We start from the raw sequence: 41,011 nt of genomic DNA, 5'->3' as shown, positions 1-41,011 counted from the left end.
TTGAACTTGATGCCCGAGCCGGAGCGATCCCGCACTTTCGGCACTTTGACCGCAATGTCGCCGAGCCCGGTTTGAATCGAACGCTCAGGCAGATAACCGTTCCGTACCACGGCCGCTTTATCAGCGTCGGTTTTCAACGCGCTATGCTGCGCGATAAAGGCCGCGACTTCGGCTTCAATGGCGGCAGCCAGCAATTTGCGGGCGCCCTCGCGCAGCACTTCCTGCAACGGATCATTCTGTTCTGGCTTATTCAGGGTAATGACATTACTATCTGTCATGGCGGTGTTTTCCTCATGTTGGTGGTTGATCTGGGGAGATCTTTTTACCAACAGGTTACACCGCTTTCCTCTCTAGGTCATACACCAGAAATGACTATACCTCAAGCCTACTTCCTTGTAGGCTTCACGGTGAGGGAAAGGCAAAAATTGTGTAAATCCAGACAATTAATAACAAATGGGTGGATAAGTTCTAGATATCATCTAAACCAGACAATCCGTAGACAGACCAGTTAGCAGAATCAAGGGCGCCTTCCTCATTGTCTTTATTATTGTAATTAATTCGGCATACATATTTTCTGGTGGTAGTAGATGAGTCGCTGGTTACATCGATTTCAGCGTTAATCACATACTGATAATCGCCAAGGCTCCAGGCATTAATAGGTTTCTCAGGAAAGTTAATTGTTACATCTGAACCGAGCTCTGATTTAATGTAACTGTTGCAGTGCGTGAACGCGAGATCTGTAAGAGAATTGGAAACAGGGGAGGCGCTGCCTTGATCTTTGGTTTCAACAAGAAATAAATCTGACTGGATAACTTTGTAGATCAGGGGCATGATGAATTCCCGCTGAAGTAATATCAGTCCAACCAGACCGACGGCGAGGACTAACATAGGGTGTTTTCTCAGAAATAAGATAAGATTTTTTTTCATAAGATTTAGAAATTACATCAGAAAAATAGAAACGATAGACAAGAATTTTAACAGAAATCAAAGTTTTAACAGCAAGGAAATTTATCGTGAATGAAGTGAGGATGAGGTAAACAGAATTCAGAATTGTTTTTGACTTGACAAGGTTAATCGAACTGGTAGACTGAGCGCTCACTAAATAGACTTAGTGACACCCTGATTCTAGAATTAGAAGTAGGGAGAGAAAATGGAGTTGTAACAATAGACTCCCGGCTAATAAACCGGGGATTTGATAATTTTTAGGAGGTAGAAATGGCAGCTACAACTGAATCAGTGAAAGCTGATGCTGCGGAAGCACCGCTGTTAAATAAAAGAAATCTGATTGGTGGCGTAATGATCTATGTGGTCTTCTACGCTTGGGTTCGTTGGTACGAAGGTATTTATGGCTGGTCAGCTGGTCTGGATTCATTCGCACCTGAATTCGAAACTTATTGGATGAACTTTCTGTACGCCGAGATGATTCTTGAAGTAGTCACCGCATCAATTCTGTGGGGTTACATCTGGAAAACTCGTGACCGCAAAGTGATGTCAATCACTCCAAGAGAAGAGTTAAGAAGACACTTTACTCACTGGACATGGTTGATTTGCTATGCTACTGCTATTTACTATGGCGCTAGCTACTTCACTGAGCAAGATGGTACATGGCACCAAACAATCGTTCGTGATACTGACTTCACTCCAAGTCACATCATCGAATTCTATTTGAGCTATCCTATCTATATCATTACTGGTTTTGCTTCATTCCTGTATGCAAAAACAAGACTGCCTGCATACCAACAAGGTCTGGCATTACAGTACATGGTATCAGTACTTGGTCCTTTCATGATTCTGCCAAACGTTGGTCTGAATGAGTGGGGTCATACTTTCTGGTTTATGGAAGAGCTCTTCGTTGCACCTCTGCACTATGGCTTCGTATTCTTCGGATGGGCAGCTTTAGGTATCTTGGGTGTTATCAACATCGAAGTTGCATCTATCTCTAAACTGCTGAAAAAAGACTTGGCTTAATAGAGTCTTCGGTTGTAATAACTATCTCCTAGCTGTTTTGCCTTCTTTTCAAAGGCAAAACAGCATAGTGAAAGATAGTATTAAATAAAAATAATTTAAATCCTTTAGGAGGTAAGCTAATGAGCGCATCTCAATCAGCTGTTCGTTCGCGTGCTGAAGCGGTAAAAGCTTCTCGTACGTTAGATTACATGATCGTCTTCGCAGCGTTTTTCGTAATTCTGGGCGGTTATCACATTCACTACATGTTGACCGGTGGTGACTGGGATTTCTGGACTGACTGGAAAGACAGACGTCTGTGGGTAACTGTTGCACCAATCGTTTCAATTACTTTCCCTGCTGCTGTTCAAGCATGCTTGTGGTTCCGTTACAAACTGCCTTTCGGCGCAGTTATCTGCGTACTGGGTCTGCTGTTAGGTGAGTGGATCAACAGATACATGAACTTCTGGGGCTGGACATACTTCCCAGTTAACTTCTGCTTCCCTTCAAACCTGATGCCAGGCGCTATCGTTCTGGATGTTATCCTGATGTTGTCTAACAGCATGACATTGACAGCGGTTGTTGGTGGTATGGCATGGGGTCTGTTGTTCTATCCTGGCAACTGGCCAATCATTGCTCCATTGCACATTCCTGTTGAATACAATGGCATGATGTTTACTCTGGCTGACTTACAAGGTTACCACTACGTAAGAACTGGTACTCCTGAGTACATCAGAATGGTTGAAAAAGGTACACTAAGAACTTTCGGTAAAGACGTTGCTCCAGTATCAGCATTCTTCTCTGCTTTTGTGAGTATCTTAATTTACTTCCTGTGGCATTTCTTCGGTAAATGGTTCGCAAAACCTGACTTCGTTCAGTCTGCATAAGAATCGTTTAACAGAAAACTACACATTAAAAGGACTAGAGGCAACCGTATTATTTCAGTTGCCCTAGGATGCTCGGAAAATAATAGACTCTCTATTACAGAGGAGGATATATGAAATTAATTAAAGACAAAGTTGCAAAACTATCCTTTGTCGCACTGCTGATGACTGTCACAGCAGCGATGTTCTACACACCAACTGCATCTGCTCATGGTGAAAAGTCACAGGCTGCGTTCATGCGTATGCGTACTATTCACTGGTTTGACTTGAACTGGTCAAAAGAAGAAGTAGCAGTAAACGATACAATGACAATTTCTGGTAAATTCCACGTTTTCGCTGGATGGCCTGAAACTGTTGATAAACCAGAAGTATCATTCTTGAACATTGGTATTCCAGGTGCTGTATTTATTCGTGCAGGATCATGGATCGGTGGTCAATTAGTTCCTCGTTCAGTTACTCTGGAACTGGGTGAAACTTATGAGTTTAAAGTATTGTTAAAAGCACGTCGTCCAGGCGACTGGCACGTTCATACTATGATGAACGTTGAAGGCGGTGGTCCAATCATCGGTCCAGGTAAATGGGTAACTATTACTGGTACAATGGGATCATTCACTAACCCAATCACAACTTTGACAGGCGAAACTATCGACCTGGAAACGTTCAACCTGGGCAACGTCTACTTCTGGCACGCTTTCTGGTATGCTCTGGGCTTAGCTTGGTTGGTATACTGGGTACGTAAACCATTGTTCGTTCCACGTTATATCGCTATGGAATCAGGTAAAGGTGATTCTTTGATCACTGCTACTGACAAGAAAGTTGCTATGGCTTTCGGTGCTGGTACTATCGCTATCGTTGCTTTCTCAATGGGCAGCACTAACGAACAGTATCCTGTAACTACTCCTCTGCAAGCTGGTTTGATGCGTGGCATGAAACCAATTGAAATGCCTGCACCTACTGTAAGCGTTAAAGTTGAAGATGCTTCTTACCGTGTACCAGGTCGTGCTATGCAAATGACACTGACTGTTACAAACAACGGTGATTCAGCTATTCGTTTAGGCGAATTCGAAACAGCTGGCGTACGTTTCTTGGATCCAGCAGTTTCTGAAGACACAACTAACTATCCAGATGACTTGTTAGCTGAAGAAGGTCTGACTGTTAGCGATAACAGCCCACTTGCTCCAGGCGAATCAAGAACTGTTGAAGTTACTGCTTCTGACGCTGCATGGGAAGTTTATCGTTTAGCTGACTTGATCTACGATCCAGACAGCCGTTTTGCTGGTTTGCTGTTCTTCTATGATGAAGCTGGCAACCGTCAATTGGTTACTGTAGACGCTCCATTAATCCCAACATTCATCTAATGAATAATTAGCTGATAACATTGGTTGTCAGTTAAGGGTTAAGACCCCCGTTACCGAATGGTAACGGGGGTTTTTTATTTGTGGAAAATAAAAGGTATAACAAGTAAAGGTTGAGTAGTAAATTTAATAAATGGATTGAAATCGTGTAGGGATGAATAAACGTAAATCAACAGAAATGGATCATATTTCGAATGATTTAACATGCGTATTAAGTATATTCAAAGCGATAGTGACTTTAAATTGGGATAAGGATGGCCGTTTGAATGCGGTTGAAGTAATTTATGCTGAGACTGTTTGTAAAATGAAAATTTCAGAGAATAAGTTGGCTAATACTTTAAAAACATTAGATTTCCGGAAATAAATAAGGCTACAGTTATTACGAGCAGAAATCATCATGGTGCACAATGATTGTGCAGAAAGATTGTGGTATGGACTGAATTTTTTCACTAATATTGCATAGGTTGTGAAGCGCAGGCGGAGCAAGGCAATTGTTGTTCTGGATAATAAAAGTTGGACAAGACGAAAATAGACAGAACATTTTTGCTACTTGAAATTAACGACGCTGTTAAAAATACTGGAATTGAGCAATTTTTCAGAAAAGAATCGTGTAAAAATTGATCACTTTTAGAAGGTTGAGGTGTGAATCGAAGACGGGTTAGAAGTGAGCGCGACGGGAAGTCAATGATCATCTTCGTGTCAAAGGTGCAGCAATTAGGAAAATCGCCAGCGATTTTCAATAAGCCGATCAGTGGCAATGGTTGTATGCTTTTGGTCTCTTCTTGTGGTGATGCCATAACGGCGCTACAAGTTATTTAATGATGTTTAGTGAGTGCAGAGTTAGTTGAAAGTATACTTGCTTTAACCGTTTGAGATCATTAATGATGAGTTTATTCGCCATAAACTGGGCTGCTGTTATAAAGGCGATCATTGCTGGCGGTAACAATGCGAGAATGAAATTAACCTGAGTTCGGGGTAAGGAAGAGAAGCGGGTTTTTTGTTATATAAATAGGACTTACGCAAGCCTGTGGAGGCGACTTCAGTCGCCTTTTTCTGAATGGGCGACTACCAACAGTAGGCGCTCTAGGCGAAGTCGTCCCCACAGGTTTTAAAACCGCTTGTCTCAGCAGTTGAACAGGCAAAACGCGTAAGTCCTGATAAAGAAAAAATAAGTTTTCGACGCTAACTTTCCCAAACTAAAACCAGTTGCTGATGAACACTCTTATTTTGCGATGTGGACGATTTTTGCCGAGCCTTTATAGGCTGAATGGCAAAAAAATCAATTAGACTAAGGTGAGAAGAGGCAAAATCATACCTATCGGATGAGTTGTGGCGAGATGATCACGATTTTAATGGCTTACCATCAGGCTGGTTTTCGAATCTTCAAATGGTTTTATCTGAAGCATGTGCAGCACTATTGGCGGTCTTAGTTTTCTGGCTTGTTGAGCTATAATCGTTTTATCTAACTGACGCCGAACTGTTGGTGCCGATTATCGCCTTTATGGCTGGTCGTCGTGGCGTTTCGGCAGGCATCGTTTTTATCGAATCAATGCTGCTCTGGGCGTGTGCGAAAATATCTGCATTCCATGGCCAAAACCTTCGTCAAGGAGGTGCGGCAAATCATCCGCTGACTGGTTTTATGGCTTCAAGTTGCATTTGATTGTTAACGACCAAGGCGAGATTGTCATTTTGCATCACATCGAGCAATGTGAGTGATCGTAAGCCGGTCCCCGATCTGGTGAAATTATTGACGGACCAGCTATTTGGCGGCCGAGACTGTATGTTTCGGAAATTAACCGACTTATTGGCGAATCAGAACATCACCCTGATTACCACCACGTTAAAGAAAACATGAAGCCTCAAGTCATGGATGTGTTTGATAAATGTTTGCCGGGCAAGCGCTATCTCGCTGAATCGCTCAACTCAAGAATATTAGCGATCTTGAGCATTCGCTGCATCGTTCTTTAAGCAACTATTTGTCCAATATTATTGCTTGTCCGGTGGCCTATACTTATCAAGATAAAAAATCGACTCTCAATTTGCGTGATGCCGACTTGTTGCCTTTTATTTCGGATGCTTACCGAACTGAAGTTAATTAAGAAATGTTTCTGAAAAAACTTTGAGTTTATACAAAAAACCCAGCATAAAGCTGGGTTTTTTGGTTCTTTGATCTCTATTGATTAAAGAGAGATAGAGCTAGAAACTTTTTGTTTAGTGCCATCTGGATCGTCGATGCAACCAGTTAAACCAACGATCATCAATGCCATAGCTAAAAGTGATAATACTTTCTTCATAATAATATCCTCCATAGGGGTGTAAATTATTTTTATATATTTTTTGCGCCAGTTTTTAAGCACAAGCAATTTATATCACGACTACATGGATGATGCAATATAAAATCCCTCGAATTTTTTAGGAACATTATAGTTCATTGATATTATCCGGTAGATCAAAGGTGATTACGCCATGATTCCATTTGACAGTGCCAATAGTGCTCCATGGTGAAGAAAAATTCTTGTGCAATTGATCATGGACCCAGTAAGAAGGCGCATCAATTTTTTTGAGTTTTATATGAAACACCGTTTCATCGAGCTTTAAGTCAATTTTTTGGCCCCAAAAAGCAGTGATCTTCATAATAAACTTATGTAAACGCTTGTTATCAATATTGGGTGTAACAGCAATGTTAGCCCACATGGAGTGAACTCTGCCCCAGTTTGGCGCTAATAATCGACCTTGCTCATTAACAAATGGCAGCCAGCGTTCAACATTATTCTGGTCGATATACGTAATGGCTAAGATATGGTCATAGCCGGCAAAATGATCATGCAGATATAGGGCATGGGGTGTGATGCCTAGGAAACTCTGAGAGATCATAAGGAGTGAATTGCTAGCCTGGGCAAGAGCGGTGCTGAATGCATTTTGCTTTGGGTCCAACTTGAATCTATAGATGAAGCCATAATGTATGGTGCTGTTTAACTGCAGAAATAATATGGCAATAAGGACTTTTGAGAGTCGCACTGCAAAAAGTTTAGGTGAGCGAGCAGCGAATTGTTCAAAGATGCGATGATAAAGACTATTATCAGGCAGTTTTGTGGTAACAATGCATTCAGATGAACAGGTAATACGCGCGCGAGAATCTGCAATGGTACGGTATTTATTGGCTGCCCATCGATAAATGCCGGGTAGGCGCATAACCAGACTGACTGGCAGCAAATAACCCATTTTGGCAAATATTTGAATGTAAGTATCGATGCCGGAGTAGATGCGGTTGTCATTATCCAGCGCATATAAATCGGTGAGTAAGGTCTTTCTATCTATTGATGCAAGAGCCGGATATGCGGAAGCGTATTCTTGCGCTGATTTAAAATCGATGCGCTTGAAGATGTCAAAATGGTTGAGGGTGAGGACAGTTCGATTACAAAGAGGGCATTGTTGATCATAAAATACAGTAAGTGCCGGTTGCTTCGAAGTGATCAGTTCGCCAATAGATCGCCACCAGCTGAAAGGGATGAGCAGCGTATAAAACGTAAGCATGCCCATGCCAAAAGGATAAATATTGAAAGACAGGGCAATGCCTAGGTGAAGTCCAATCCCGAGGAGAAGGTAAACTATACGTAAGCAAGGATTGGAGAAGAAAAATATAAAAGTAAACTGAAAGACCAGAATAGTATAGCCAATGGTTTTTTCCAGAAGCTCGTTGTTCAGCAAGGGAGACATGTCAATTGCTGAAACATAATAAGGCTGTGTTGCCGGCAGCCAGGACCCGAGGCCATTGCGCCAGTGTTCGGCAAACATTTTATGGATAGCCGAATCAAAGTAGAGAAATCCAAGACAGATAGCGACAGGCAAATAATAAGCAAGCGCTGAAACGGTTGGTTTGGAATAGGTGCTGTAGTGAGTAAAGGGGCTGCTAAGCTTGTATCTGAGGCTATCTATGGAAAAAGCGCGATTGCCGGGCATAAAAAGCAGGAAGAATCCTGCTCCTATCATGAATACATCAAAGCCTCCGTCAAAATCCCTCTGCATAGGGGTAAAATTAACGAAAATGATCCAGAAGATATAGTTGCAAATGATCGCGAATTGATAGCGATACCCGGCAACAATAAAAATAGCAATAACTCCCCAGAGGCACAGGAAGAAGGGAATCATAGGAAATTCCACATCCATGTAGGGGATTGGATCAAAAATTAAGTGATTGAAATATAACAGGAAGATAATTTCCTGCAGGGTGATTAATCCGTAAAAAATTCGGAATAAACCAACGCCTGTTGCAGGTGCGGGCTTGGAATGGAGACTTGAAATCTTGGAGAAGAGTAATTTATACATTTTCTAAATTCGAAAATTCGAAACAATCAATGTATAAATTATAAAATAAATCTCAATTTTTAGGGGGGAATTATGAAGGAAACTGAGGCCGCCGCGAAAACACAGATTGATGCGATACGAGCGGCCAAAGTAGGGACAGAACTGTTAAATCTTACTTTTCGTCGTCTGGGTGCTCAGCGAATACCCATTTTACAAGGAAGTAGCCAGCAGCAATAACAACTACTGCGCCGATCATGCCAGCTGGTGATTTTAACATTTCGGTGATATCTAAGATCGCTCCCATGAGTGTCCTACCTATAATATATAATTTAGAAACTGCTAATGATATAGCAAACGGAAATCGTATGATACTTTAGGTGAAGTTAAAGTCAAGGCTTAATTATCACATAACTTTATGAAGAGATTGACCAAGAGATATTGCTCCGAGCTGAAATTTAAAGCTCGAAAGCGGGTGTGTTATACTTTAAAATCTAAAGCTTGAAAGCTGATATGTCGAGATAAAAAGATGAAAAAATACGTTAAGATGTTACCGCTCGTTGCGATTTTCTTTACGCTTTCTGCAAATGCTGATGTCCAATTGAAGAATAAATCTGAGATTTTGGGTAAATGGGATTTATATGCGGAAGCGATCAAATTGAATGGAGAAAAGAAGAAAATCACTGTTGAGTGGGATTTTAAGGAGGACGGTACGCTTGAAACAACAGCGACTGACTCTGTTGGTCGAACCCCTGAGTTTAAAGCTAACCTGAAGTACTTCGTGGAAGATGGCGTACTAAAAAAACAAAGCACACCTGGACGGGAAAAGTATGAATCATGTAAGGTTGTTGAAAAAGACAATTCCAACATGGTTTTGAAATGTACATATCTTTTCTTCTTCCTGACAAAAAAATGATAATTAAAACAGAGGTATAACGATGATAGGCGGTATTGTAATGATTATTGCGGCTCTCTGGGTTTACCAGTCGGCCATGAGAGCAAAAGTAAACAATGTATTGATGTGGGTTGGGATTTGTGCAGTGGCTTTTTTTATTGTGCAAATGCTATTGGTTCAGTTCAACATCTATATTTTGGAAGCGGTCAGAGGCAGTGAGGCCAGCAGTGGATATGAGCGTGATTTATTGACCATTGGCGACAGAAAGAATGAGGGCGGCTTTCAAGGAGTTGGCGGTATATTGTTATCAGTATTTTTTGAATTGATGCCACCAATCGCTGGCTTTTTAGCAGTTGCGGTGATTCGCAATAAATTTGTTCTTAAAGAAGAATTTAATTTAGCTAATTTATTCAGTGGCATTAAAGAAATGTTTCAAGGTATAAAACAAAGCTTTAAAACCACAGAAAAGTAAAAGATAAGAGTAGTCATAAAATAAAGCTCAAGCGATGCTTGGGCTTTTTTTATGGCTATTGCATGCTGATTCCTAAAGCACATGGATGAATTTTATCCGAGACAGTATTGAGTATATTTATTCAGTATATCAAAGACTTAATTCTGGAAAATATGAAGGCTCCAAGTTGTTGGCCGAAGTTAAGTTCATGCCAATGCTGCGCCTTGTTTAATCGGAGGCAGAGAAGAATCCTCTAATGAGACATCGGAAAAGCGTAAACTTAGTCGCCAACGATAACTGAGACAAGTGAGATGAGACCAAACACGAAAAGAACAATAAAGATTGCCCCTACGATAACATAAGTTGAAAGCGAGCCCTGTTCAAAGTCCTTTTGTCTGTTCTTTTCACTCCGTACACCGACGACGGCGGACAGAACGCTCTTAATTACTTGAATTACTGTTGGTTTCGACATGTCCTTCTCCGATAGAAATATTAAAATAATAGTGGTTGATTGCTCTTTAAGCAATGTTTATATTCAAGCCGACTATCGCTATCAATCTTTATCCTAACTGATACCACCTTGGCAGTGTCAATGAGCAAAATACAATTATTAAAGCAGCTATTATCCCAGAGAATCTTATTTCTTGATGGTGCGATGGGTACAATGATCCAAAGCTACAAGCTGGAAGAAAAAGACTACCGGGGTGAGCGTTTTGCTGACTGGGCTGTGGATCTTAAAGGTAATAACGATCTGCTGTCGATAACTCAGCCCGACATTATCAGAGCCATTCACCGGGCCTATTTTGAAGCCGGCTCTGATATCGTAGAGACCAACACATTCAATGCGACCAGCATCGCCATGGCCGATTATGAAATGGAATCGCTGGTTTATGAGATCAATGTTGAATCAGCGCGACTGGCAAGGCAAGCCGCCGGCGAATTCACTGCAAAGACGCCGGAAAAGCCGCGGTTTGTCGCTGGTGTTTTAGGGCCCACCAATCGCACGGCCTCCATGTCGCCCGATGTCAACGATCCGGGATTTCGCAATATTTCCTTTGATGATCTGGTTGAGGCTTATACGGAAGCGACACGCGGCCTTATCGACGGCGGCGCCGATATCATTCTGATTGAAACCATTTTCGATACGCTCAATGCCAAAGCGGCCATTTTTGCGGTCGAACAATATTTTGAACAGATTGGTTATAAACTGCCGGTCATGATTTCCGGCACGATCACCGATGCCTCGGGCAGAACGCTTTCCGGACAGACTGTCGCCGCCTTCTGGAATTCGCTCAGGCATGTCGAGCCGATAGCATTTGGTTTTAACTGTGCATTAGGCGCAAAAGAGCTGCGTCAGCATATAGATGAACTGTCAACCATTGCAGATACTTACGTTTCCGCGCATCCGAATGCGGGCCTCCCTAATGAGTTCGGAGAATACGACGAGTCGCCGGAGGCGATGGCGGAAGAGTTGGCCGATTGGGCGCGCAGCGGCTATCTGAATATTATCGGCGGCTGTTGCGGTACCACGCCGGCGCATATCAAAGCGATAGTCGAAGCCGTAAAAGAATACAGTCCGAGACCTATTCCCGTCATCGAGAAACAGTGCCGGTTAGCCGGGCTGGAGCCCATGAATATAGGTCCGGAGACCTTATTTGTAAATGTGGGCGAGCGCACTAACGTAACCGGCTCGGCCTTATTCAAGAGATTGATCGTTGAAGGCAATTACGAAGCAGCGCTGGACATCGCCAAACAGCAAGTTGAGAGCGGCGCCCAGATTATCGATATCAACATGGACGAAGGCATGTTGGACTCCAAGCAAGCGATGGTGCGCTTTCTTAGTCTGATCGCGTCCGAGCCCGATATCGCCAGAGTGCCTATCATGCTCGATTCGTCCAAATGGGAAATTCTGGAAGCCGGCCTGAAATGCATCCAGGGCAAAGGCGTCGTCAATTCCATTTCACTCAAGGAAGGCGAAGAGGCTTTTATACAGCACGCCAAGCTGATCCGCCGCTATGGCGCGGCTGCTATCATCATGGCTTTCGATGAAGAGGGCCAGGCCGATACCAAAGACAGGAAAATCGAAATTTGCCAGCGGGCTTATAAAATTCTTACCGAACAGCTCGGCTTTCCTGCTGAAGACATCATTTTTGACCCGAACATTTTCGCGATCGCGACCGGTATTGATGAACACAATAACTACGGCCTGGATTTTATCGAAGCCACAGGTGAAATCAAACGCACCCTGCCGCATGCGCTGGTCTCAGGCGGTGTGTCGAACGTATCGTTTTCATTCCGCGGCAACAATCCGGTAAGAGAAGCAATCCATGCCGTATTTTTATACCACGCCATCGATGCGGGCATGGACATGGGCATCGTCAATGCCGGCCAGCTCGCGATCTATGCCGACATTCCCGAAGATTTGCGCGATGCAGTCGAAGATGTGGTATTGAACCGTCACCCGGGCGCAACGGAAAAATTGCTGGAACTGGCCGAGAAATACCGCGGCGAGGGCGGCAGTGCAGTAAAACAGGAAGACCAGGAATGGCGCAGCTGGCCCGTCAGTAAACGCCTGGAGCACGCATTGGTCAAGGGCATCGACGAATTTATCGAGGAAGATACCGAACAGGCGAGACTGGAAGCCGAAAGGCCTCTGCATGTCATTGAAGGCGCATTGATGGACGGCATGAATGTGGTCGGCGATCTGTTCGGCGCCGGCAAAATGTTCCTGCCGCAAGTCGTCAAATCTGCGCGGGTCATGAAAAAAGCCGTCGCTTATTTGATGCCGTTCATGGAGGCCGATAAATCCGGCGAAATGAAGACCAACGGCAAAATTCTGATGGCAACAGTCAAGGGCGATGTCCATGACATCGGCAAGAATATCGTTGGTGTCGTGCTGCAATGCAACAATTATGAAGTTATCGATTTGGGCGTCATGGTGCCGGCGGAAAAAATTCTGCAGACGGCGCGCCTGGAAAATGTCGATATTATCGGCTTGAGCGGTCTGATTACACCGTCTCTTGACGAAATGGTACATATCGCCAAGGAAATGGAGCGTCAGGGTTTCGAGATTCCGCTGATGATAGGCGGCGCGACTACATCGCGCGCGCATACGGCGGTCAAAATCGAGCCCAATTATCATGGACCTACCGTTTATGTAACTGATGCATCTAGAAGTGTCGGCGTCGCCAGCAATCTGCTGAGCACTGACCTGAAAGACGATTTCATCCAGAAAATCCGTTCAGAATACCAAGAGGTCAGGGGCCGGCACAAAGGCCGCGAGGCAAAAACCAAACAACATACCCTGGCTGCGGCAAGACGCAATAAATACGTCTGGGGCAACTATGAGCCGGTCAAGCCAACGTTTCTGGGCACCAACGTCATCGATCATTTCCCGCTGGACACGCTGGTCTGGTATATCGACTGGACGCCTTTCTTCCAAACCTGGGAAATGGCTGGCAGCTATCCGAAAATATTCGACGATAAAGTCATCGGCAATGAAGCCAGAAAGTTGTTTGACGATGCCCAAGTCATGCTGAAGAAAATCATTACCGAGGAATGGCTGTCCGCCCGTGCCGTCATCGGTTTTTTTCCGGCCAACAGCGATGGCGATGACGTCATTGTTTACACCGATGACTCGCGCCAGCAAAAGCTCGAGACTTTGCATCATTTGCGGCAACAGAATATAAAGGCGCCGGGCCGGCCCAATTATTGCCTGTCCGATTTTATTGCGCCGGTAGATAGCGGCAAAGCCGATTATATCGGTGCATTCGCCGTTACAACCGGCATCGGCATAGAAGAAAAACTGCGTCAGTTTGAACGGGATCATGACGATTACAGCGCCATTATGCTGAAGGCTCTGGCCGACAGATTGGCCGAAGCATTCGCTGAATATATGCATGAAGCGGTCAGAAAGGAATACTGGGGTTACGCCGAAGACGAGGCTTATGCTAATGAGCAGCTGATTAGCGAAGACTATCAGGGCATCAGGCCGGCACCTGGCTATCCAGCCTGCCCCGACCATACCGAGAAAGCCAAGCTGTTTGAAATGCTGAATGTGACGGCAAACACGTCAATAGAACTGACCGAAAGCTATGCGATGTATCCGGCTTCGGCTGTCAGCGGCTGGTATTTCTCCCATCCTGACGCCCAGTATTTCAATGTCGGAAAAATCGACCGCGACCAGTTAGCGGATTATGCGCGGCGCAAAGGCATCGCGGAAGAAGTGGCCGAGCGTTGGCTGTCAACACATTTGCATCATTAATATCAAAAATACCAAGCATGACAATCAAAGAGAAGACGGAACGGCTAATAGAAAGGCTCATGTACGCCAGTCGCTGGATTCTGGCGCCGATGTATGTCGGCATGAGCCTGGCTTTGCTGGGACTTTCAATAAAATTCTTTCAGGAGCTATCTCACTTCATCCCTCATATCCTCGAAGCTGACGAATCCGAAATGATTCTGAAATTGCTGACCTTGATCGATATGACGCTGGTGGCAAGCTTGATCGTTATCGTCATGTTCAGCGGTTATGAAAATTTCGTCTCCCAAATGGATCTGAGCGAGGAAACTGAGAAGCTCGACTGGCTGGGCACGCATGACTATACGTCCCTGAAACTGAAGGTAGCCTCATCGATAGTTGCGATTTCCTCCATCCATCTATTGAAAATTTTTATGAACGCACAGACGACCGATAATGACAAAATCATGTGGTACGTCCTGACGCATCTGACCTTTGTGATATCGGCCCTGTTTATGGGATATCTTGAAAAGCTCACCAAGCACTGATGATAAAATTACTACTGTTAGGTACGGCGGGCTGCCATTTGTGCGAAGAGGCGGAAGCCATCGTTGCTGCATGCAGAGCGCAAGCTACCGATCAACTGGCTGTCGAGACAATTGACATAGCCGAGCAGACCCAATGGCAGGCGGATTACGCGGTACGGATTCCCGTTTTATATCATCCGGCAACTCAACAAGAACTGGGATGGCCGTTCGGCCGAAATGATGTTAACGAATTTATTAGTGGACTAGCAATGACTGAACATTACAGAATTGAAAAAGACAGCATGGGCGAATTGGAAGTGCCGGCCGATGCTTTATACGCGGCGCAAACGCAACGCGCGGTCAATAACTTTCCGGTCAGCGGCTTGACCATGCCGCCGGCTTTCATTAAGACCGTGGCGTTGATCAAGCAGAGCGCGGCCAAGGTCAATATGGAACTGGGTGAACTTGATGCCGCTATTGGTCAGGCTATTGTGCAGGCCGCCCAGCAGATCATCGATGGCGACCACAGCCAGCATTTTCCGATCGACGTGTTCCAGACCGGCTCCGGCACCAGCACCAATATGAACGTCAATGAAGTATTGGCTAATCTGGCCAGCCGAATTGCTGGGCAGTCGGTCAGTCCGAACGATCATGTCAATATGGGGCAGAGCAGCAATGACGTGATTCCGACCGCGATCCATGTCAGCGCCGCAATCGAATGCCGGAAAATCTTACTGCCGGGGCTGGCGCATTTGGCTCAGACACTGGAAGAAAAAGCAGCCAGTCTTGATCATATTACCAAAACCGGACGCACGCATTTAATGGATGCGATGCCCGTGCGCCTGAGCCAGGAACTGGACGGCTGGGCGCTGCAGATTCGCAATGGCATCGATCGCATCAATTCTGCGCTGCCTCGGGTCTATAAACTGGCTCAAGGCGGCACGGCAGTCGGTACGGGCATCAATGCTCATCCCGAGTTTGCGGCAAAATTCGCACAGACGCTCGGCAAAGAGGCCGGTCTGCCGTTTGAGCCAAACGCATCGTTTTTCGAGAGTCTGAGCGCCCAGGACGCCATGGTTGAATTATCGGGCCAGATGAAAGTTGTAGCGGTCAGTTTGATGAAGATCGCCAACGACTTGCGCTGGATGAACAGCGGGCCTTTGGCTGGTCTGGGAGAGATCGAACTGCCGGCGCTGCAGCCTGGCAGCAGCATTATGCCCGGCAAGGTCAACCCTGTTATTCCCGAGGCGGCGGCTATGGTAGCCGCCCAGGTGATCGGCAACGATACAACGATCACTATTGCCGGCCAATCAGGCAATTTCCAATTGAACGTGATGTTGCCTGTGATCGCACACAACATTCTGCAGAGCATAGAACTGATTGGGAACGTCAGCCGGTTGCTGGCCGATAAAGCGATTGCCGGCTTCACGGTCCGGGAAGACAACCTGCAGCAGGCTTTGGCGAAAAATCCGATACTGGTGACAGCCCTGAATCCTATCATCGGCTATCTGAAAGCCGCCGAAGTCGCGAAAGCCGCTTATAAGCAGGGCCGTCCGATCATTGACGTCGCCGCTGAAATGACCGAACTAAGCCGGGCGGAACTGGAAAAACTGTTAGAGCCCGCGCATTTAACTCAAGGCGGCATAAACGAGTAACCTGTATTTGGCAGGCGGATTGCAAGTCCCGGCGTCTAAACAACGCCGGATATCGACGTTCGTCATGAGAGAGTCGCACCTGTCATTTGACAGAAACAGACGCTGGTCAGAATAGGGGCAATGATATTGCCCCGACTCAATCTGCAATTTTCTTTTACGGATTATAATCCCGAACAAACGGTCTGCTTTATGCGCCGTTTTAATCGGATCTATCAAGTAAGCGGCGGTTAATTTTTAGGTGGTTCTGTCGGTTGAACAGGTGCTGCCGGTTGAGTTGGCTCCACAGGTTGGGCAGGGGGCGCTGGTTGAGCAGTTTCTCCCGGTTTCGCCTGTTCCGCTGCCGCTTTACCGTCTTCTTCGGATTCCGCGATAACGGCCGCAATGCAGTCCATCATGCTTTCGGTATAGTTGTTATGAGCATCGGCAAGCGCCTGGGCCGAGCCGAAGTCATTGCGCAGTTCTTCCAGCGTCTTTTTGGGATCTTTCGAATCCATCAGAGTCAGCATCTTGGTATAGTTGCGGTAAGCTGTCATGCGATTGGGGTCGCCAGGGAAAATACCGGGCATGTTTTTCGTCGTCATGTCAACGACGCAATCAGCCATATGCTGAGGGTCGATTTTATAGTCCTGAATGTCTTTTTCTTTCTTCATTTGTTCCAGTACAGCCTGTTCATATTGCTGTTTATCAGCACAAGCCGAAAGAAACAACGCGGATATGGAGATCAGCAGTAGTTTTTTCATGGATACGTTACCGTTATTTATTTTTTTAAATTGAAATGTCAAATCCATCATTATACGCATATTGCCCGCTATACGGTTCATGATCGCATCAGATAAGATACAGGACGTTTCTTAACGCGTGCTGATGTCCTGCATGGCTTGCCTGATCCAGGCTTCGGCTTCGGCATTGATATCGGCGGCTTTGCGGCCCCGGCTTTCAATGGGTGGCCCGATTTTTACCTTGATCGTCCCCGGATATTTCAAAAAACTGTAGCGAGGCCAATACTCTCCGGCGTTAAGCGCAATGGGTATGACCGGATAACCTGATTTTTGCGCCAGCATGGCGCCGCCGGCGCCGAATTTTTTTTCTTCGCCGGGTGCCGTACGCGTGCCTTCCGGAAATGTCACGACCCATAAACCTTCCTGCAGGCAGGCGGTGCCTTGGTCCAGTAGCTTGCGCATAGCGGCGCGCTGATTTTCGCGATCTATCGCTATCGGTCTGAGCGTCGCCAGAGCCCATCCCCAAAGCGGCATCCAGAGCAATGAACGTTTTAATAAAGTAGTTTGGGGCGGCAGAATATGTCTTAACGCCAGCGTTTCCCAGGCGGACTGATGCTTGCTCAACACGACGGCGGCATCCAGCCCCTTGATATGTTCCAGTCCCTCAACCTCATAACCGAGACCGCAGAAAAACTTCGTCATCCAAACAACAAGGGAACACCAGGCGGTGGCAATTTTATAACGCACGGAGAAAGGCGCCAGCATACACAAAAGAATTAATATGCCATCGATTGTCGCGGTAGTAAAAATGCTGATAAATAACAGGGCTGAGCCGAGATAAAGCCGGAGTTTATTGCCTTGATGTGAGGTACTTTGCTGCGTCATAGAGATTGTCAAAAACAGGAATGTTGAGGTCAGGATTATCCATCAGGGTTTTTTGGCCTTTGCCAGTCTTGACCAATATCGGGCTGGCGCCGACAGCCTGAGCGGTCTGGATGTCGCGTAGCGCATCGCCGATAAAAGGCATGCCTCGCAGGCTGACTTGTTTGTCAGCCGCAAATAATTCCAGCAGGCCCGGTTTGGGTTTTCGGCAGGCGCAACCGTCATCAGGGCCGTGCGGGCAAAAATAGATGCAGTCGATTTCGCCGCCTTTTTCGGCAGCCAATCGGCGCATTTTGGCGTGGATTTTGTCCAGCGTGGCCTGATCGAACAAGCCGCGCTGCAGCCCTGATTGGTTGGTGATGACGGCGACCTTGCAACCGTGCTGGTTGAGCAGGGCGATGGCCTCGAGGCTGCCCTCGATCGGCCGCCACTCTTCCTCTGATTTTATATAGTCGTCGGAGTCATGATTGATGACGCCGTCACGGTCTACCAGAACGTATCGATCCATGCCTGACGTTTACGATTGCAGTCTGGATATGTCGGCACAGGTCAAGAACTGTTCGGACACCAGCGTCAGCAGGGCCAGGCGGTTGGCGCGCAGGTCCAGATCGTCGGCCATGACCATGACATGGTCGAAAAAGGCGTCCACGTCATTTCTGAGCTGGGCCAGGCGGTTAAGCACGGCCTGGTAATCGCGTTTCGCCAGTAAAGGCTGGATGTCCTGGGACGATTGCGTGGCGGCGGCCAGCAGTTGTTTTTCCTGCGTTTCGCTTAAATTGCCAACACTGTCGGCGGCTTTGGTGTCCGACTTTCTCAGGATATTGCGGATGCGCTTGTTGGCAGCCGCCAGGCTTTCGGCTTCCGGCAGCTGCCTGAACGCCTTGACGGCCTGCAGGCGCTGAATGAAGTCCAACGGCTCTGCCGGCGTTACCGATATCACCGCATCAAATTCATCGGCAGTGTAACCCTGGTCGAGACAGTAGCCTCTCAGGCGGTCAAAGACGAAATCGACGACCAGCTTATAGGTTTCATCGTGCTCGAATTCGTGCGTGAATTGTCTCAGCGAGAACGCGATCAGCTCTTTGATGTCGAGATTCAGCCGACTCTCGATAATGATGCGCAGCGTGCCGAGCGCGGCTCTGCGCAAGGCGTAAGGGTCCTTATCGCCGGTAGGAATCAAGCCGGCGCTGAATATGCCGGTCAGCGTATCGATTTTCTCCGCGATCGCCAGAATCTGGCCGGTCTTGCTGCTCGGCGTCGGGCTGCCGGACTGTTTCGGGAAGTATTGTTCCTCAAGCGCCCACGCAACTTCAGCCGGCTCGTTGTCGGCCAGCGCATAATAGCGGCCCATGATGCCTTGCAGATTGCCGAATTCGCCGACCATGTCGGTCATCAGGTCGGTTTTGGCCAGCAAAGCCGCGCGCTTGGCCAGCTCGATGTTCTCATTGAGCTTGCCGGCAACGTATTCGGCCAGCGTGACGACGCGCTGAGTTTTATCGGCCAACGTGCCCAGCTTTTCCTGGAAGACGATGCTGGATAATGTCAACAGGCGTTCTTCCAGAGTCTTTTTGCGGTCCTGTTTCCAGAAGAACTCGGCGTCGGACAGGCGCGGCGTGACGACACGCTCGTTGCCGTGCTGAATCGATTGCGGGTTGCTGCTTTCGATATTGCTGAAGGTGATGAAATGCGGCAGCAGACCGCCGGCGGCATTCTTGACCGGAAAATATTTCTGGTTGGTCTGCATGGTCGTGATCAACACTTCGGCCGGCAGTTCCAGATAGCGCGGGTCGAAATTGCCGGTGATCGGAACCGGCCATTCGTTTAAGGCCGCGATCTCTTCGAGCAGGTCTTCTTCGATGTGCGCGGCGCCGTTGACGGCCGCGGCCGCCTGCTCAGCGGCGCTTCTGATGATGGTTTTGCGCTGCTCGAAATCGGCGATGACTTTGCCTTGTTCGAACAGGATTTGTGCATAGTTTTCAGGCTTGTCGATGGTCAGCGGCTGCGGCGCATGGAAACGGTGGCCGTGCGTGGCCGCGCCGGTTTTCAGGCCTAGAATCTCGGTATCGATGACGGCATCGCCGTACAACAGCACGGCCCAATGCACGGGCCTGACGAATTCGGTCGTGCCGCTGCCCCAGCGCATGCGCTTGGCGATCGGTAGCCCGGCAATGCTGTGCCGTATGATGTCCGGAATCAGGCTTTCGGTGGTCTGGCCCTGGACGTGCTGCGTGAAGGACAGCCATTCCCCCTTGTCGGTCTTCAGGCGCTCCAGCTGGTCGAAAGTCGTGCCGCAGCTGACGGCAAAGCCCTGAGCCGCCTTGCTGGGCGTGCCGTCCGGCGCAAAGGCCGCCTGCACGGCAGGGCCGCGTTTCTCGACGGTTTTATCGGGCTGCGCCGCGGCCAGATCTTCAATCAGCACAGCCAAGCGCCTCGGCGTCGCATAGAACCGGCTACCGCTGAAATTCAGTTCGGCGTCTTTCAGGCCTTGCGTGATATTGTTCAGCAAGGCGGTCGCCATTTTCAGCAGGGTGGTCGGCGGCAGTTCTTCCGAACCCAGTTCGAACAGTAAATGTTTGCTTGTCGCCATTATTGTGCTCCTTGTCCTGTCAGCATCGGGAAGCCTAGCGATTCCCGGCGTTGGTAATAGGCTTCGGCTACGGATTTGGACATGTTTCTGACTCTTAAAATGTAGCGTTGGCGTTCGGTGACCGAAATGGCATGGCGCGCATCCAGCAGGTTGAACGCATGCGAGGCTTTCAGGACCATTTCATAAGCCGGCAGCGGCAGGTCCAGATCGATCAGTTTGCGGCATTCCTGCTCATAGGTATCGAAGCACTGGAACATGAAATCGACATTGGCCTGCTCGAAGTTGAAGGCCGACATTTCCACTTCGTTCTGATGGAATACGTCGCCGTAGGTGACTGTCCCGAACGGGCCTTTGGTCCATATCAGATCGTAGACGCTTTTGACACCCTGCAGATACATGGCGATGCGCTCCAGGCCGTAGGTAATTTCTCCCAGGACCGGCTTGCATTCAAGACCGCCGACCTGCTGGAAGTAGGTGAACTGCGTGACCTCCATGCCGTTCAGCCAGACTTCCCAGCCCAGTCCCCAGGCGCCCAGGGTCGGCGATTCCCAGTTGTCTTCGACGAAGCGGATATCGTGTTCGAGCAGATCCAGTCCCAGATGCCGCAGCGAGTTCAGGTACAGTTCCTGAATGTTGTCCGGCGACGGCTTTAATGCCACCTGAAACTGGTAGTAATGCTGCAGGCGGTTCGGGTTTTCGCCGAAACGGCCATCCGTAGGGCGGCGCGACGGCTGCACATAGGCCGTGTTCCAAGGCTCGGGGCCTATGGCGCGCAGGAAAGTGGCTGGATGAAAGGTCCCTGCGCCGACTTCCTGATCCAAGGGCTGCAATAAAATACAGCCTTGGCTTGACCAGTATTTTTGTAAGGCCAGGATAAGTCCCTGAAATGTGGATACATCGTTATTTATACTCGACACGGCAGCAAAACCTGTTGGGCAATAAAAAGGCCGTCAATTATAGCTTAAAAATGTCGGTTGAATAGGCCCTGATTGCTGAGGTATGACACATATCAATTGCAGGCGTGCCAAGCTGGCAGACGGGGAATTATTCCGCCGGTTCTTCTCCTTCTTCTTCCTTGTCGATAGCTTCCAGCGCAAAGCTTGAAAAATTGCCGGCCGCATCGGGCGCTCGCGCGGGCGAAACCGAACCGAGTCCTTCAGACAGATTGATTTTCAGTTTGAGGTTATTCGGTGAATCGGAATTGTTCAGCGCTTCTTCAAGCGAAATCCTGCCTTCCTTGAATAGCTTCAGCAAATGGCTGTCGAAGGTCTGCATGCCGACTTCTTCCGATTTCTCCATGGCTTCCTTGATGGCGTGAATTTCGCCTTTCTGTATCAGGTCGCGGATCAGTTGCGTACCCAGCAGAATTTCAATCGCGGCCGTGCGCTTGCCGTCGACGGTAGGCACCAGTCGTTGCGAGACAAATGCCTTCAAGTTCAGCGACAAATCCAGCAGCAATTGATTGCGGCGCTCTTCGGGGAAAAAATTGATGATGCGGTCCAGAGCCTGGTTGGCGTTGTTGGCATGCAGTGTGGACAGGCACAGATGGCCCGTTTCGGCGAAGGCCAGCGCGTGCTCCATGGTTTCCTGGCTGCGGATCTCGCCGATCAGAATGACGTCAGGCGCCTGGCGCAGCGTGTTTTTCAACGCATCTTCGTAGCTCAGCGTATCGACCCCGACTTCGCGCTGGTTGACCAGTGACTTTTTGTGCGGATGGATGTACTCGATCGGGTCTTCGATGGTAATGATATGGCCCGATGAGTTGCTATTGCGATGATCGATCAGTGCCGCCAGCGAAGTCGACTTGCCGGAACCGGTGCCGCCGACGAACAGGATCAGGCCGCGCTTTTCCATGATGGCTTGTTTCAGCACGGGCGGCAGGCCCAGTTTATCGGCATTGGGGATGTCGACTTTGATGTTCCGAATGACCAGCGCCAGATTGCTGCGCTGCTTGAAAATATTGACGCGGAAGCGGCCGATGCCGGGCTCGGAAAGCGCCAGGTTCATTTCGGGTACCTGTTCGAATGCCTTTTGCTGCTCTTCATCCATCAGGCTGTAGGCGATTTCCTTGATGCGCTCCTTGGTCAGCCGGATGTTTTCCAAAGGCTTCAGCGAGCCTTCGAATTTGGCGGCCGGCGGCGCATCCACGGTCAGGTAAAGGTCGGAGCCGTCTTTGAGAACCAGAATTTTAAGGTAGTCTTTGAATTCCATATTGCGATAAATCCCGGGAATAACGATTAAACGCCAAAGTTTAGGCGATAACCGGAGAAGTTGAAGTCGCATTGCCAAATAAACGAGTATAATAGGCTCATTTTTGAGCATTTTTTAAGCGTTATGAGTCAACAAAGAAAAGCGGTGGCGTTGATTTCCGGGGGACTGGATTCGATGCTGGCGGCGAAGACAATTCAGGAGCAGGGCGTCCACGTTGAGGGCATCAACTTCTTTACCGGCTTTTGCGTGGAAGGCCACACGCATGCCATCAGGGCCCGGGACAAGGCCAAGCCCAAACGCAATAACTCGCTGTGGGTCGCCGAACAGCTGGGCATCAAGCTGCATATCGTCGATGTGATCGAGGAATACAAGGACGTGCTGATCAATCCCAAGCACGGCTACGGCGCCAACATGAACCCGTGCCTGGACTGCAAGATATTCATGGTCAACAAGGCCAAGCAGTGGATCGCCGAAAACGGCTTCGACTTCATCATTACCGGCGAAGTGATCGGCCAGCGGCCGATGTCGCAGCGCAAGGAAACCATGCCGATCGTCGCGCGCGAGTCCGGCGCCGACGACTTGCTGCTGCGGCCGTTGTGCGCGAAGAATCTGCCGGCGACCTTGCCTGAGCGCGAAGGCTGGGTCGACAGGGAAAAGCTGTATGATTTCAGCGGCCGGTCGCGCAAGCCGCAGATGGCGCTGGCCGAGCAATACGGCTTCAGCGAATACGCGCAGCCGGCCGGCGGTTGCTGCTTTCTGACCGATGCCAGCTATTCGGCCAAACTGGTCGACTTATGGCAGGCGCGCGACAATAACAGAGCCTATGACCTTGACGACATCATGCTGCTGAAAGTCGGGCGCCATATCCGGCCCCGGCCGAATTTCAAGATGATCGTCGCCAGGGAAGAAGGCGAAGGCCGCTTTCTGCAGGGCTACAAGAAAGAGTTCATGATGATGAGCTGCACGAGCCATAACGGCCCCTTGGTGTTGATCGACGGTTCGCCTTCCGATGAGGATCTGCAGTTGGCGGCTGCGATTACCGCACGCTACGGCCAGGGCCGAGATGCCGATCAGGTCGATGTCAGCATTACGGGCAAAGACGGCTCGGCAAGAACGGTTCAGGTCAAGCCATTGCCTGCCGATCATATTCCCGAGGCGTGGTTCATATGATTAGAGAGACGTTAAACGCAAGGCGTCTGTTGTGTCCGTTGCCGGTTATTCGTACGCAGGACAAGGTAAAGCAGCTCAAGGCCGGCGATCAGCTCGAAGTGATCGGCACCGATCCGGGCGTCATGCAGGACATTCCGGCCTGGTGCCGCATCAACGGCCATAAGGTGCTGGAAACCCGCGCCGATGACGGCGAATATATCATCGTGCTGGAAGTGGGCGGGTAATGGCTGAGGTCTGCGATGCGGCAACCGCTGATAAGCTGAAAGCCAGGGCGACCTATGTCGGGGCGCTGGTCAATATTGTTCAGACCTGCATCAAGATCGGTTTCGGCATCCTGGGACAGTCGGCGGCATTGATTGCCGACGGCATTCATTCCCTGTCGGACTTGCTGAGCGACCTGCTGGTGATTATCGCCATCAGACTGGGCAGCCGCGAAGCGGATCATGAGCATCCATACGGCCATCGCCGCTTTGAGACCATAGCGACGGGTATTCTGGGCGTCGGCCTGATCGCTGTCGCCGGTGCCATTGTCTGGCATGAGATGGAACACATTGCCGCACCGGAAACCTTACATGTGCCGGATGTCCGCACTTTGGGCATTGTAGTCCTCTCCATCCTGATTAATGAATGGCTGTACCACTATACCAAGCGCATCGCCAAAAGGACCCGCTCGAAATTGCTGTTGGCCAATGCCTGGCACCAGCGCAGCGATGCCTTTTCTTCAGTGGTCGTGCTGGTGGGTATTGCGGCTGTGCTGCTGGGCTATCCTTTCGCCGATGCCGTTGCCGCTGCCGTGGTCGCGCTGATGGTGGGCAAGATTGGCTTGAGCCTGGTCTTTGACAGCATCAAGGAACTGGTCGATACGTCTTTGCCGCCCGAGCTGGTTGCTGAAATCCGCGCTGCAATCCATCAGATCGACGGCGTCGAGGGCATCCACCTGCTGCGTACGCGGCAAATGGGCGAAGATGCGTATATCGATGCGCATATCGTCGTCGATCCGCGCATCACGGTATCGGAAGGCCATATGATTGGCGATGCGGTCAGGGATGATCTGATCAGGCGCTTCGATGACGTCATGGATGTGCTGGTGCATGTCGATCCCGAGGATGACGAAGGGATGTCAGGCCGGTCCAGGCCTCTGTTGCGCGGCGACGTGCAGCAGCTGTTGGAGCATTATCTGTCCGACTTCAAGCAGGCGATCGAGGATTTCAGGATTCATTATCTTGATGGGCAGATTGAAATTGAAGTCATTCTGCCTTTCGCCCTCTGCGAACAGCCGCAGCAGCTGGAAAAAATCAAAAAACAGTGCGCGCTGATGAGCGCCAGTGTTAAAAGAATTGATCGAGTTTTCGTATTTTTCAAAACCTAGAAGGATTAAACCATGGCAGTACTCCCTCAGGGATACCACTTTCCGGTCATGCATGAAGTAGCGGGCATTACGCTGGGCACCGCTTGCGCGGGCATCAAGCAGACCGAACGCGATGACATTTTAGTGATACAAATGCCTGAAAACGCAAGCTGCGCGGCCGTGTTCACGCAGAATGCCTTCTGCGCCGCGCCCGTGCATGTGGCGAAAGCGCACCTATCCCAGGCGCCGCGCTGGCTGCTGATCAATTCCGGCAATGCCAATGCCGGCACCGGCAATCAGGGCATGCAGGACGCCTTGGCGACCTGCGCGGATCTGGCCGAGGCGGCGGGCGGCTGCGCCAATCAGGTGCTGCCTTTCTCGACAGGGGTTATTGGTCAGCCCCTGCCTGTAGGGAAAATCAAGACCGCTTTGCCGGCCGCCGTGAAAAATCTTTCGGCTGCCAACTGGGACAAGGCTGCGCGCGCGATCATGACGACCGACACTTTCCCTAAAGGCGTATCCAAAGTTTTCACGATTTCGGGCCAACCGGTCACGATCAACGGCATTTCCAAAGGCGCCGGCATGATTCAACCGAATATGGCGACGATGCTGGGCTTTATGGCTACAGACGCCAAAATAAAGCAGCCGCTTTTGCAGCAGTGTCTGGCTCAGGCTGTGGAGCAATCATTTAACCGCATCACAGTCGACGGCGATACATCGACCAATGATGCCTGCGTCCTGATGGCCAGCGGCTGCTCGGCGGCGCCGGAAATCGAGGCAGGCAGCGATCATTACCGGATTTTTGCCGATGCCGTCATGGAAGTCTGCAAGCAGCTGGCCGAAGCCATCGTCAGGGACGGCGAGGGCGCCACCAAGCTGATGCGTATTATGGTCAAGCAGGCCGCCTCTGATGAGGAAGCCGTACGTGTCGGCAAAACCATCGCACATTCGCCGCTGGTCAAGACGGCTTTCTTCGCCAGCGATCCCAACTGGGGACGGATTCTGGCTGCCGTCGGGCGTGCCGGTGTGGAAAACATGGAGCTCGATAAGGTGCGGATTTATCTGGATGATGTCTGTATCGTCAGGAACGGCGGCCGTGCCGATGACTATACCGAAGAGGCCGGCCAGCGGGTCATGGATCAGCAGGAAATCACCGTAACCGTGACATTGGGACGCGGCGATGCTTGCCAGGAGGTTTTGACCTGCGATTTTTCGTATGATTATGTCAAGATCAATGCGGAATACAGAACTTAATCGACGGTATTGAATATGAAGCCTCTTCAGGTTGCCGTTGGCGTGGTGAAAAATACGGCCGGGCAGATTTTGATTTCATTGCGCGACCGGTCTTTGCATCAAGGCGGCTTATGGGAGTTTCCGGGCGGCAAAATCGAGCCCTTCGAAACAGCCGAACAGGCGTTAAGCCGCGAGCTCAAGGAGGAGCTTGATATCAACGTCGAGGTTGCCAGTCCGTTGATCACCATTGAGCATCAATATCCTGATCTGGCGGTGCAGTTGCATGTGTTTCTGGTGGAACAGTTCTCGGGCCGCGCCAGAGGCTGTGAAGGTCAGCTGTTTAAATGGGTCGGCCCCGATGAACTGGATCAGCATGAATTTCCGGCTGCCAACCGGCCTATTGTCACGGCGGCCCGGTTGCCGGCTTATTATGCGATTCTGGATGATGCCGATGAATCGCTGTTGCTGGTCAATCTGCAAAAAATATTGGATCGGGGCGTCAGGCTGATACAGGCGAGGTTGAAGACGGCGCCTCGACAGGCTGTCGAAAAGTTTATCGAGCGGGCTTATCCTTTGTGCCAGGAGCGGGGGGCTTTGTTATTGATGAATTCCGCTGTGGAGGCGGCCTATGAGCTTAATGCAAGCGGCGTTCATTTAACCAGCCGACACCTGATGGCTATCGGCCAGCGGCCTGGCAACATCAAATGGCTGGCGGCTTCCTGCCATAATCTACAGGAATTGCGGCATGCGCAAGCCATTGGCGTCGACTTTGCTGTGCTGGCGCCCGTGCTGCCGACTGGAACGCATCCTGGAGCCCAGGCACTGGGCTGGCAGCAATTCGCCGATCTGGTTTCCAAGGCTAATTTACCGGTTTATGCCTTAGGAGGCATGTCTCTGTCTTGTCTATCGACAGCACGGCAGGCCGGCGGGCAGGGGATTGCGGCGATCAGGGCATTTCTGGATTAAATTAATGCCAGTCGTTGTTTTCGTCACCGTCCTCTGACAAGGGCTCGCCGGGAATCTTTTTTTCTTCCATGGCCCATTCTCCCAGATCGATCAGTTTACAGCGCTCACAGCAGAAAGGCTTAAATTTCTGCTCGGGCGTCCAGGGCACGGGGCGTTTGCAAGTGGGGCATTTGACGACAAGCGGCTTGTCTGATGACGGCATTTAGAACAGACAGCAGGTCAAGGAAAAAGGAATATCATCCGGCGTTTGTGTCGGACGCTTATCATCCGAAGGCGGCGTCATGAATCGGATAGTGCAGCGGTGTTTGCCGCCGCTGATTTCCGCAAAGCAATGGATGGATTTGTCCACGCTCACTTTCAGCAATTGGAACGGCTGGCTTCTGTCCAGGGATAACTGAAAAAAACCGGCTTCGGCGACTTCCTGGGTCGGCGCATTGCTGTTGCGTATGAAGCTGAGAATCAGATCAATGGCCGTGCGGATATCCGTAAACGGACTGCTCCAGTGCTCCAGGTCCTTCAAACGGACGGACTCATCCTGTTCCAGCCAGTAATGAAATTCAGGCAGATCGAAAGAGCAGGTGCCGCCCGGTATTGAACTGCGCTGGGCGATGCTCTGGAACAAGTCGCTTTCCATGACGTTAATGCCGATTTTGCCGCTGACGGCATAGAGCCGCTTGCTGGTCTGGGTGACCTGGCCCAGCAGCTGCATCAGCTTGTCGGTATCCACATTGTCGCTGCTAGCAACCTTGTTCAGTACCTTGGCATGGCGATCCAGTTCTTTCAGAATTTCCGATTTCAGGTCGTTGCGCCTGAAGATCATCATGATGTCAAGCAGACTGCTGAGTGCGGCGCGTTTGTCGGCCACTGTCGGCCCAACTAGAAAATGATTGAATTGTTGAAACAGTTGTTCGAGCCGTATGAAAACCCGGATTCGTTCATTGAGTGGAAATTCATAGGTGATAAAGTTGTTCACGAATAAGTATATCCTAGCTGGCGCTTAATGAGAGATACAAATTGTGCAGTTTTTTGACTTGTTCTGCAAGTCTATAATCCGATTCCGAATTATCGATAAGATCATCGGCATGCGATTTTCTAAAGTCTCGTGACACCTGGCTGTCGATGATCGACTGGATTCTCTCAAGCGTAAGCTGATCGCGCTTTCTGACGCGCGCTATCTGTATTTCGACCGGACAATCCACGACCAGCACCCGGTCGACAAAATGGGCCATGTTGGTTTCAAACAATAGCGGTATCGCGATGATGCAATAAGGTGCGTCCAGCCTTTCGAGTTCTGCCTGAATGGATTGATAAACCAGGGGATGGAGAATGGCTTCGAGGTTTTGCTTCCGGGCAGGATCGGAAAAAACGGCTTCCCTGAGCCTGGCCCTGTTCAGTGAGCCATCCGGAGCGAGTATGTCGGCGCCGAATTGCAGCGCTATCTGCGCGAGTGCGGGTTGCCCTTTGGCGACAAGCTGATGGGCTATCTGGTCGGCATCGATGACGGGGCTGCCGAGTTCGGCAAACAAGCGTGCGACAGTTGTTTTGCCACAGCCGATGCCTCCGGTCAGGCCGATCTTAAGCATATTTTTATAAGCCTACTTGGGTCAGATAAAGCTGGTTGATGTCATGGCCCCAGAGCAATGCGATCCAGCCTGCCATTGCCAGATAAGGGCCGAACGGGATGGGAATTCTGTGGTCGCGGTTGACGAGAACAACCATGGCGATGCCTATGACCGAACCCACCAGGGATGACAACAGGATAATAACGGGCAGGCTCTGCCAACCCAGCCAGGCGCCGAATAAAGCCAGCAGTTTGAAATCGCCATAGCCCATGCCCTCTTTTCCCGTAACCAGCTTGAACAGATGATAGACAGTCCAGAGCGCCAGATAACCGGCAATGGCTCCTATAATGCTGGCGTGCGCATCAGTAAAGAGTGCAAACAGGCTTAAAAATAATCCCAGCCATAATGCCGGCAGCGTGATGGAATCCGGCAGTAAATGATGGTCAATATCGATGCCGCTTAATGCGATCAGCGACCAGGTCAGCACCAGGGCAAAGGCCGTTTGCGGCGTATAGCCGAAATGCCAGGCCACGATGACAGATGCGGCCGCCGTGAAAGCTTCTATTATCGGATAGCGCAAAGAAATAGGCGTCCGGCATTGCGCGCATCTACCCTTTAAAAATAAATAGCTGATAACGGGTATGTTTTGATGCGGCTTGATGGGTGTATTGCAGTTTGGGCAGTGCGACAGCGGGAAAGCCAGATTGAAAGATTCTGTTTCAGGCGTTTCTTCCTGGCTAAGCTCCAGGTATTCCATGCAGTCCTTTTTCCAGTTTCGCTGCATCATGATCGGCAATCGGTAGATGACGACATTGAGAAAACTGCCGACCATTAGGCCAATAATGCCTGCCAGTACGGATAGGATATAAGGGGAATTTAAAAGGATACTCAGCTGTTGCATCATGTGTTCTGGAAAAAGAAACGCCCCATTTTGCTGGAGCGCAGGTTGAATGATTAATAATTTTACCGCTATTTTAACGGTTTAGCCCACAGCCGCGCCGAGTTTGAAAATAGGCAGATACATGGCAACGATCAGGCCGCCGACCAGGATGCCCAAGATTACCATGATAATGGGTTCCATCAGGCTGCTTAAATTATCGACCAGATTGTCGACTTCTTCTTCATAAAAATCGGCCACTTTGGCCAGCATTTCATCGATAGAGCCCGATTCTTCGCCGATGGCAAGCATCTGCATGACCATGTGAGGGAACAGTTGGGTTTGCTGCATGGCAAATTGCAGGCGCTGTCCCATGGCTACTTCTTCACGCATTCTCAGAACCGCGTCGGCGTAAATAATGTTGCCGCAAGCGCCGGCCACTGACTCCAGCGCTTCCACCAGCGGCACGCCGGCTGCGGACATCGTCGATAGGGTTCTTGAGAAGCGGGCGATGGCCGACTTGTGCAAGATCATACCAATTATGGGTATTTTCAGGAACATTTTATCCATGAAGTGGTTGAACGGCCGCGAGCGTTTCTGGAAGAAAAGATAGGTATAGATGGCCACGCCGATGCTGCCGAAAAATAGCCACCACCATTCCTGCATCCATTCCGATATGCCGATTACAAACATTGTGAACGCCGGCAAGTCGGCGCCAAAGCTCTGGAAAAGTTCTTGAAAAACAGGCACGACAAAAAGCAGCAGAATGGCCGTGACGATGAATGCGACAACCAATACCGCAATAGGATAAGTCAGCGCTTTCTTGATTTTCTTTTTCAGGGATTCGGTTTTTTCCTTGTAAGTCGCGATCTTATCCAGCAGCGTTTCCAGTACCCCGGCCTGCTCGCCCGCCTGGACCAGGTTGCAGAAAAGTTCATCAAATTGCTGCGGCCGCTTGTTAAGGGCTTCAGCCAAAGTGGCGCCGCCTTCAATATCCGCTTTAATCTCCAACAGCATTTTCTGCATGCTGGGATTGTCGTGCCCTTTGCCGATGATGTCGAAAGACTGCACTAAAGGCACGCCCGCTTCCAGCATGGTCGCCAATTGCCGGGCAAAGACCGCTATATCGCCTGGCGTGATTGATTGCACTCTGGCGCCGAATAAGGGCTTGGGTTTTTTCTTGAGTTTGGTGACGCGTATACCCATGCGTCTTAAATCCGTTCTCGCGATCATCTCGCTTTTTGCAGTAATCAACCCCTTGGTTTTTTTTCTGCTTTTGTCGACGCCTTCCCAGATGAAATCCAGCTGTTCGGTTTGTTCTGCCATAATTATTCCTTCGTTACGCGGTCAATTTCTTCGAGAGTCGTAATACCCATGCGCACCTTGTTCAAGCCCGATGCCCGCAAATCATTGATGCCTTCGGACTTTGCCTGCTCTGCGAGCTGCATGGCATTGCCGCCTTCAAGAATGAGCGAGCGCATTTTTTCGCTCAATGTCATGACTTGATAGATGCCGACCCGGCCTTTATAGCCGTTCGTACAATGCTCACAGCCTACAGGGCTGAAGAGTTGCAGATTATCCAGCTCTTCCTCTCTAAAACCTGCAGAGACTAGGGCCTTGGCCGGATAGTCGGCCGGTTTCTTGCAATGCTCGCACAGGCGTCGCGCCAGGCGCTGAGCCATAATCAGGTTGACGGCCGAGACGATATTGAAAGGCGGAATGCCCATCTGCATGAGGCGGTTCAATGTTTGCGGGGCGTCATTGGTATGCAGGGTCGATAACACCAAGTGGCCTGTCTGTGCCGCTTTGATGGCGATTTCCGCAGTTTCCAGGTCGCGGATCTCGCCGACCATGATGATATCGGGGTCCTGGCGCAAAAAGGCGCGCAGGGCCGAAGCGAACGTCAGGCCCGCCTTGGGATTCATATTGACCTGATTGATGCCTTCTACCGTGATTTCAACAGGGTCCTCGGCCGTGGAAATATTGCGCTCGATGCTGTTGAGGATGTTCAGGCCTGTATAGAGTGAGACTGTTTTACCGCTGCCGGTTGGTCCGGTAACGAGGACTAGGCCGTAGGGCTTATGAATCGCTTCAAGAAACAGTTTTTCCTGTTCCGGTTCAAAACCCAGCTTTTCAATGCCGATTTGGGCGCTGGTGGGGTCCAGAATACGCAAGACGACTTTTTCGCCGAATAAGGTAGGACAGGTGTTGACTCGAAAGTCAATCGCACGATTCTTCGATAAGGACATCTTAATACGGCCGTCCTGCGGAACCCGACGTTCGGCGATATCCATCCTGGCCATGACTTTGATGCGCGAGATAATGCGGTTCGCGGCGCTGGTCGGCGGACTGGCGACTTCATGCAGGATGCCGTCAGACCTGAACCGGATACGGAAGTTTTTTTCATAAGGTTCCAGATGAATGTCGGAAGCGCCTTTTTTTATCGAATCCAGCAGGATTTTATTGACGAAACGCACAATGGGGGCATCGTCAATTTCAGAATTGATATCCTCATTCGCATTTTCATCGCCGCCGGTAATATTCAGTTTTTCCAGATCTTCGTCGAGCAGAAGATCTTTCATGGACGTATCGGATGCCGCTTCTAAAGAGGTTTCTATCGCCTTGACGAGCTTGTTTTCCTCGACCAGTATGGCTTCGGGTTTAAGCAGGCTGTGAAACTTGATGTCATCGAATGCCTGGAAATTGGTCGGATCGGAGACCGCTACAAATAGGGTTTTGCCGCGTATAAACAGCGGCAGCACATGATGCTGACGAATCAGTTTTTCGCTGATCACTTTGACGGGCAGGTTGCGGCAGTCTATCGCATCCAGATCGAAAAAAGGTATGCCGAATTCAGTGGAGGCTTTGGTTGCTGCGGCTCTGCTGTCCACAAAATTATTGGCGACCAGATAGGAAATGAGCGGGATTTTTCTTTTTTGCGCTTCCTGAATGTGGATTTGGGCATCATTTTCAGACAGCAGGCCGCCTTGAATTAAGCATTTTGCGAGACCATTGAATTGTAGATCGGTTAATACGGTAGCCATGCGGTAGTCATGCGATTAGTTTAATGCAACTAAAGCAAATATAGATCAAATAGGAGGTTTGTCCAATGAATAGGACAAAAAGAGAGGATACAGGGGGAAAGCGTTTTCCCCCTGTGTTTCGGCGCCTTTATAAGGCCTGTATTTTGCGGTGCTGTTCTTCGAGGTTGTTCAATGACGAACGTAAATCGGCCAGCTTGGCTTTTTCCTTATCGATTACATCGGCCGGCGCTTTATCGATGAAGGCTGGATTGCTTAATTTGCCTTCGATTCTGGGCAGTTCCTTAATGATTTTCTGAATTTCCTTGTCCAGTCGCGCCAGTTCGGCTTCTTTATCGATCAAGCCGGCCATCGGAATCAGGATTTTCATGTCGCCGACCAGCGCTATCGCCGATTCGGGCGTCACTGCATCGTTATCAAGCCAGCTTATCGATTCAAGACGGCCCAGTTTCAGCAAATAGACCTGATTGTTGGCCAGGCTGCTTTTATCGGCATTCGAGCCGTTCTGCAAAAGGACCGGCAGAGGTTTGCCCGGCGCTATGTTCATCTCGCCGCGGATACGGCGCACGCCCAGAATAAAGTTCATAACCCAGTTGATTTCAGCAATGGCAGTCGTATCGATCTGAGCTTCATCGGCTACGGGATAAGGTTGTAGCATAATAGTCTCTGCCTCTAAGCCTGCCAATGGCGCGACGCGCTGCCAGATTTCCTCGGTAATGAACGGCATCAACGGATGCGCCAGACGCAACACGTTTTCCAGCACCATCAACAGCGTTCGGCGCGTGCCGCGTTGCAAAGCTTCATTGTCAGATTGCAGCGAAATCTTGGCCAGTTCCAGATACCAGTCGCAGTACTCGTTCCAGGTAAACTCATAAATGGCCTGGGCCGCCAGATCGAAACGGTAGTTGTCGATGGCGTTGCTCGTGGCAGCGATGACCTGATGCAGTCGGGCAGTAATCCAGCGGTCGACTTGCGTGTATTCGCAAGCGCCCGACAGACCGTTATCCTGGCCTTCGGTATTCATGAGCACGTAGCGCGCGGCATTCCAGAGCTTGTTGCAGAAGTTGCGATAGCCTTCGGTACGGGCCAGGTCGAAGCGGATATCGCGGCCGGTCGAAGCCAGCGAGGCGAACGTGAAGCGCAGCGCATCGGTTCCGAAAGACGGAATGCCGTCCGGGAACTGTTTGCGCGTGGCCTGCTCGATTTTTTTGGCCAGATGCGGCTGCATCATGCCGGAGACGCGTTTGGCCACCAGAGCTTCCAGATCGATGCCGTCGATGATATCGATGGGATCGAGCACGTTGCCTTTGGATTTGGACATCTTCTGGCCTTCGGCATCACGCACCAGGCCGTGAATATAGACTTCCTTGAACGGCACGTCGCCCTGGAACTTCAGCCCCATCATGATCATGCGCGCGACCCAGAAGAAGATGATGTCGAAGCCGGTGACCAGGACGCTGGACGGGTAATGTCTGGCCAGCTCGGGCGTGTTGTCAGGCCAGCCCAAGGTCGAGAACGGCCAAAGGGCTGATGAGAACCAGGTGTCCAGCACATCTTCATCCTGCTTCAGCGCGTAGTCGGCCGGCAGGTTGTGTTTGGTGCGGATTTCCTGTTCGGAGCGGCCGACGTAGGTGTTGCCCTGATCGTCATACCAGGCAGGAATCCGGTGCCCCCACCAGATCTGCCGGGAAATGCACCAGTCCTGAATGTTGCGCATCCAGTCGAAATAGGTGTTTTTCCAGTTATCGGGCACGAATTTAATGTCGCCGTTTTCAACGGCTTCAATGGCCGGTTTAGCCAGCGGCTCGACTCTGACGTACCACTGATCGGTCAGCAGCGGCTCGATGACGCTGCCGGTACGGTCACCGCGCGGCACCATCAGTTTGTGGTCGACGATTTTTTCCAGCAGGCCCTGGGCTTCCAGATCGGCGACCATCTGCTTGCGCGCTTCGAAACGGTCCAAACCAATGTATTTTGCAGGGATCAGGTCGCCTTCCGCGTCCAGATTGCCGCGCACGGTGGCGTCGGCCGTAAAGATATTGATCAGGCCGCCGTGCGGCAGTTCGCTGATGGCTGAGGCGTTGCGGTGCCGCGTCCAGACTTCGTAGTCGTTGAAGTCGTGGGCCGGCGTGATCTTGACGCAGCCGGTGCCGAACTCGGGATCGACATACTCGTCGGCAATAACGGGAATGCGCCGGCCCGTCAGCGGCAGTTCAACAAACTCGCCGATCAGGTGCTTGTAGCGCTCGTCATGCGGATGAATCGCGACGGCGGCATCGCCGAGCAGGGTTTCCGGGCGGGTCGTGGCTACGATCAGATGCCCCTGGCCATTGGACAGCGGATAGCGCATGTACCACATCGAACCGTTTTCTTCTTCCGACAGCACTTCCAGGTCCGACACGGCCGTATGCAGGACCGGGTCCCAGTTCACCAGGCGCTTGCCGCGATAGATCAGGCCTTCTTCGTACAGGCGGATAAAGACCTCCTGAACGGCTTCGGACATGCCCTCGTCCATGGTGAAACGCTCCCGGTTCCAGTCCAGCGAAGAGCCCATGCGGCGCAATTGGCGCGTAATCGTGCCGCCCGATTGTTCTTTCCATTCCCAGATTTTTTCGATGAATTTTTCGCGGCCGTAATCATGGCGGGTTTTGCCCTCGGCATTGATCAGGCGTTCAACGACCATCTGCGTGGCGATGCCGGCGTGGTCGGTGCCGGGCTGCCATAAGGTGCTGCAGCCTTTCATACGGTGATAACGCGTCAGCGCATCCATGATCGTATCCTGAAACGCATGTCCCATGTGCAGGCTGCCGGTGACATTGGGCGGCGGAATCATGATGCAATAAGATTCGCCGTCCTCTCTGGCGGCAAAATAGCCTTTTTCTTCCCAGATTTTATACCAGCGTTGTTCAATTGAATGGGGAGCGTATGTTTTATCCATGGATGTGTTGTGTTCTTGTAAAAGTTATGCGTTTAAGAAGCAAGGTTATCGGTTGTTGCGCCTTATATCTCAAATTTTCATGCTAAATCTTGTGCGTGGCAATAGCCAGCCCCAACTGCTGATACTGGCGGTAGCGTTGCCGGCCGGCCTCTTTGGTTTCCTCGCTGTCATCGAGAATTTCCAAGATGCGCTCTGTCTGTTCGAGGCCCTGCGGGCATTGCGAAGAAAGGTTGATCACGGTTTTCTGCCAGTGTTCAGGCGCCTTCTGCGTGCCGATCAGAATGACATGGCGTTCCCATTCCGCACGCGGGTGCGAGAATGTCTCGCTCCTATAGCGTTCGTGCGGGATGAAACTGCCTGCCCGGAAAGTCCAGAGCAGGTTGTCCATGATTTCGCTTTGTTCGGCCGAATCGGTCAGCACATAGCAGAAGTGGCCGCTACGGTAGGCTTTTTCTATCAGTTTGCAGGCAAACAGATACCGTTCCTGTTGCGAGCGTGACGGCAATAGATAAAAGCTGACTTCCGGCATGCGCTTTTAGGCCTTGGGCATGCGGTTAATCAGATATTGGCTCAACAGCGGAACGGGGCGGCCGGTCGCGCCTTTGGCCGGGCCGGTACGCCAGGCCGTGCCGGCGATATCCAGATGCGCCCAGCGGAAGTTCTCGGCAAAACGCGACAGGAAACAAGCCGCCGTAATGGTGCCGGCATCTTTGCCGCCGATATTGGCCATGTCGGCAAAATTGGATTTGAGCAGTTCCTGGTATTCTTCCCACAGCGGCAGGCGCCAGAGACTGTCGGTGGCCGTCTCGCTGGCTGCGAGCAGTTCATTGCACAATCTGTCGTCGTTGCCGAGCAAGCCGCTGGGCACACGGCCTAAAGCCACCAGGCAGGCGCCGGTCAGGGTCGCTAGGTCAATGACCACATCGGGGTTGTAGCGTTCTGCATAGGTCAGCGTATCGCAAAGGATCAGACGGCCTTCGGCATCCGTGTTCAAGACTTCGATGGTCTTGCCGGACATGCTGGTCAGAATGTCGCCGGGCTTGTCGGCATTGCCATCAGGCAGGTTTTCCGTTGACGGGATCAGGCCGACGATATTGAGCGGCAGGTCCATTTGCGCGGCAGCCTGTAGCGTGCCCAACACGGCCGCGCCGCCGCACATGTCGTATTTCATTTCATCCATGCCCGCCCCCGGCTTCAGGGAAATGCCTCCGGCATCGAAGGTGAGCCCTTTGCCGATCAGGACAATCGGCTTGCCGTTTTTATCGCCGCCCTGGTATTCCAGCGTGATCAGCTTGGCGGGCTGGCGGCTGCCGCGCGCGACGGCCAGCAAAGCGCCCATGCCGAGCTTTTCCATATCGGCTTCTTCCAGCACATTCACATTGAGTTTGCCGAATTTTTTGCCCAGTTCGACCGCTTGTTCGGCAAGGTAGGTTGGGGTGCAGATATTGCCGGGCAGGTCGGCCAGGTGTTTGGTTAAATTGACGCCTTCGGCAATGGCTCGACCCTGCTCCAGTCCCGCTTGCGCCAGGGCGCTTTCGCTTTGCGGCGCGCAGATGCAGACCTTCTCGATCTTGCTTTCCGTTTCCTTGTCGGACTTCAGGTGGGTGAATTGATAGACGGCATCGCTGAAGACTTCGATGATCTGGCGCGTTTTCCACTGCCAATCGCCGGTTGTTACATCACATTCAGCCAGGCAGCAGGCGACGGATTTTATTTGCGGCTTTTTCAGACTATTAATGGCTGCTGCCAGCGCCTTGCGGTAATTCTTGCCCGATAAAGGCTCTTTTTTGCCCAGACCGACCAGTAAAATGCGTTCGATGGCGCTGTCGGGCACGACGTTGATTAGGACGGTTTCGCCGTTTTTTCCGCTGATATCTCCACGGCTGACGATGTTGCTGATGATTCCCTGAGTACTGGCGTCGAGGGCGATGGCCGACGGACTCAGTTGCTGATCCTCGTAAACGCCAACAATAACACAGTCAGATTGCAGTTTTTCTAAAGGCGTGATTTCTATAGAATAGTCCATAATTTTTTATCGTGTAGTTGCGAGAGAAGGGTTATCTTGAGCAAGTCGTCTTAGACGGCCGCTGCCAAGATGGGCTGTTTGTTTTTCGGATTATACAACACAAATATATTTTGATGGGGAGACAGGCTTTTGGGAGCAGATTGGCCGCAAGGCTATAAAATGGGACGGCGTTCGTTGATCACCGTTCTGGATAAGATGATTATGCGCGATTTGATCAAGACATTGCTAGCTGTTTTGAGCGTGATTGTCGTCATAATCGTCAGTCGGAAATTTATCAAAATTCTGGATAAAGCAATCGAAGGACAGGTATCTAATGAAACATTGTTGAGCATCCTGGGTTTGAAAATAGTCGTTGCCAGCATTGCGTTCCTGCCGGCCGCTTTGTTCATGGCCGTATTGATGGTGCTGGGCCGTATGTACAGAGATCAGGAGATGTCGGCAATCTCTTCCGCCGGCGGCGGCGCGGGCACTATTTATCGGGCCGTATTCCTGCTGGTTTTTCCGTTGAGCGTAGTGTCGGCAGGGCTCTCAATGTATGTGGCGCCCTGGGCTGAAGCGAGGACAGAGGGGATAATGCATCAGGATGAGCAGTCTGCCGATATCAGAGGCGTCGCGGCGGGAAAGTTCAGCGAATACAGTCAGGGCGATCTGGTTTTTTATGTGGAGAAGATCGGTGACGATAAAAAGATGCACAAAGTTTTTGTGCAGCATCGGCAACGTAATGGCAAACAAGCGATTATCAATGCCGAATCAGGCCGGCTGGAAGATTTAAAAGATGGCCGTTACATAATTCTGGAGCAGGGCGAGCGCATACAGGGGCAGCCGGGAGCGGTGGATTATGTGATTGAAAACTTTGCCGAATACGCCGTCAGGCTGGATGAGAAAAGTTCAGTCATCAATGTGAGCCGCGAGGCGATTCCGATGAATGTGCTGAAGAATTCTAACGCCATACGCGACATTGCAGAATTGCAGCGCCGCTATTCCATTCCTTTGAGCATGATTTTCCTTACGCTTCTTGCCGTGCCGTTGGCGCAGAGCGCGCCCAGAGGCGGCGTTTACGGCAATATGACGGTCGCCTTTTTGATCTATTTCAGTTACGGAAATCTTATCCGCGTCAGCCAGAGTTGGGTCATTAACGAGACCATTCCTGCCTGGCTGGGCGGTGTCGGGGTTTATTGGATATTGTTGCTGGTCGGCATTGGGTTATTGATCAAACTGTACGGATGGCAGTGGGTTAAGATGAAAATCAGGGAAAAGGTGACAAGGTGAATGTATTAACGAAGTATGTCGTCAAGGAGATTTTAAAAGGTTCGCTGATTGCGATTCTATTATTATTGACACTGTTTAATCTGTTCACCTTTAGCGATGAGTTAAAGGATCTGGGAAAAGGGCATTATGGCTTAAAGGAGATCTTTTCCTATCTGGCGCTGACTTCTCCCCGGGTTTTTTATGAGTTGATGCCGTCGTCGGCGTTGCTGGGCAGTTTGTTCATATTGGGCGCCATGGGCAACAATCGCGAATTGATCGCCATGCGCGCGGCTGGGCTGTCCGTTCTGGGCATTATTAAAGCGGTGATGCTGGCCGGTGCTATTCTGGTAGTAATTTCCATTGTCGTCGGCGAGTTTGTGGCGCCTTTGACTGAACGTACGGCGCAAATGATCAAATCGACTGCCCAGAATGAGCAAGTTTCCATGAATTACCGGTATGGTCTTTGGTTGCGGGAAGGCGGTAAATTCATCAATGTCAGGCAAATCATCGATGATGGGCATCTCGCTGACATCAGTATTTATGAACTGGATGACCAGCGCCGGTTGCGCCAATCTGTGCATGCGGACAAGGCGACTTTTTTAAAGGATCAGCAGTGGAAACTGGAAGGCATCAGGCAATCACAGATTTCAACAGAGCAAATGGCCGCCAGTGCACAGAGCGAGCAGGTCTGGAAATCATCGATTGCGCCGGATTTGCTGAAGGTTGTTGTCGTAAGCCCTGACAACATGTCCTTATATGATCTGGCGATGTACATTGATTTTCTTAAGGAAAATCATCAAAAATCCCATTCCTTTGAACTGGCTTTCTGGGGGCGCGTCGTCAATCCGCTGGTCACCTTCATCATGCTGCTGGTTTCGGCGCCGTTCGTGATAGGCGTTAAACGAGGCGTCAGCGTCGGCGGCAGGATGATGGTAGGGGTAATCATCGGCATGGGCTTCAATATTTTCGACAAAATCGTCGGGCACATGGGGTTAATTTATGACCTTAATCCTCCGTTGATGGCGTTTCTCCCCAGCCTGATAGTCTTGGGGCTGGCTCTGTTCGCCATGCGGCGCGTGCAATAAACGGGCAGGGCAGAATCTAAATTCCGCCCTGCTTAATTCCATCCTCAATATTTCTTCAATATTTTACAAGGATGCTGAAGGGTTAAAAATATAATGAAAACGCTACTATACTGAATGCCACAGTCAGCGTTACTTGTATATTTATTGAGGGGGACAATGGACAATTCAAGATTCAGGACGGCGCCGGATCTAAGCGATTATAAAATTCCATTTGCGCTTAACAGGCAAGCGCTCACCGACTGGCTGCGCGCCTTGTCCATAAAGCGGGATTACAATTCGGGCAAAGAAGTTTTCTGTCTCTTGCAAGCTTTCACCCGCATTGAGATCGATCCTCAGCAGCATTTGGCTTATTTGCAGGAAATCGATACTTGCCTGGAAGATCTTGTCGGACAGTTGGAAAAAAGCTATCTGGACGCTGGATTTCCTCTCGGTATGGACGAGCGGGCGCATGTCGATATTGTTACATTTGCCTACACGATGCTGGCTGAAAATTATTCACTTTCAGGACACAGATCAATTGAGCGGCTTGATGCGCCTGAATTGGCTTTCTATCTGGCTTTACGGGCGGCAGGCAGGGCTTTGCTGCATATGTCGCAGGTTTATATGCAGCCCTATGAGGGGTTCTGGCTTTTCTGTTACCGGATTTATTCACTAGCCGAGAAAGCGGGTTTTCTGGATGTGAAAATTAAATCCGGAGAATTCAAAGGTAAAACTGTCCATGCCGCTTTTAAGCACATTCTGACGTTTCAATAGTTCGGACACTTTTATGCGGCAATCGTCCCGTAGTCACTGAATTCGTCAAATAGTTGGGCTATTTTTTCGCAATCTCTGCTCAGGCCTAACTTGTCGAAAAGTCGTAACAGCA

Annotated in this window: 38 protein-coding genes; 18 read left to right on the top strand and 20 right to left on the bottom strand. The window is 50.2% G+C overall.

Features of this window, described 5'->3' with window-relative positions; genetic code table 11:
• Both V2P20_RS19790 and V2P20_RS19785 read right to left on the bottom strand, forming a co-directional pair.
• On the bottom strand, positions 1–278 hold a 278-nt coding region (locus V2P20_RS19790), incomplete at its 3' end, for a transposase (RefSeq protein WP_331821424.1).
• Positions 279–468: 190 nt separating this feature from the next.
• Positions 469–831 carry a hypothetical protein gene (locus V2P20_RS19785; RefSeq protein WP_331821422.1) on the bottom strand — a complete coding sequence of 121 codons (363 nt, stop codon included), beginning with the start codon at positions 829–831 and terminating at the stop codon, positions 469–471.
• 384 nt (positions 832–1,215) lie between these two features.
• On the opposite strand from V2P20_RS19785, the gene amoC reads away from it, so the two are divergent.
• The 5 genes from amoC (at position 1,216) to V2P20_RS19760 (ending at position 5,899) form a co-directional block, all read left to right on the top strand.
• The gene (gene amoC, locus V2P20_RS19780; RefSeq protein ID WP_331821420.1) at positions 1,216–1,968 is read left to right on the top strand and encodes a bacterial ammonia monooxygenase, subunit AmoC; all 753 of its coding nucleotides are present in this window, start codon (positions 1,216–1,218) and stop codon (positions 1,966–1,968) included.
• 119 nt (positions 1,969–2,087) lie between these two features.
• Positions 2,088–2,831, top strand: a complete 744-nt coding sequence (gene amoA, locus V2P20_RS19775; protein ID WP_331821418.1) for a bacterial ammonia monooxygenase, subunit AmoA — start codon at positions 2,088–2,090, stop codon at positions 2,829–2,831.
• A 110-nt stretch (positions 2,832–2,941) separates the two neighbouring features.
• Complete coding sequence (gene amoB, locus V2P20_RS19770; protein ID WP_331821416.1) at positions 2,942–4,186, top strand: bacterial ammonia monooxygenase, subunit AmoB; 1,245 nt, start codon at positions 2,942–2,944, stop codon at positions 4,184–4,186.
• A 151-nt stretch (positions 4,187–4,337) separates the two neighbouring features.
• Entirely contained in the window at positions 4,338–4,547 is a 210-nt protein-coding gene (locus V2P20_RS19765) for a hypothetical protein (RefSeq protein WP_331821414.1), read from the top strand.
• A 1,199-nt stretch (positions 4,548–5,746) separates the two neighbouring features.
• A complete protein-coding gene (locus V2P20_RS19760; protein ID WP_331821412.1) occupies positions 5,747–5,899 on the top strand; it encodes a transposase in 153 nt (50 codons plus the stop codon).
• A gap of 705 nt (positions 5,900–6,604) precedes the next feature.
• Here V2P20_RS19760 and V2P20_RS19755 read toward each other — a convergent pair.
• The gene (locus V2P20_RS19755; RefSeq protein WP_331821410.1) at positions 6,605–8,509 is read right to left on the bottom strand and encodes a DCC1-like thiol-disulfide oxidoreductase family protein; all 1,905 of its coding nucleotides are present in this window, start codon (positions 8,507–8,509) and stop codon (positions 6,605–6,607) included.
• Between the two features lie 151 nt (positions 8,510–8,660).
• On the bottom strand, positions 8,661–8,792 hold the full coding sequence (locus tag V2P20_RS19750) for a hypothetical protein (protein ID WP_255528651.1): 132 nt from the start codon (positions 8,790–8,792) through the stop codon (positions 8,661–8,663).
• Positions 8,793–9,014: 222 nt separating this feature from the next.
• Here V2P20_RS19750 and V2P20_RS19745 point away from each other — a divergent pair, with 222 nt between their 5' ends.
• Both V2P20_RS19745 and V2P20_RS19740 read left to right on the top strand, forming a co-directional pair.
• Positions 9,015–9,401 (top strand): hypothetical protein, encoded by a 387-nt coding sequence (locus V2P20_RS19745; RefSeq protein ID WP_331821406.1) that lies wholly within the window; start codon positions 9,015–9,017, stop codon positions 9,399–9,401.
• Between the two features lie 22 nt (positions 9,402–9,423).
• Positions 9,424–9,852 carry a hypothetical protein gene (locus tag V2P20_RS19740; RefSeq protein ID WP_331821404.1) on the top strand — a complete coding sequence of 143 codons (429 nt, stop codon included), beginning with the start codon at positions 9,424–9,426 and terminating at the stop codon, positions 9,850–9,852.
• A 259-nt stretch (positions 9,853–10,111) separates the two neighbouring features.
• Here the strand turns inward: V2P20_RS19740 and V2P20_RS19735 are convergent, their stop codons facing one another.
• The gene (locus V2P20_RS19735; RefSeq protein ID WP_194968276.1) at positions 10,112–10,303 is read right to left on the bottom strand and encodes a DUF2970 domain-containing protein; all 192 of its coding nucleotides are present in this window, start codon (positions 10,301–10,303) and stop codon (positions 10,112–10,114) included.
• Positions 10,304–10,423: 120 nt separating this feature from the next.
• Between V2P20_RS19735 and metH the strand changes: the two genes are divergently transcribed.
• The 3 genes from metH to V2P20_RS19720 are packed head-to-tail and all read left to right on the top strand — an operon-like array spanning position 10,424 to position 16,253.
• Positions 10,424–14,095: a methionine synthase gene (gene metH, locus V2P20_RS19730; RefSeq protein ID WP_331821402.1), complete on the top strand. Its 3,672-nt coding sequence runs from the start codon at positions 10,424–10,426 to the stop codon at positions 14,093–14,095.
• Positions 14,096–14,112: 17 nt separating this feature from the next.
• Positions 14,113–14,619 carry a TIGR00645 family protein gene (locus V2P20_RS19725; protein WP_331821400.1) on the top strand — a complete coding sequence of 169 codons (507 nt, stop codon included), beginning with the start codon at positions 14,113–14,115 and terminating at the stop codon, positions 14,617–14,619.
• A complete protein-coding gene (locus V2P20_RS19720; protein WP_331821398.1) occupies positions 14,619–16,253 on the top strand; it encodes an aspartate ammonia-lyase in 1,635 nt (544 codons plus the stop codon). Before V2P20_RS19725 ends, V2P20_RS19720 begins: the two co-directional genes overlap by 1 nt.
• Before the next feature lie 227 nt (positions 16,254–16,480).
• Here the strand turns inward: V2P20_RS19720 and V2P20_RS19715 are convergent, their stop codons facing one another.
• The 6 genes from V2P20_RS19715 to V2P20_RS19690 form a co-directional block, all read right to left on the bottom strand.
• Positions 16,481–16,993: a hypothetical protein gene (locus V2P20_RS19715; protein WP_331821396.1), complete on the bottom strand. Its 513-nt coding sequence runs from the start codon at positions 16,991–16,993 to the stop codon at positions 16,481–16,483.
• Between the two features lie 111 nt (positions 16,994–17,104).
• Entirely contained in the window at positions 17,105–17,674 is a 570-nt protein-coding gene (locus V2P20_RS19710) for a lysophospholipid acyltransferase family protein (protein ID WP_331821394.1), read from the bottom strand.
• A gap of 148 nt (positions 17,675–17,822) precedes the next feature.
• Complete coding sequence (gene gmhB, locus V2P20_RS19705; protein ID WP_331821392.1) at positions 17,823–18,362, bottom strand: D-glycero-beta-D-manno-heptose 1,7-bisphosphate 7-phosphatase; 540 nt, start codon at positions 18,360–18,362, stop codon at positions 17,823–17,825.
• Between the two features lie 9 nt (positions 18,363–18,371).
• The gene (glyS, locus tag V2P20_RS19700) at positions 18,372–20,441 is read right to left on the bottom strand and encodes a glycine--tRNA ligase subunit beta (protein WP_331821390.1); all 2,070 of its coding nucleotides are present in this window, start codon (positions 20,439–20,441) and stop codon (positions 18,372–18,374) included.
• Entirely contained in the window at positions 20,441–21,358 is a 918-nt protein-coding gene (gene glyQ, locus V2P20_RS19695) for a glycine--tRNA ligase subunit alpha (RefSeq protein ID WP_331821388.1), read from the bottom strand. Before glyQ ends, glyS begins: the two co-directional genes overlap by 1 nt.
• A gap of 127 nt (positions 21,359–21,485) precedes the next feature.
• Positions 21,486–22,652 (bottom strand): PilT/PilU family type 4a pilus ATPase, encoded by a 1,167-nt coding sequence (locus tag V2P20_RS19690; RefSeq protein ID WP_331821386.1) that lies wholly within the window; start codon positions 22,650–22,652, stop codon positions 21,486–21,488.
• Between the two features lie 123 nt (positions 22,653–22,775).
• On the opposite strand from V2P20_RS19690, the gene V2P20_RS19685 reads away from it, so the two are divergent.
• The 5 genes from V2P20_RS19685 to V2P20_RS19665 are packed head-to-tail and all read left to right on the top strand — an operon-like array spanning position 22,776 to position 27,369.
• On the top strand, positions 22,776–23,822 hold the full coding sequence (locus V2P20_RS19685; RefSeq protein ID WP_331821384.1) for a tRNA (5-methylaminomethyl-2-thiouridylate)-methyltransferase: 1,047 nt from the start codon (positions 22,776–22,778) through the stop codon (positions 23,820–23,822).
• Complete coding sequence (locus V2P20_RS19680; protein ID WP_331821382.1) at positions 23,819–24,046, top strand: sulfurtransferase TusA family protein; 228 nt, start codon at positions 23,819–23,821, stop codon at positions 24,044–24,046. The genes V2P20_RS19685 and V2P20_RS19680 overlap by 4 nt, the downstream gene beginning before the upstream one ends.
• On the top strand, positions 24,046–25,191 hold the full coding sequence (locus tag V2P20_RS19675; RefSeq protein WP_331821380.1) for a cation diffusion facilitator family transporter: 1,146 nt from the start codon (positions 24,046–24,048) through the stop codon (positions 25,189–25,191). Before V2P20_RS19680 ends, V2P20_RS19675 begins: the two co-directional genes overlap by 1 nt.
• A 12-nt stretch (positions 25,192–25,203) precedes the next feature.
• Positions 25,204–26,424: a bifunctional glutamate N-acetyltransferase/amino-acid acetyltransferase ArgJ gene (gene argJ / locus V2P20_RS19670; RefSeq protein WP_331821378.1), complete on the top strand. Its 1,221-nt coding sequence runs from the start codon at positions 25,204–25,206 to the stop codon at positions 26,422–26,424.
• 15 nt (positions 26,425–26,439) lie between these two features.
• Positions 26,440–27,369, top strand: coding sequence for a Nudix family hydrolase (locus V2P20_RS19665; protein WP_331821376.1), 930 nt, complete (start codon positions 26,440–26,442; stop codon positions 27,367–27,369).
• A 1-nt stretch (position 27,370) separates the two neighbouring features.
• On the opposite strand, the gene yacG is transcribed toward V2P20_RS19665, so the two are convergent.
• The 9 genes from yacG to V2P20_RS19620 all read right to left on the bottom strand — a co-directional run bounded on the left by yacG (position 27,371) and on the right by V2P20_RS19620 (position 37,813).
• Entirely contained in the window at positions 27,371–27,571 is a 201-nt protein-coding gene (gene yacG / locus V2P20_RS19660; protein WP_027159197.1) for a DNA gyrase inhibitor YacG, read from the bottom strand.
• Positions 27,572–28,342 carry a cell division protein ZapD gene (gene zapD / locus V2P20_RS19655; protein ID WP_194968291.1) on the bottom strand — a complete coding sequence of 257 codons (771 nt, stop codon included), beginning with the start codon at positions 28,340–28,342 and terminating at the stop codon, positions 27,572–27,574.
• A 13-nt stretch (positions 28,343–28,355) separates the two neighbouring features.
• The gene (gene coaE, locus V2P20_RS19650; protein ID WP_331821371.1) at positions 28,356–28,952 is read right to left on the bottom strand and encodes a dephospho-CoA kinase; all 597 of its coding nucleotides are present in this window, start codon (positions 28,950–28,952) and stop codon (positions 28,356–28,358) included.
• A 4-nt stretch (positions 28,953–28,956) separates the two neighbouring features.
• Positions 28,957–29,832, bottom strand: coding sequence for an A24 family peptidase (locus V2P20_RS19645; RefSeq protein ID WP_331821426.1), 876 nt, complete (start codon positions 29,830–29,832; stop codon positions 28,957–28,959).
• Between the two features lie 81 nt (positions 29,833–29,913).
• Positions 29,914–31,134, bottom strand: a complete 1,221-nt coding sequence (locus V2P20_RS19640; protein ID WP_331821369.1) for a type II secretion system F family protein — start codon at positions 31,132–31,134, stop codon at positions 29,914–29,916.
• 2 nt (positions 31,135–31,136) lie between these two features.
• Positions 31,137–32,852 (bottom strand): type IV-A pilus assembly ATPase PilB, encoded by a 1,716-nt coding sequence (pilB, locus tag V2P20_RS19635; RefSeq protein WP_331821367.1) that lies wholly within the window; start codon positions 32,850–32,852, stop codon positions 31,137–31,139.
• A gap of 127 nt (positions 32,853–32,979) precedes the next feature.
• Positions 32,980–35,787 (bottom strand): valine--tRNA ligase, encoded by a 2,808-nt coding sequence (locus V2P20_RS19630; protein WP_331821365.1) that lies wholly within the window; start codon positions 35,785–35,787, stop codon positions 32,980–32,982.
• Positions 35,788–35,869: 82 nt separating this feature from the next.
• Positions 35,870–36,316 carry a DNA polymerase III subunit chi gene (locus V2P20_RS19625; protein WP_331821363.1) on the bottom strand — a complete coding sequence of 149 codons (447 nt, stop codon included), beginning with the start codon at positions 36,314–36,316 and terminating at the stop codon, positions 35,870–35,872.
• Between the two features lie 6 nt (positions 36,317–36,322).
• Positions 36,323–37,813 carry a leucyl aminopeptidase gene (locus V2P20_RS19620; protein WP_331821361.1) on the bottom strand — a complete coding sequence of 497 codons (1,491 nt, stop codon included), beginning with the start codon at positions 37,811–37,813 and terminating at the stop codon, positions 36,323–36,325.
• Positions 37,814–37,942: 129 nt separating this feature from the next.
• Between V2P20_RS19620 and lptF the strand changes: the two genes are divergently transcribed.
• The 3 genes from lptF to V2P20_RS19605 all read left to right on the top strand — a co-directional run bounded on the left by lptF (position 37,943) and on the right by V2P20_RS19605 (position 40,899).
• On the top strand, positions 37,943–39,082 hold the full coding sequence (lptF, locus tag V2P20_RS19615; protein ID WP_331821359.1) for an LPS export ABC transporter permease LptF: 1,140 nt from the start codon (positions 37,943–37,945) through the stop codon (positions 39,080–39,082).
• Entirely contained in the window at positions 39,079–40,146 is a 1,068-nt protein-coding gene (gene lptG / locus V2P20_RS19610; RefSeq protein WP_331821357.1) for an LPS export ABC transporter permease LptG, read from the top strand. Before lptF ends, lptG begins: the two co-directional genes overlap by 4 nt.
• A gap of 156 nt (positions 40,147–40,302) precedes the next feature.
• On the top strand, positions 40,303–40,899 hold the full coding sequence (locus tag V2P20_RS19605) for a hypothetical protein (RefSeq protein WP_331821355.1): 597 nt from the start codon (positions 40,303–40,305) through the stop codon (positions 40,897–40,899).
• The last annotated feature ends 112 nt before the right edge of the window (positions 40,900–41,011 follow it).

The sequence above is a fragment of the Methylobacter sp. Wu1 genome (genome assembly GCF_036553575.1).
Classification (GTDB): Bacteria; Pseudomonadota; Gammaproteobacteria; order Methylococcales; family Methylomonadaceae; genus Methylobacter.
Note: the sequence above shows the minus strand (reverse complement) of the source record. Positions and strands in the feature narration are given on the sequence as shown.

Bases quoted from the DNA above. Each gene is read 5' to 3' on its own strand.
- V2P20_RS19755 (WP_331821410.1), bottom strand. From the start codon at position 8,509: ATGTATAAATTACTCTTCTCCAAGATTTCAAGTCTCCATTCCAAGCCC.
- V2P20_RS19725 (WP_331821400.1), top strand. From the start codon at position 14,113: ATGACAATCAAAGAGAAGACGGAACGGCTAATAGAAAGGCTCATGTAC.
- V2P20_RS19690 (WP_331821386.1), bottom strand. From the start codon at position 22,652: ATGGAATTCAAAGACTACCTTAAAATTCTGGTTCTCAAAGACGGCTCC.
- V2P20_RS19735 (WP_194968276.1), bottom strand. From the start codon at position 10,303: ATGTCGAAACCAACAGTAATTCAAGTAATTAAGAGCGTTCTGTCCGCC.
- V2P20_RS19625 (WP_331821363.1), bottom strand. From the start codon at position 36,316: ATGCCGGAAGTCAGCTTTTATCTATTGCCGTCACGCTCGCAACAGGAA.
- amoB (WP_331821416.1), top strand. From the start codon at position 2,942: ATGAAATTAATTAAAGACAAAGTTGCAAAACTATCCTTTGTCGCACTG.
- argJ (WP_331821378.1), top strand. From the start codon at position 25,204: ATGGCAGTACTCCCTCAGGGATACCACTTTCCGGTCATGCATGAAGTA.
- V2P20_RS19640 (WP_331821369.1), bottom strand. From the start codon at position 31,134: ATGGCAGAACAAACCGAACAGCTGGATTTCATCTGGGAAGGCGTCGAC.
- V2P20_RS19745 (WP_331821406.1), top strand. From the start codon at position 9,015: ATGAAAAAATACGTTAAGATGTTACCGCTCGTTGCGATTTTCTTTACG.
- V2P20_RS19665 (WP_331821376.1), top strand. From the start codon at position 26,440: ATGAAGCCTCTTCAGGTTGCCGTTGGCGTGGTGAAAAATACGGCCGGG.
- V2P20_RS19740 (WP_331821404.1), top strand. From the start codon at position 9,424: ATGATAGGCGGTATTGTAATGATTATTGCGGCTCTCTGGGTTTACCAG.
- V2P20_RS19685 (WP_331821384.1), top strand. From the start codon at position 22,776: ATGAGTCAACAAAGAAAAGCGGTGGCGTTGATTTCCGGGGGACTGGAT.
- V2P20_RS19605 (WP_331821355.1), top strand. From the start codon at position 40,303: ATGGACAATTCAAGATTCAGGACGGCGCCGGATCTAAGCGATTATAAA.
- V2P20_RS19680 (WP_331821382.1), top strand. From the start codon at position 23,819: ATGATTAGAGAGACGTTAAACGCAAGGCGTCTGTTGTGTCCGTTGCCG.
- V2P20_RS19620 (WP_331821361.1), bottom strand. From the start codon at position 37,813: ATGGACTATTCTATAGAAATCACGCCTTTAGAAAAACTGCAATCTGAC.
- amoA (WP_331821418.1), top strand. From the start codon at position 2,088: ATGAGCGCATCTCAATCAGCTGTTCGTTCGCGTGCTGAAGCGGTAAAA.
- V2P20_RS19750 (WP_255528651.1), bottom strand. From the start codon at position 8,792: ATGGGAGCGATCTTAGATATCACCGAAATGTTAAAATCACCAGCTGGC.
- V2P20_RS19630 (WP_331821365.1), bottom strand. From the start codon at position 35,787: ATGGATAAAACATACGCTCCCCATTCAATTGAACAACGCTGGTATAAA.
- metH (WP_331821402.1), top strand. From the start codon at position 10,424: ATGAGCAAAATACAATTATTAAAGCAGCTATTATCCCAGAGAATCTTA.
- V2P20_RS19675 (WP_331821380.1), top strand. From the start codon at position 24,046: ATGGCTGAGGTCTGCGATGCGGCAACCGCTGATAAGCTGAAAGCCAGG.
- coaE (WP_331821371.1), bottom strand. From the start codon at position 28,952: ATGCTTAAGATCGGCCTGACCGGAGGCATCGGCTGTGGCAAAACAACT.
- yacG (WP_027159197.1), bottom strand. From the start codon at position 27,571: ATGCCGTCATCAGACAAGCCGCTTGTCGTCAAATGCCCCACTTGCAAA.
- V2P20_RS19720 (WP_331821398.1), top strand. From the start codon at position 14,619: ATGATAAAATTACTACTGTTAGGTACGGCGGGCTGCCATTTGTGCGAA.
- V2P20_RS19715 (WP_331821396.1), bottom strand. From the start codon at position 16,993: ATGAAAAAACTACTGCTGATCTCCATATCCGCGTTGTTTCTTTCGGCT.
- V2P20_RS19785 (WP_331821422.1), bottom strand. From the start codon at position 831: ATGCCCCTGATCTACAAAGTTATCCAGTCAGATTTATTTCTTGTTGAA.
- amoC (WP_331821420.1), top strand. From the start codon at position 1,216: ATGGCAGCTACAACTGAATCAGTGAAAGCTGATGCTGCGGAAGCACCG.
- glyS (WP_331821390.1), bottom strand. From the start codon at position 20,441: ATGGCGACAAGCAAACATTTACTGTTCGAACTGGGTTCGGAAGAACTG.
- V2P20_RS19765 (WP_331821414.1), top strand. From the start codon at position 4,338: ATGAATAAACGTAAATCAACAGAAATGGATCATATTTCGAATGATTTA.
- V2P20_RS19710 (WP_331821394.1), bottom strand. From the start codon at position 17,674: ATGACGAAGTTTTTCTGCGGTCTCGGTTATGAGGTTGAGGGACTGGAA.
- V2P20_RS19645 (WP_331821426.1), bottom strand. From the start codon at position 29,832: ATGCAACAGCTGAGTATCCTTTTAAATTCCCCTTATATCCTATCCGTA.
- pilB (WP_331821367.1), bottom strand. From the start codon at position 32,852: ATGGCTACCGTATTAACCGATCTACAATTCAATGGTCTCGCAAAATGC.
- gmhB (WP_331821392.1), bottom strand. From the start codon at position 18,362: ATGGATCGATACGTTCTGGTAGACCGTGACGGCGTCATCAATCATGAC.